General features: G+C 72.2%; 52 protein-coding genes and 1 riboswitch (2 of these 53 only partly in view). Of the genes, 23 read left to right on the top strand and 29 right to left on the bottom strand.

The features are described 5' to 3' along the window. Window positions 1-1,215, bottom strand: partial view of a glycerol-3-phosphate dehydrogenase/oxidase gene (locus AB0B85_RS18580; RefSeq protein ID WP_357408778.1) — the 5' portion only. 618 nt of this gene lie to the left of the window's left edge; only the first 1,215 of its 1,833 coding nucleotides appear in the window; it begins with the start codon at window positions 1,213-1,215; its stop codon lies off the left edge, out of view. A gap of 158 nt (window positions 1,216-1,373) precedes the next feature. Here AB0B85_RS18580 and AB0B85_RS18575 point away from each other — a divergent pair, with 158 nt between their 5' ends. The 3 genes from AB0B85_RS18575 to AB0B85_RS18565 all read left to right on the top strand — a co-directional run bounded on the left by AB0B85_RS18575 (window position 1,374) and on the right by AB0B85_RS18565 (window position 5,178). Then, a complete protein-coding gene (locus tag AB0B85_RS18575) occupies window positions 1,374-3,812 on the top strand; it encodes a S8 family serine peptidase (RefSeq protein WP_357408776.1) in 2,439 nt (812 codons plus the stop codon). A gap of 100 nt (window positions 3,813-3,912) precedes the next feature. Then, window positions 3,913-4,851 carry a GNAT family N-acetyltransferase gene (locus AB0B85_RS18570; protein WP_357408774.1) on the top strand — a complete coding sequence of 313 codons (939 nt, stop codon included), beginning with the start codon at window positions 3,913-3,915 and terminating at the stop codon, window positions 4,849-4,851. A gap of 78 nt (window positions 4,852-4,929) precedes the next feature. Beyond that, the gene (locus tag AB0B85_RS18565) at window positions 4,930-5,178 is read left to right on the top strand and encodes a hypothetical protein (RefSeq protein ID WP_357408772.1); all 249 of its coding nucleotides are present in this window, start codon (window positions 4,930-4,932) and stop codon (window positions 5,176-5,178) included. Window positions 5,179-5,234: 56 nt separating this feature from the next. Here the strand turns inward: AB0B85_RS18565 and groL are convergent, their stop codons facing one another. The 3 genes from groL to AB0B85_RS18550 all read right to left on the bottom strand — a co-directional run bounded on the left by groL (window position 5,235) and on the right by AB0B85_RS18550 (window position 8,556). Further along, a complete protein-coding gene (gene groL, locus AB0B85_RS18560; RefSeq protein WP_030490078.1) occupies window positions 5,235-6,857 on the bottom strand; it encodes a chaperonin GroEL in 1,623 nt (540 codons plus the stop codon). 272 nt (window positions 6,858-7,129) lie between these two features. Then, window positions 7,130-8,257 (bottom strand): hypothetical protein, encoded by a 1,128-nt coding sequence (locus AB0B85_RS18555; protein WP_357408770.1) that lies wholly within the window; start codon window positions 8,255-8,257, stop codon window positions 7,130-7,132. Window positions 8,258-8,352: 95 nt separating this feature from the next. Next, entirely contained in the window at window positions 8,353-8,556 is a 204-nt protein-coding gene (locus tag AB0B85_RS18550) for a cold-shock protein (RefSeq protein ID WP_357408768.1), read from the bottom strand. A gap of 309 nt (window positions 8,557-8,865) precedes the next feature. On the opposite strand from AB0B85_RS18550, the gene AB0B85_RS18545 reads away from it, so the two are divergent. Continuing rightward, a complete protein-coding gene (locus AB0B85_RS18545; protein ID WP_357408766.1) occupies window positions 8,866-9,396 on the top strand; it encodes a GNAT family N-acetyltransferase in 531 nt (176 codons plus the stop codon). A gap of 83 nt (window positions 9,397-9,479) precedes the next feature. Here the strand turns inward: AB0B85_RS18545 and paaN are convergent, their stop codons facing one another. The 5 genes from paaN to AB0B85_RS18520 form a co-directional block, all read right to left on the bottom strand. Then, on the bottom strand, window positions 9,480-11,153 hold the full coding sequence (paaN, locus tag AB0B85_RS18540) for a phenylacetic acid degradation protein PaaN (protein ID WP_357408764.1): 1,674 nt from the start codon (window positions 11,151-11,153) through the stop codon (window positions 9,480-9,482). A 50-nt stretch (window positions 11,154-11,203) separates the two neighbouring features. Then, complete coding sequence (locus tag AB0B85_RS18535) at window positions 11,204-12,223, bottom strand: GNAT family N-acetyltransferase (RefSeq protein ID WP_357408762.1); 1,020 nt, start codon at window positions 12,221-12,223, stop codon at window positions 11,204-11,206. Window positions 12,224-12,631: 408 nt separating this feature from the next. Beyond that, window positions 12,632-13,918: a threonine synthase gene (gene thrC, locus AB0B85_RS18530; RefSeq protein ID WP_357408760.1), complete on the bottom strand. Its 1,287-nt coding sequence runs from the start codon at window positions 13,916-13,918 to the stop codon at window positions 12,632-12,634. Between the two features lie 10 nt (window positions 13,919-13,928). Continuing rightward, window positions 13,929-14,064, bottom strand: a riboswitch (SAM riboswitch). A gap of 84 nt (window positions 14,065-14,148) precedes the next feature. Beyond that, window positions 14,149-14,355 (bottom strand): hypothetical protein, encoded by a 207-nt coding sequence (locus AB0B85_RS18525; RefSeq protein WP_357408758.1) that lies wholly within the window; start codon window positions 14,353-14,355, stop codon window positions 14,149-14,151. Between the two features lie 143 nt (window positions 14,356-14,498). Then, window positions 14,499-15,467, bottom strand: coding sequence for a DMT family transporter (locus AB0B85_RS18520; RefSeq protein WP_357408756.1), 969 nt, complete (start codon window positions 15,465-15,467; stop codon window positions 14,499-14,501). 91 nt (window positions 15,468-15,558) lie between these two features. On the opposite strand from AB0B85_RS18520, the gene AB0B85_RS18515 reads away from it, so the two are divergent. Beyond that, complete coding sequence (locus tag AB0B85_RS18515; protein WP_357408754.1) at window positions 15,559-15,864, top strand: helix-turn-helix transcriptional regulator; 306 nt, start codon at window positions 15,559-15,561, stop codon at window positions 15,862-15,864. 298 nt (window positions 15,865-16,162) lie between these two features. On the opposite strand, the gene AB0B85_RS18510 is transcribed toward AB0B85_RS18515, so the two are convergent. Beyond that, window positions 16,163-16,618, bottom strand: coding sequence for a DoxX family protein (locus AB0B85_RS18510; protein WP_357408752.1), 456 nt, complete (start codon window positions 16,616-16,618; stop codon window positions 16,163-16,165). Between the two features lie 363 nt (window positions 16,619-16,981). On the opposite strand from AB0B85_RS18510, the gene AB0B85_RS18505 reads away from it, so the two are divergent. Beyond that, window positions 16,982-17,662, top strand: coding sequence for a DUF4232 domain-containing protein (locus tag AB0B85_RS18505; protein ID WP_357408750.1), 681 nt, complete (start codon window positions 16,982-16,984; stop codon window positions 17,660-17,662). A 9-nt stretch (window positions 17,663-17,671) separates the two neighbouring features. Here AB0B85_RS18505 and AB0B85_RS18500 read toward each other — a convergent pair whose 3' ends face one another. Both AB0B85_RS18500 and AB0B85_RS18495 read right to left on the bottom strand, forming a co-directional pair. Beyond that, on the bottom strand, window positions 17,672-18,538 hold the full coding sequence (locus AB0B85_RS18500; protein WP_357408748.1) for an ABC transporter permease subunit: 867 nt from the start codon (window positions 18,536-18,538) through the stop codon (window positions 17,672-17,674). After that, window positions 18,538-21,402 carry an alpha/beta fold hydrolase gene (locus AB0B85_RS18495; protein WP_357408746.1) on the bottom strand — a complete coding sequence of 955 codons (2,865 nt, stop codon included), beginning with the start codon at window positions 21,400-21,402 and terminating at the stop codon, window positions 18,538-18,540. Before AB0B85_RS18495 ends, AB0B85_RS18500 begins: the two co-directional genes overlap by 1 nt. 374 nt (window positions 21,403-21,776) lie before the next feature. Here AB0B85_RS18495 and AB0B85_RS18490 point away from each other — a divergent pair, with 374 nt between their 5' ends. From AB0B85_RS18490 to AB0B85_RS18455, 8 genes are all read left to right on the top strand, one after another. Continuing rightward, window positions 21,777-22,955, top strand: a complete 1,179-nt coding sequence (locus tag AB0B85_RS18490; RefSeq protein WP_357408744.1) for a hypothetical protein — start codon at window positions 21,777-21,779, stop codon at window positions 22,953-22,955. Continuing rightward, window positions 22,942-25,464 (top strand): nitrate- and nitrite sensing domain-containing protein, encoded by a 2,523-nt coding sequence (locus AB0B85_RS18485; protein ID WP_357408742.1) that lies wholly within the window; start codon window positions 22,942-22,944, stop codon window positions 25,462-25,464. The genes AB0B85_RS18490 and AB0B85_RS18485 overlap by 14 nt, the downstream gene beginning before the upstream one ends. Continuing rightward, the gene (locus AB0B85_RS18480) at window positions 25,461-25,934 is read left to right on the top strand and encodes a roadblock/LC7 domain-containing protein (protein ID WP_357408740.1); all 474 of its coding nucleotides are present in this window, start codon (window positions 25,461-25,463) and stop codon (window positions 25,932-25,934) included. The genes AB0B85_RS18485 and AB0B85_RS18480 overlap by 4 nt, the downstream gene beginning before the upstream one ends. Continuing rightward, complete coding sequence (locus tag AB0B85_RS18475) at window positions 25,931-26,419, top strand: DUF742 domain-containing protein (protein WP_357408738.1); 489 nt, start codon at window positions 25,931-25,933, stop codon at window positions 26,417-26,419. Before AB0B85_RS18480 ends, AB0B85_RS18475 begins: the two co-directional genes overlap by 4 nt. Continuing rightward, entirely contained in the window at window positions 26,397-27,140 is a 744-nt protein-coding gene (locus AB0B85_RS18470) for an ATP/GTP-binding protein (RefSeq protein ID WP_357408736.1), read from the top strand. The genes AB0B85_RS18475 and AB0B85_RS18470 overlap by 23 nt, the downstream gene beginning before the upstream one ends. A 37-nt stretch (window positions 27,141-27,177) precedes the next feature. Continuing rightward, entirely contained in the window at window positions 27,178-27,693 is a 516-nt protein-coding gene (locus AB0B85_RS18465) for a hypothetical protein (protein ID WP_357408734.1), read from the top strand. Window positions 27,694-27,729: 36 nt separating this feature from the next. Then, window positions 27,730-29,955: an AAA family ATPase gene (locus AB0B85_RS18460; protein ID WP_357408732.1), complete on the top strand. Its 2,226-nt coding sequence runs from the start codon at window positions 27,730-27,732 to the stop codon at window positions 29,953-29,955. Window positions 29,956-30,047: 92 nt separating this feature from the next. Further along, window positions 30,048-30,980, top strand: a complete 933-nt coding sequence (locus AB0B85_RS18455; protein WP_357408730.1) for a superoxide dismutase — start codon at window positions 30,048-30,050, stop codon at window positions 30,978-30,980. Window positions 30,981-31,044: 64 nt separating this feature from the next. On the opposite strand, the gene AB0B85_RS18450 is transcribed toward AB0B85_RS18455, so the two are convergent. From AB0B85_RS18450 to AB0B85_RS18410, 9 genes are all read right to left on the bottom strand, one after another. Continuing rightward, a complete protein-coding gene (locus AB0B85_RS18450) occupies window positions 31,045-31,554 on the bottom strand; it encodes a GNAT family N-acetyltransferase (protein WP_357408728.1) in 510 nt (169 codons plus the stop codon). A 140-nt stretch (window positions 31,555-31,694) separates the two neighbouring features. After that, window positions 31,695-32,591: a hypothetical protein gene (locus tag AB0B85_RS18445; protein ID WP_357408726.1), complete on the bottom strand. Its 897-nt coding sequence runs from the start codon at window positions 32,589-32,591 to the stop codon at window positions 31,695-31,697. Then, the gene (locus AB0B85_RS18440; protein ID WP_357408724.1) at window positions 32,560-33,159 is read right to left on the bottom strand and encodes a DUF3618 domain-containing protein; all 600 of its coding nucleotides are present in this window, start codon (window positions 33,157-33,159) and stop codon (window positions 32,560-32,562) included. Before AB0B85_RS18440 ends, AB0B85_RS18445 begins: the two co-directional genes overlap by 32 nt. Before the next feature lie 22 nt (window positions 33,160-33,181). After that, window positions 33,182-33,577: a phage holin family protein gene (locus tag AB0B85_RS18435; protein ID WP_357408722.1), complete on the bottom strand. Its 396-nt coding sequence runs from the start codon at window positions 33,575-33,577 to the stop codon at window positions 33,182-33,184. Beyond that, a complete protein-coding gene (locus AB0B85_RS18430) occupies window positions 33,574-34,212 on the bottom strand; it encodes a hypothetical protein (RefSeq protein WP_357408720.1) in 639 nt (212 codons plus the stop codon). The genes AB0B85_RS18435 and AB0B85_RS18430 overlap by 4 nt, the downstream gene beginning before the upstream one ends. 179 nt (window positions 34,213-34,391) lie before the next feature. Further along, window positions 34,392-34,820: a DUF3263 domain-containing protein gene (locus tag AB0B85_RS18425; protein ID WP_357408718.1), complete on the bottom strand. Its 429-nt coding sequence runs from the start codon at window positions 34,818-34,820 to the stop codon at window positions 34,392-34,394. Window positions 34,821-34,958: 138 nt separating this feature from the next. Next, window positions 34,959-35,975 (bottom strand): ABC transporter permease subunit, encoded by a 1,017-nt coding sequence (locus AB0B85_RS18420; RefSeq protein WP_357408716.1) that lies wholly within the window; start codon window positions 35,973-35,975, stop codon window positions 34,959-34,961. Further along, the gene (locus AB0B85_RS18415; RefSeq protein WP_357408715.1) at window positions 35,972-36,982 is read right to left on the bottom strand and encodes an ATP-binding cassette domain-containing protein; all 1,011 of its coding nucleotides are present in this window, start codon (window positions 36,980-36,982) and stop codon (window positions 35,972-35,974) included. The genes AB0B85_RS18420 and AB0B85_RS18415 overlap by 4 nt, the downstream gene beginning before the upstream one ends. Before the next feature lie 121 nt (window positions 36,983-37,103). Further along, a complete protein-coding gene (locus tag AB0B85_RS18410) occupies window positions 37,104-37,889 on the bottom strand; it encodes a DeoR/GlpR family DNA-binding transcription regulator (RefSeq protein WP_357408713.1) in 786 nt (261 codons plus the stop codon). 200 nt (window positions 37,890-38,089) lie between these two features. Here AB0B85_RS18410 and AB0B85_RS18405 point away from each other — a divergent pair, with 200 nt between their 5' ends. Genes AB0B85_RS18405 through nagA form a run of 3 tightly spaced genes read left to right on the top strand, consistent with a single transcriptional unit; the run spans window position 38,090 to window position 41,105 of the window. Further along, entirely contained in the window at window positions 38,090-39,019 is a 930-nt protein-coding gene (locus AB0B85_RS18405; protein WP_357408711.1) for a sugar isomerase, read from the top strand. Continuing rightward, entirely contained in the window at window positions 39,016-39,999 is a 984-nt protein-coding gene (locus tag AB0B85_RS18400) for an ROK family protein (RefSeq protein ID WP_357408710.1), read from the top strand. The genes AB0B85_RS18405 and AB0B85_RS18400 overlap by 4 nt, the downstream gene beginning before the upstream one ends. Further along, the gene (gene nagA / locus AB0B85_RS18395; protein WP_357408708.1) at window positions 39,996-41,105 is read left to right on the top strand and encodes an N-acetylglucosamine-6-phosphate deacetylase; all 1,110 of its coding nucleotides are present in this window, start codon (window positions 39,996-39,998) and stop codon (window positions 41,103-41,105) included. Before AB0B85_RS18400 ends, nagA begins: the two co-directional genes overlap by 4 nt. A gap of 311 nt (window positions 41,106-41,416) precedes the next feature. Here nagA and AB0B85_RS18390 read toward each other — a convergent pair whose 3' ends face one another. Then, complete coding sequence (locus tag AB0B85_RS18390; RefSeq protein WP_357408706.1) at window positions 41,417-42,640, bottom strand: DUF4032 domain-containing protein; 1,224 nt, start codon at window positions 42,638-42,640, stop codon at window positions 41,417-41,419. A 90-nt stretch (window positions 42,641-42,730) separates the two neighbouring features. Between AB0B85_RS18390 and AB0B85_RS18385 the strand changes: the two genes are divergently transcribed. Together AB0B85_RS18385 and AB0B85_RS18380 are read left to right on the top strand one after the other, a co-directional pair. Beyond that, a complete protein-coding gene (locus AB0B85_RS18385) occupies window positions 42,731-43,477 on the top strand; it encodes a phosphatase PAP2 family protein (protein WP_357408704.1) in 747 nt (248 codons plus the stop codon). A gap of 11 nt (window positions 43,478-43,488) precedes the next feature. Next, entirely contained in the window at window positions 43,489-44,727 is a 1,239-nt protein-coding gene (locus tag AB0B85_RS18380) for an APC family permease (RefSeq protein ID WP_357408702.1), read from the top strand. 27 nt (window positions 44,728-44,754) lie between these two features. Here the strand turns inward: AB0B85_RS18380 and AB0B85_RS18375 are convergent, their stop codons facing one another. The 6 genes from AB0B85_RS18375 to AB0B85_RS18350 all read right to left on the bottom strand — a co-directional run bounded on the left by AB0B85_RS18375 (window position 44,755) and on the right by AB0B85_RS18350 (window position 52,552). After that, window positions 44,755-45,510, bottom strand: coding sequence for an ABC transporter permease (locus tag AB0B85_RS18375; protein ID WP_357408700.1), 756 nt, complete (start codon window positions 45,508-45,510; stop codon window positions 44,755-44,757). 26 nt (window positions 45,511-45,536) lie between these two features. Beyond that, the gene (locus tag AB0B85_RS18370) at window positions 45,537-46,526 is read right to left on the bottom strand and encodes an ATP-binding cassette domain-containing protein (RefSeq protein ID WP_357408698.1); all 990 of its coding nucleotides are present in this window, start codon (window positions 46,524-46,526) and stop codon (window positions 45,537-45,539) included. Window positions 46,527-46,556: 30 nt separating this feature from the next. After that, window positions 46,557-49,466, bottom strand: coding sequence for a BTAD domain-containing putative transcriptional regulator (locus AB0B85_RS18365; RefSeq protein ID WP_357408696.1), 2,910 nt, complete (start codon window positions 49,464-49,466; stop codon window positions 46,557-46,559). 154 nt (window positions 49,467-49,620) lie between these two features. After that, window positions 49,621-50,142: an N-acetyltransferase gene (locus tag AB0B85_RS18360; RefSeq protein WP_357408694.1), complete on the bottom strand. Its 522-nt coding sequence runs from the start codon at window positions 50,140-50,142 to the stop codon at window positions 49,621-49,623. Further along, window positions 50,139-50,429 carry a DUF1778 domain-containing protein gene (locus tag AB0B85_RS18355; RefSeq protein ID WP_357408692.1) on the bottom strand — a complete coding sequence of 97 codons (291 nt, stop codon included), beginning with the start codon at window positions 50,427-50,429 and terminating at the stop codon, window positions 50,139-50,141. Before AB0B85_RS18355 ends, AB0B85_RS18360 begins: the two co-directional genes overlap by 4 nt. 62 nt (window positions 50,430-50,491) lie before the next feature. Next, a complete protein-coding gene (locus AB0B85_RS18350) occupies window positions 50,492-52,552 on the bottom strand; it encodes an NAD-binding protein (RefSeq protein WP_357408690.1) in 2,061 nt (686 codons plus the stop codon). 95 nt (window positions 52,553-52,647) lie between these two features. Between AB0B85_RS18350 and AB0B85_RS18345 the strand changes: the two genes are divergently transcribed. The 4 genes from AB0B85_RS18345 (at window position 52,648) to AB0B85_RS18330 (ending at window position 56,641) form a co-directional block, all read left to right on the top strand. Beyond that, a complete protein-coding gene (locus AB0B85_RS18345; protein WP_357408688.1) occupies window positions 52,648-53,130 on the top strand; it encodes an MSMEG_6728 family protein in 483 nt (160 codons plus the stop codon). A gap of 27 nt (window positions 53,131-53,157) precedes the next feature. Beyond that, window positions 53,158-54,711, top strand: coding sequence for an FAD-dependent oxidoreductase (locus tag AB0B85_RS18340; RefSeq protein ID WP_357408686.1), 1,554 nt, complete (start codon window positions 53,158-53,160; stop codon window positions 54,709-54,711). A gap of 66 nt (window positions 54,712-54,777) precedes the next feature. Then, entirely contained in the window at window positions 54,778-55,989 is a 1,212-nt protein-coding gene (locus tag AB0B85_RS18335; RefSeq protein ID WP_357408684.1) for a hypothetical protein, read from the top strand. Window positions 55,990-56,200: 211 nt separating this feature from the next. Next, entirely contained in the window at window positions 56,201-56,641 is a 441-nt protein-coding gene (locus AB0B85_RS18330; protein ID WP_357408682.1) for an HNH endonuclease, read from the top strand. 63 nt (window positions 56,642-56,704) lie between these two features. Here the strand turns inward: AB0B85_RS18330 and AB0B85_RS18325 are convergent, their stop codons facing one another. Continuing rightward, window positions 56,705-57,352, bottom strand: the end of a protein-coding gene (locus AB0B85_RS18325; protein ID WP_357408680.1) for a serine/threonine-protein kinase. The gene runs 855 nt beyond the window's last position; 648 of the gene's 1,503 nt are visible here — the last part of the coding sequence; its start codon lies beyond the right edge, outside the window — the gene reads right to left on this strand; the stop codon is at window positions 56,705-56,707.

The raw sequence follows: 57,352 nt of genomic DNA, 5'->3' as shown, positions 1-57,352 counted from the left end.
CGTGTACTTGCCACCGGCCACCAGCAGCAGCCCGAGCATCGGCTCGAAGACCGCGTGCTCACGGGAGAGCTTCGAGGTCGAGTCGGCCTCGCCGGCCAGCAGCGGTCGCAGCCCGGCGTACACCCCCTCGATGTCGGCGGTGGTCAACGGCCGGTCCAGCACCGTGTTCACCTGCTCCAGCAGGTAGTCGATGTCGCGAGCCGAGGCGGCCGGGTGGGACCGGTCCAGTCGCCAGTCGGTGTCCGTCGTGCCGATGATCCAGTGCCCGCCCCACGGGATGACGAAGAGCACCGACTTCGCCGTACGCAGGATGAGCCCGGTCTCGCCGGTGATCGCCGAGCGGGGCACCACCAGGTGCACCCCCTTGGAGGCGCGCACCCGGATGCCGGGCCGCAGGCCCACGTCGTTGAGCATCCGCGACATGTCGTCGCTCCACACCCCGGTCGCGGCGATGACGGTACGGGCATGCACCTCGAACTCCGCGTCCGGTGAGCCCTCCGGCGCCTCCAGGTCGCGCACGCGCACCCCGGTCACCTCACGCGCCTGCCGGATCAGCCCGACCGCACGCGCACTGCTCACCACAGTGGCACCGAGGCTGGCCGCGGTCCGGGCCAGGGTGACGACCAGTCGGGCGTCGTCGACCTGACCGTCGTAGTAGCGGATCGCCCCAGCCAGGGCGTCGGCCCGCAGGCTCGGAAAGATCCGCCGGGCGCCCTCCCGGGTCAGGTGCCGGTGCAGCGGCATGCCCCGGCCGGGACCGAAGACGCCGGCGAAGGCGTCGTAGGCGGCCACGCCGGCGCCGTAGTACGAGCGGCGGAGGAGCCGGGCCGGCAGATCCCGCAGGCCCCGCCCGGCCGGCAGCGGCACCAGGAACGGCACCGGACGCACCAGGTGCGGCGCGAGTCGGGTGGCCAGCAGCCCTCGCTCGGTGAGCGCCTCGTGGACCAGGTGGAACTCCAACTGCTCCAGGTAGCGCAGGCCACCGTGGATCAGCTTGCTGGACCGGCTGGAGGTGCCCGCGGCGAGATCACGTGCCTCGACCAGGGCGACCTTCAGGCCTCGGGACGCCGCGTCCAGGGCGGCCCCCGCACCGGTCACCCCGCCCCCGATGACCAGTACGTCGAAGCGCTCGGCGCGCAGTCGGCGCAGGTCGGACGCGCGGCGGACCGGCGACAGTTGGCCGGCGACGGAACGGGAGACATTGGGGTCACGCACCCGTCCACGGTAACCCCGCGCCCGCCTGTCGACATTCGTCGCCGCCCCGGGCCGGCACCTACCGCGTTCGCCGCCGCCCCGGCCGGACCAGCCCAGCCACCCCCTTCGATCACCAGTTGCCGGTCCGGATCTGTCCCCCGTGGTCGTAAGGTTCTCGGATGCACAGTCAGCCTGCGCACCCCCCGGTCAGCGACGGTGGTTCCCCGTGGCCGGTGGTCGCGGCCGTGCTTGTCGGCTGCTGGACGGTGGCGGTCACGGTGGCTACCCAGGCCGGCGGCTGGGTGGCCGATCAGGTGCTGTTGGGTTTCGGACGGGACCGGGCCGGCTGGCTCTGGCCCGTGCTCGGGCTGGCCACCGTAGTGCTTGTGGGCACACCCGCGCTGCTGCTGGCCGTGCTGCCCCGGTCGGCGGCGGTCCGGGCCACCGGGCGGGTCTGGCTGCTCGGGGCCCTCGCCCTCGGGGCGCTCACCCTGCTGCGGGTCGTGCCACCTGTGCACCACGAGGCGTACCTCGCCGCGTTGGCCGGCGCGGCGTTGCTCACCGCGCTCGCCGTGCGCCTGTCGGCGCGACGCTCGGCCGCCCAGGACCAGCAGCCCCTCGGACGCCGGCGGGGCGTGCGCCGACCCCGCCCGGTGCCGCTGCTCGCGGTCGCCGCCGGGCTGGCGCTGCTGCTGCCGTGGGCCTGGCTGGGCGCGCTCGGCGGGCTCCTGGAGACCGCGCTCGCAGTGCTGGCGGCCGCGGCGCTCGGGGTGCTGGCCGCGACGCTGCTGGATGCGGCCTTCTGGTCGCGGTTCGCGGTCGGCCGGCCACCCCGGCCGGCTCGGCTGGTGCTGGTCGGTGGCCTGGTCGCCGGGGTGGTGCTGCTGCTGCTCGCGGCCGGCACCGGCCAGTCCGGCGCGCAGTTGCCCGCGCTGCTGACCCTGCCACCTGTGGGCTTCGCCCTGGCCTCGCTCTGGGCGGGGACGTGGCGACCCACCGCCGACCCGGCCGACGCCGGACCCGCCGGGCGAACGGCCACCGGCTGGCTGGTGGGCCTGGCCGCACTCGGCCCGCTGGCCTTCACCGACCCGGAAGAGATCACTCTGCTGCTTGTCGGCACCCGCGACATCCCGTTCTGGGTGGCGGCCGCCGCCGCTGCCGGGCTCGCCGTCGCCGCCCTGGTCGCCATCGGGTACGCGGTGCTGCTCGCCCGGCCGACCGCACGCACCCCGAGCCGCCGGGTCGCGGCGGTGGCAGCCGTGGTGCTGCTTGTGGCGTTCGGCGTGGTCGACCTCGGCCCCGGCCAGCCAGGTCTGTACGGCGAGCGACTGCTCGTGGTGCTGCGCGCCCAGGCCGACCTGTCCGGTCTGCCCGCCGGCCAGCCAGGTCGGGCCGGACGGGACGCCCGCGCGGCGAAGGTCTACAAGCGATTGGTGACGACCGCCGAGCGGAGCCAGGCCGACCTGCTCGCGACGCTTACCCGGTTACGCCTCGACCCGGTGTCGTACTACCTGGTGAACGCGGTCGAGGTGGACGGCGGCCCGGCGGTGCGGGCCTGGCTCGCCCGCCGACCGGAGGTGGCCCGGGTGCTGGTCAGCCAACGCCTGCGACCGCTGCCGGCCCCGGCCGGGCAGACCCGGGGCACGGTGCCCAAGCCCACCGGCCCGGAGTGGAACATCAGCCGGATCGGCGCCGACCGGGTGTGGTCGCAGCTCGGGGTGACCGGCGCCGGCATCGTGGTAGGCAGTTCGGATTCGGGCGTGGACGGCACCCATCCGGCGCTGCGCGCCGGATTCCGTGGCGGAGACGACTCCTGGTACGACCCGTGGGACGGCACCCGCAGCCCGACCGACCAGGGCGGGCACGGCACCCACACGGTGGGCAGCGCGGTCGGGCGGGACGGCATCGGGGTGGCGCCGGACGCGCAGTGGGTGGGCTGCGTCAACCTGGACCGCAACCTCGGCAGCCCCGCGCTCTACCTGGACTGTCTGCAGTTCATGCTGGCGCCCTTCCCGGTTGGTGGTGACCCGTTCACCGACGGTCGTCCGGAGCGGGCCCCGCAGGTGCTCACCAACTCGTGGGGCTGCCCGCCGATCGAAGGCTGCGACCGGGGCATACTCCGACCGGCCACCGCCGCGCTGGAAGCCGCCGGGATCTTCGTGGTCGCCGCCGCCGGTAACACCGGGCCGTGGTGCGCGTCGATCGACGACCCACCGGCGCCGTACCCGGACGTGTTGACAGTGGGCGCGGTGGACGCGCAGGGCCGGGTCGCGGAGTTCTCCTCGCGCGGCCCGGCGCCGGGTGGCCCGGGTAAGCCGGACGTGCTGGCCCCGGGCGTGGGGGTGGTCTCGGCGATGCCGGGCGGCACGTACGCGGCGCTCGACGGCACCTCGATGGCGACCCCACAGGTGGCGGGGGTGGTGGCGCTGATGTGGTCGGCGAACCCGACGCTTGTCGGCGACGTGGACCGCACCCGGCAGATCCTGCGGGACACCGCCACGGCGGCCACCCCGACCTACCGCTCCAGCAACCCGTCCGACGCCTGCGGCGCTCCGTCGAACATCACCGGCGCCGGCCAGGTCGACGCCTACGCCGCCGTTCGCGCCGCCCAGCGTTAGACAAGGGCACGTTGCTGACGCCTCGCGTACCGGAAGGACCCTTTACCGACACCACGGGCGGGAGCGCGGATCAGCAGACGGTGATCTAGGGTCGGCGACCATGGACGCCGAGATCACCGTCACTGAACTGACTCCCGACCTGGCCCCCACCGTGGCGCGACTCTGCGAACAGGCTCTCGACCTGCCCGAGGACGCCGCCGAGGCGGCCCCCATCGTGGACGTGCTCTGGCCCCGGGCTGCCGCTGCGGGCCGGCCGGCGGTGGGGCTTGGCGCGTACCGGGGTGCGGACCTGGTCGGGGTGCTGCTCTGCTCGGTGTCGTCGACCGAACCGGGGATCGGGCACGTGGACCTGGTCGCGGTCCTGCCGGCGCACCGCCGCCGGGGCGTCGGCCGGGCGCTGGTGCGGCGGGCCGAACAGGTGCTGGCCGAGCGCGGGGTGACCGAGGTGCTGCTGGTCGGCAACCCGCCGTACTACGCGTGGCCGGGCATCGACGTTCGCTACACGCCGGCGGTCTGCGCCGCCCGCAGTCTGGGCTACCAGCAGGACCGGACGGCCTGGAACATGACAGCCGACCTGTCCTACGACGGGTCGCCGGCACTGCGGTCCACCGAGGCGGCCGAGCGGCGGCTGGCCGATCAGGGCGTCACCGTACGCCGGGCGGAGCTGGCGGACCTGCCGGCGTTGACCGCGTTCGCCCGGTCCACCTTCGGTGGCACCTGGGACGGCGAGCTGGCCGGGTCGGTGGGGCGGGACACTGCCGGCTGTCACCTGGCGGAGCGGGACGGCGAGGTGCTGGGTTTCGCCGCGTACGGGTCGTCCCGGCCGAGCTGGTTCGGGCCGATGGGCACCGCCCCGGCCGCCGAGGGGTCGGGCATCGGTGGCGTCCTGTTGCGGCGCTGCCTGCGGGACCTGCAGGCGGCGGGGCTGACCCGGGCGGAGATCGGCTGGGTGGGGCCGGTGCCGTTCTACTCCGGCAGCGCGGGTGCCCGGATCGAGCGGGTCTTCTTCCTGTACCGGAAAACGCTGACGCAGGGCTAACCAGGGCAAAAAGGGCATTGATTCATTCGCCCGCGTCGGCCATCGATGCCCCCTACCGTCTTGGTAGAGGAGGCAGCCATGACCACGGATGACGACCAGACCGAGGACGGCCCGCCGATCACCTGGAAACCGGTCGGCGAACTCCCCGGCCAACTGCCGTTCGACAGGCTCGACTACGGCGACGCCGAGCAACTGGCGGAGATGACCACCGACGACGAGTCGGTGGCCGCCGAGGAGCCACGGGAGATGGTGGACGCGCCGATCCAACTGCTTCCGCCGTACAGCCGGGCGCAGAAGCGGCGCAACCAGCGACCACTGCCCACCTGACGACGAACGGGGCGGACCGCGTCAGCGGCCCGCCCCGTTCGGTGTCGGAACTGGACTCAGAAGTCCATGTCCCCGCCACCCGGGCCAGCCGGGGCAGCCGGGGTCTTCTCCGGCTTGTCCGCGACGACGGCCTCGGTGGTGAGGAACAGCGCCGCGATGGACGCGGCGTTCTGCAGCGCCGAGCGCGTCACCTTGGCCGGGTCGATGATGCCCGCAGCCAGCAGGTCGACGTACTCGCCGTTGGCGGCGTTGAGGCCGTGACCCGCTTCGAGGTTACGGACCTTCTCCACCACGACGCCGCCCTCGAGGCCGGCGTTGACGGCGATCTGCCGCAGCGGGGCGTCCAGCGCGACCTTGACGATGTTCGCACCGGTCGCCTCGTCGCCGACCAGGTCGAGCTTGTCGAAGGCGGTCTTGCCGGCCTGGACCAGCGCGACGCCACCACCCGGGACGATGCCCTCCTCGACGGCGGCCTTCGCGTTGCGAACGGCGTCCTCGATGCGGTGCTTGCGCTCCTTGAGCTCGACCTCGGTGGCCGCGCCGACCTTGATGACCGCAACGCCGCCGGCCAGCTTGGCCAACCGCTCCTGCAGCTTCTCCCGGTCGTAGTCGGAGTCGCTCTTGTCGATCTCGGCCCGGATCTGGTTGACCCGGCCCTGGATCTGCTCGGCGTCACCGGCACCGTCGACGATGGTGGTCTCGTCCTTGGTCACCACGACCTTGCGGGCGCGGCCCAGCATGTCGAGGCTGGCGGCGTCGAGCTTGAGGCCGACCTCCTCGCTGATGACCTGGCCACCGGCGAGGATGGCGATGTCGGTCAGCATGGCCTTGCGGCGGTCACCGAAGCCCGGCGCCTTGACGGCGACCGACTTGAAGGTGCCACGGACCTTGTTGACCACCAGGGTGGCGAGAGCCTCGCCCTCCAGGTCCTCGGCGATGATCAGCAGCGGCTTGCCCGACTGCATGACCTTCTCCAGGATCGGGAGCAGGTCCTTCACCGACGAGATCTTGCTGTTGGCGATCAGGATGTACGGGTCGTCGAAGACGGCCTCCATACGCTCCGGGTCGGTCATGAAGTAGGCCGAGATGTAGCCCTTGTCGAAGCGCATACCCTCGGTGAGCTCCAGCTCCAGCCCGAAGGTGTTGCTCTCCTCGACGGTGATGACGCCTTCCTTGCCGACCTTGTCCATCGCCTCGGCGATGATCTCGCCGACGGTGCTGTCGCCAGCGGAGATGGAGGCGGTGGAGGCGATCTGCTCCTTGGTCTCGACGTCCTTGGCGAGCTTGGACAGCTCCTCCGAGACGCTCGCGACAGCGGCCTCGATGCCCCGCTTCAGGGCCATCGGGTTGGCGCCGGCGGCCACGTTGCGCAGGCCCTCGCGAACCAGGGCCTGGGCCAGGACGGTCGCCGTCGTCGTGCCGTCACCGGCAACGTCGTCGGTCTTCTTGGCGACCTCCTTGACCAGCTCAGCGCCGATCTTCTCGTACGGGTCCTCGAGCTCGATCTCCTTGGCGATGCTCACACCATCGTTGGTGATGGTGGGGGCACCCCACTTCTTCTCGAGCACGACGTTGCGGCCCTTGGGGCCGAGGGTCACCTTTACGGCGTCGGCGAGCTGGTTCATGCCCCGCTCGAGGCCGCGGCGCGCCTCTTCGTCGAACGCGATCATCTTGGCCATACGGCGTTGTCCTCCTGGACACTCACGGGCCACCCGAGATGTGTGCCTCGAATGGGCCGCCTGGTGTACGCACCTTGGGACGTCGCCACCTGGCGACGACGACGTCCTTCGGCCGGGCCGGATAGCCCGCGACGACCGGCCATGTGCCGCCCCGGCGTCTCCACGCCGGTGCAACCTGGCCCCACCGTCCCGACCATTGGCACTCACGGTATGCGAGTGCCAATGACTTGTTTAGCACTCTCCCCTGCCGAGTGCAAGCACGATGGGGCCGCTCAGCCGAGTTCGGCGGCCAGTCCGGCGCTGTTCACCGGCGCCTCATGGGCGCGCTGCTCGACGTACGTCACAAGCAGACCGAGCAGCTGGGCCAGGTGGGCCGGCAGGGCCAGCGTGGCGGTGACCGCGATCACCGCCACCACCCCGATCGCGGAGCCGGGCGACGCGAAGGGTTCGTCGCCGAACGCCGCGGTGCCCACCCCCTCCAGGCCGCCGGAGATCACGTTGACGATGATGATCGCCAGGCCCACCAGGGCCACCCGACCCAACATGAGGCCGAGCCGGTCGTGGAACATCCGGAACGACCTGCCGATCGGGTCCTGGCGTTCGAAGAGATAGACCGGGCCCGCCATGCTCAGCGCGAACGTCAGGTAGATGCCCGGCAGCACGCAGCAGCAGAACCCGATGCCGACGAGCACGCTGATCAGCAGGGTCCACCCCCACAGCCCGAGGGCCCGACGCAGGCCGTAGCGCAGTGCGGAGTCCAGGCTGCCCGGCTGACCGGACGCCTGCTGCGTGATCACCCAACTGCCCGCGGCCCACCCGACCGCCTGCACCAGCCCGACAAGCAGACTGCCGCCGATCAGCGCCCCGAGAAGGCCCGCCAGATCGACTGCGAAATTGTCAGGCAGTGCGGGAGCCGACGCCGACCCGGACGGGACGGCCCAATCGGCCGGCGGTTCGAGGCCCAGGGAGATCACCGAGAGCACGGCCGCCGGTAGCACCTGGGTGAGCAGCATGATGGGCACCAACTGCCGCCAACCCCGGCGCAGCGCTCCCGCACACCTGCTGAACCAGCCCGCCAGGCCGGCGCCGGGCGGAGTGACAAGGGGATCGTTCGGGTCGAGCCCGTAACCCGGCGGATACCAGCCGACCGGCGCCGCCGGGTACCACTGCTGGGCGGCGTAGGGACCCGCCCCGGGCGGGTAGCCGCCGGTGGGCGGGAACGTCCAACCCTGCGGCGCCGGGTCCCAGCCGGGCGGCGGGCCAGTCGGTGGTACGCCCGGCTGCGACGGGGCCGGTGGCTCCCCGGCCGAGCCGGAACCGCCGAACGGGACGGTCGGATCGGACGAGCCCGGCTCCCCCGGCCCAGAGGGTGGGGTGGGCGGGGGCGGCTGGTCGGTCATGAACGCTCCTCAGCATCGGCTGGAACGGCCACGATCTTCCCGGTTGTCCGCCGATGCCGCAGCCCCGCCGCGCGGGGCCGATCGAGGAGGAGAGCTCAGGCGACGACGCGTACGTGCTCGGCCTGCGGGCCCTTCTGACCCTGGCCGATCTCAAACTCCACCCGCTGACCGTCGTCAAGCGCCTTGTAGCCGTCCATCTCGATCGCGGAGAAGTGAACGAACACGTCCTGACCGCCGTCGACGGCGATGAAGCCATAGCCCTTTTCGGAGTTGAACCACTTCACGGTGCCCTGTGCCACGGTGTACTTCCCCCACTCTGCGCGGTGTCGCCTGACCTGGCGCACGGCACTGCCGGACGCCCACCGGCCACCACCTCAGCGATCGATGACGACCATTGAAAAAGGTGACCGAAATCGCACGCTACACGAGGAGTGAGCGCCGCGCACGGCCACAAATCGGGCGCATTCCGGGGTACGCCGACCGCGCTTGTCGGTCCGGTTTTTCGACGCGCCGGATCCAGGCCGACGCGCTTCCCGGGCACCGGGCCGACCGGCCGACGGGGCCGGCGCTGCCGTAACGGCCACCGCCCCTGTGGTAGGCATGCGGGCATGACCACCGATACGGGCGCGACAGCCCTGCGGCAGGCGGAGATCCGCCGGGTCCGGCCGGAGGACGCCGCCCGAATGCGGGCCCTGCGCCTGGAGATGCTCGCCGACGCACCGTTGGCCTTCCTGGAGACCCTGGCGGACGCGGCGGCCCGGCCGCACACCGAATTCGCCGCCCGGGTCGCGTACACCTCGGCCGGCCCCGGCAACGCGCAGTTCATCGCCGACCCGGGCGGCCGGCTCGTCGGACACGCCGGTGGCACTGTCTCCCCGCACGAACCCGGGCTCACGGTGATCTACGCGGTCTACATCACGCCGGCCTGGCGGGGGCGCGGCCTGCTCGGTGAACTGATCGACGGGGTGGCCGCCTGGTCACGCGCCTGCGGCCGACCGGACCTGCTGCTTGAGGTGGTGGTCGGCAACGACCGCGCCTACCGCGCCTACAAACGGCTGGGCTTCACCGACACCGGCGTGCGCGTCCCCCACCCCACCATCCCGGCCCTGACCGAGCTGCAGATGCGCCGATCGGCCTGACCCGAGGGATCCCCGGGGCGCGACACGGGACGCGTTTCCGGGGGCAACGAGGAACGGTGCTGCCCCCGGAAATCCGCCAGAGATCAGGCGTGGCGTCGAGACTGGACGATGCGGAAGCGGTTGGCCACGTACGCCCCGTCGGTGAGCGCGGCGTTGGCCGCCGCGTTGGCGCCACTGCCGTGGAAGTCGGAGAACGCCGCCGACTGGTTCACGAAGACCCCGCCGGTGAGGTTGCCGGACAGGTGCACCCCGACCTCGACCGCCACCGCCTCGGTGGCGTCCAGCACCGCCTCGTCGGTCGAGTAGACCCCGGCGGTGAGCGCACCCTTCTCGCCGACCGTGCGGCGCAGCAACTCCAGGCTGTGCGCTGTGGAGTCGGTCGCGATGGCGAACGAGATCGGCCCGAACCACTCCCGGCCGTACGTCTCCTCGTCGTCAGCGGTCAGCTTCACGATCGTCGGGGTACGCACCACAGCGTCGGCGTACACCGGGTGGGTCACCGCCCGCGACTCCAGCACCGGCTCGCCGACCTTGGTGACCTCGGCCAGCCGCTCCAGCACCCCGTCGTTGACGATGGCGCCGGTCAGCTCGACGCCCCGGGCCGGGTCGGCGGTGAGCTTGCCGACCGCGGCGGCGATCCCGCCGGCCACCTCGTCGAAGCTCTTGTGCCCCTGGTCGGTTTCGATGCCACCGGCCGGGATGAGGATGTTCTGCGAGGTGGTGCACATCTGACCGCTGTACAGGGTGAGCGTGAAGCCGAGATTGCGGCACATGCCGGCGAAGTCGTCGGTGGAGTCGATGACGACGGTGTTCAGGCCGGCCTTCTCGGTGTAGACCGACGCCTGCCGGGCGTGCGTCTCCAGCCAGTCGCCGTACTCGGTGGAGCCGGTGAAGTCGACGATCTTCACCGAGCGGTGCAGGGCCAGGTCGCTGGCGAGCTTCTCACCGGGGGCCTCGGCCGCCAGCATGATCAGGTTCGGGTCGAAGCCAGCCTCGGCCAGCACCTCCCGGGCGTACTTCACGGTGATCGCCAGCGGGAGCACGGCTCGCGGGTGCGGCTTGACGAGCACCGGGTTGCCGGTGACCAGCGAGGCGAACAACCCCGGGTAGGAGTTCCAGGTCGGGAAGGTGTTGCAACCGATCACCAACGCCACCCCGCGCGGCACCACGTGGAACGTCTTGGTCATCCGCAGCGGGTCACCCTTGCCGGCGGCCTTCTCCCAACTGGCAGTGCCCGGATGCCGGGTCATCTCGGCGTACGCGTACGCCAACGCCTCGAGCGCCCGGTCCAGTGCGTGCGCGCCGCCGGCCTGGAAGGCCATCACGAACGCCTGCCCGCTGGTGAACTGCACAGCGTTCGCCAACTCGAAGATGTGCTTGTGCAGCCGGTCCAGAATCTCCAGGCAGACCCCCACCCTCGCCTGCGGGCCGGCGTCACGCCAGGCCGGCAGCGCGGCGGAGGCGGCGTCGACAAGCTCGCCGGGGCCGGCATGCGGGTACCGCACCGCCAGCTCCACCCCGAACGGGCTCGTCTCGGTGGCGACCCGTGCGCCGGTGCCCGGCTGGTCGAGCGGGAAATCACCACCGAGGTACGCCTCGAAGGCGGCCTTACCGTCGGCGGCGGCGGTCTCGCCGTACACCCGGGGGCTGGGAGATTCGGGATAGGCGGACCAGTAGCCCCGCTCCGTGATCGCGGTCAGCGCACGGTTGAGGGTGTCGGCGTGCCTCTCGTACAGGGGATGCGGGGTCTCCGTCATGCCCGCCATCATGCCTGAGTCACCTCGGCGAGCAGTAGCGCCGATACCCGTCAGAGGGTGAGCTGCCAGTCGGTCCAGGCGTCCACCGGGCGGAAGCCGAGCTGCTCGTTGATCGCCACCATGTAGGTGTTGCTTGCCGCGTTCCAGGTGTCGATGACGCGTACCGCCGGTTCGTGGGTGAGCAGGTGGTGCAGGTTCTCGGCCTTGGCGATGAGGCCGAGCCGGTGCCCCCGGTGAGCCGGGTCGACGATGGTGATCTGCTGGTACGCGTGCCAGTCGGCGGAGGCGCTGACGTCCAGCAGCGTCCAGGCGACGATCCGGCCGGACGCCTCGTGTCGCATCCCGAGGTGGTAGCGCCGCCGACCCCTGGCCTCCAGGGCGCGCTCGGTGCCGCGGATGCGTTCGGCGTCCACCTGCTCCGGCTCCCACTGCACGTCACCCATCGGCGCGTCCATCATCAACCGGCCGTCCAGGTAGGCGATGTCCGCGATGTACTCCTGCGGCGTGGCGCCCTGCCAGCAGACCGACCGGTAGCCCTCGGCTCGCGGCCGGGCCTCGGCGAGCGCCGTCCGCAGCGCGACCCGGTCGATGTCGGCGACCACGAGACGGCGGCGCACCTCGGCGAGTGCGGGCTGGGCTCCGGTCGTCGCGGCGAACGCGTCGCCCGCCGCGCTTCGCGCCGGACCGTCGGGCAGCGCGGAGACGGCCATCGCCACGACCCGCTTGCGTCCGTGCTCGCGGAGCAGGCGTACGCCGTACTCGTGCAGTGCCCGACCGACGCCCCGACGCCGCAGCTCCGGATGCACTGTCAGCTCGACCGTGGCGTTGTCGGTGTTGTCGAGCTGCGGCAGGTCCAGCTGGAGGAAACCGGCCGGCGCGCCGTCGAGCCGGGCCAGCGCCCAGAGCGACCGGGTGCCGGGCATCGGCGTGTGGAACAGCGCGTCGAAGCGTCGCCTGCAGAACGGCGGGAAGTCCGGCAGGTCGACCTCGTTGGCCGCCGCGCCGATCCGGTACGCCTCGTCGACCGACGTCCGGTCGGCGCCGTCGAACGACGCGATGGTGATGGTCATGCCGCTGAGCGTGCATCCGGAAAAGCGATCGGGCCAGCGAATTACTCGCTGGCCCGATCGAACGTGGTCGGGAGGGACACTCGCACAACGCCTCCGGCGTTGGGTCGCAAGAACTTCAAAAGTCTTCGGCGAAATGCCCTCCCGCACGGAGCATCTTGCGCCGTCCGGTTCCTGCCGTCAAGTCCGCAGCGGCGGGTTTTCCACACTCACAGCGAAACCTCAGTTACCCGACTGATCCACTCGACCTTTCGGACAACCCCGCCCATCCATCACGCCAACCCGCCCAGCAGACCGTCACCCCGCACGGCGCCATGCGCACCGCCCTTGATCCACTCGGGTTTCATGACAACGGGCGGTCCGGGCCGGGCGGACACCGCGGTTTCCAGGAACCCGAGTGGATCAAACGGGTCAGCCGAGGAGGCCGGCGTCGCGGGCGGCGCGCAGCGAGGGCTTGATGTGGTGGGTCGGTCCGACCTGGCCGGCCACCGCGTCAACGGTCTTCAGACCTTCACCCGTGTTGAACACGACGGTCTCCGCGGTCGGGTCGAGGCGACCTGATTCGACAAGCTTGCGGAGCACCGCCACTGTCACCCCGCCTGCGGTTTCGGCGAAGACGCCCGTGGTGCGGGCCAGATCGCGGATGCCGGCGCGGATCTCGTCGTCGTCGGCGTACTCCATCCAACCGCCGGTGCGGCGGACCGCCTCCAGCGCGTAGACGCCGGCGGCCGGGTCGCCGATGTTCAGCGACTTGGCGATGCCGGTGGGCTTGACCGGGATGATCGTGTCGGTGTCGGCGTGCAGCGCGGTGGCGATGGGGCTACAGCCGGCGGACTGGGCTCCGAAGACCTTCCAACCGCCGGCCGGCGCCTCGACCAGGCCGATCTCCACAAGCTCGGAAAACGCCTTGTCGATCTTGGTGAGCAGCTCGCCGCTGGCCATCGGGATGACCACCTGCGCCGGGATGCGCCAGCCGAGCTGCTCGGCCACCTCGTAGCCGAGGGTCTTGGAACCCTCCGCGTAGTACGGCCGGACGTTCACGTTGACGAACGCGGTGTCCTCGAATTCGTCGGTCTCCACCAGCTCGCCGCAGAGCCGGTTGACGTCGTCGTACGAGCCGTCGATGGCGACCAGCTCACCGCCGTAGACGGCGGTGGTGACGACCTTGCCCTGCTCCAGGTCACTGGGGATGAAGACGACTGAAGGTGCCCCGACACGGGCGGCGTGCGCGGCCACCGAGTTGGCCAGGTTGCCGGTCGACGCGCAGGCGAACCTCGTGAAACCGAGCGACTTCGCGGCGGTGAGCGCCACCGAGACGACCCGGTCCTTGAACGAGTGGGTCGGGTTGGCGCTGTCGTCCTTGACCCACAGCGGTGCGGTGATGCCCAGCTCGGCAGCGAGGTGCGGGGCCGCCACCAGCGGGGTCAGCCCCGGGTCGAGGGTGACCCGACTGGCCGGGTCCTGACCGGCGGGGAGCAGTGCGGCGTAGCGCCAGATGTTGTCCGGGCCGGCCTCGATCTGTTCGCGGGTGACGGCGGCCAGGGCGGTGGAGTCGTAGTCGACCTCCAGCGGGCCGAAACACTCGTAGCAGGCGTGCTGGGCGACCAGCGGGTAACGGGCCGAGCAGGCACGGCAGACCAGGGCGCGGGCGGGGCTGGCGGCGGTGGCGATGCCGGAGGCGGCGAGCGTCGACGTCATGTCGAGGTTCCTCTCATCTTTCCCCACATCGCACCGTGCGGCGGGGACGGAATTGGCACCTGCCCCGCGGGTCGCTCAGCGGTGAGCGCGCGGGGTGGTTGCCGGGGCGTCGTCGGGCCGTATCCCTCAGCCCCTCTGGATGAGGTATGCAGTTGTGTTGTCGAGTCTAGGCAACGATGGCCGCCGCCTCTACCGCGGATCCCACGCTGTGAGCCGAACGACTCAGCCAGTTACCGGCGGCGGCGCTTCCCGAGACAGATCGCCACGGCACCGAACGCGGCCAGTAGAGCTGCCATGATCCAGCCCGCGGCCAGGATGTCGTCGCCGGTGGGCCGTCCGCCCCCGGCGACCAGCCAGACCGCACCGCCCGCGAAGAGGATCCCGACCAGAGCGGACACCATGGTGACCAGGGCGCGCTGCTCGGGTTCATCGGTCAATCTCGATCGATGTCACAACGATGTCCCTCGCTGGGCGGCCATCCGCAGGATCGATGGCGGGGTCGGTGGCAGGCGGCTCATCGTGCCACGAATCCGCTGCAACTTTCGTCCCCGCGCTGCCGGGCCCAGCGACGGCAGGCGGGTCAGCGGCGGCTGACCGCGACGGGGTCGACCACCGCGAGCTGGTCGGTGATCGCGGTGGACTGCGGCGGCGACGAGGGCCGGGGCCGCACCCTGGTGGCGAGGTTCGCCGCGACCAGCGCCCCGATCGTGATGGCGGCCCCGATCAGCTCGATCGGCTCCGGGCGGTAGCCGCGGACGATCTGCACCGCGAAGGTGGTGACCGGGACCAGGTTCATGAACAGCGCGGCGTTGGCGGCACCGAGCCGCTGCACACCGGTGTTCCAGGCCAGGACCGCGACCACCGCGCCGACGAGCACGGCGTACCCCAGTTGCGGGGTGACCGCCGCGAGGTCGGCGGCGGCCGGCGCGTGCTGCCACCCGACGGCGTCCGCGCCGATGCTCGCGGCCAGCATGGCCACCGTGCCGGCGAGCGCCGTCAGGGTGGTGAAGCGCAGCGGGGACCAGGCGCCGAACCGGCTCGCACCGTGGGTGTAGATACCCCAGCCGAGCACCGCACCGATCATCATCAGCCCACCCAGACCGAACTGGCCGAGCCCGGCCAGGCTCCCGCGGGTGATCACCAGGCCGACTCCGAGGAGCGCCACCAGGGAGAGGGCCAGCAGGAGCGGCTTCGGCCGTACGCCGTCCCGGGCCCAGCGGACCAACTGGGTGATCAGCGGGGTGGTGGCCACGAAGAGGGCGATCTGCTGCGGGGCGGCGTGTTCGAGGGCCAGGTTGGTGAGCACGTTGAAGCCGGCGAAGCCGACCACGCCGAGCAGCACGATCTCGCCGGTCCGGCCGCCGTGCCGCAGCGCGCCGGCACCTTCGCGGAGCAGCAGAATGGCGACCAGGACGACGCTTGCGAGCAGGTAACGGGCGGTGGTCAGGTTGAGTGGGTCAACCCGGGTCAGGGCACTGGCCAGGACCGGGAACATCACGCCCCAACCGAGTGCGGCGAGCAGCGGATAGGCGGCGGCGCGAGGTCGCATCGTCAGCTCCAATGTTCGAGAATCGTCGAACCAACGGAACCGACCATAGGGTGTTGTTCGAAAGTTGTCGAACAAGGGTTACACTGGTCACATGGAGCCGCACGAACCCGACCTGGCCGACGTACCGGTCACCGCAGTGCTTGCCGCCCTCGCCGACGACGTGCGGCTACAGATCGTGCGGGCGCTTGTCGATGGCGGCGAGGCAGCCTGCGGCAGCTTCGACTTCGGCGTCTCCAAGGCGACCCGCAGCCACCACCTCAAGGTGCTCCGCGAGGCCGGCCTGACCCGCACCCGGGCCGCCGGCACCAGCCGCCTGGTCCGACTGCGCCGCGACGAGTTGGACCACCGCTACCCGGGCCTCCTGGACGCGGTCCTCGGCACCGGCACGCCGGCCTGACGCCCAGCTTCGCCGGCCCGCGCGCGTCTATCGCTCGACACTCGGGCCTTGTCGCCGACGGGCGCTGCCGCGCGGTGGGTAAGACCTGCCACTCGGGCCCTGTCGCCGCCGGGCGCTGCCGCGCGGCGGGTAACACCTGCCACTCGCGCGCTTTGGAGCTGAATCGTTTGCGATATCAGCGCAAGGACTGAGTGCCGATCGCGCCCTCTCTCGCCGAGCACTGCGGGGGCGATCCCTGACCGGGCGCGTCGCCGAAGCCGCCTCGTCGAGGCCCCGGCGACGCGCGGCACGGGTGCGGTCAGACGACCATCGAGCTGCGCTCGGGCATCGGTGCCTCGGGCGTGGATGGCACGTCACGGCGACGGGAGAGCAGCGTGTCGAGCGCCCAGGAACCCGGGCCGAGGGCCGCGATCAGCAGGAAAGACCAGCAGAAGAGCGCCGACAGTTCGCCACCGTTGCGCAGTGGCAGCAGATCATCCGGCTGGTGCACGACGAAGTAGGCGTACGCCATCGAGCCGGATGCGAGTAGGGCGGCGGGTCGGGTGAAGAGCCCGGCCAGCACGAGGGTGCCGCAGACCAACTGGATCAGCGCGGCCCACCAGCCTGGCCAGGCGCCGAGCGCTATCGCCCGGCCGGTCACGGGGTTGCCGCCGAACAACCCGAAGACCGAGGCCAGGCCGTGTAGTGCGAACAGCAGGCCGATCACGATGCGGAACAGGGACAGGGTCGGCCCGCCGAGCCGAGGAACGTTCATCGGTACCTCCATCGAAGGAATCGGATCACTTCAATGTGAGGCATGAAAGTATCGAAGGTTATAAATTCCTTGCTAGTGGGAAAGTCCCCGGTCGGAATGTACCGGTGTCCGCGGCCCCACGTCGAGCATCAGCGCCGGCAAAGACCCGCGCGCACGCTTCTGAGCTGCGGTTACGCGAGAATTTAAGCCGAGCCGTCCGCCGTGGGCACGCTCCCACAGTGTGGGTACGGCCCATCGAGTTGCCCCGGGCAGCGGCAGGCCGACGAGCAGGCTCACCGGACGGCGGCGGATCGCGCCGAGGAGCAGAGCCGAGATCTGGGGGCCGGGCGGTGGCGGCACGCCCACGTGGGCGAGGATCGCTTGATGATCTCCCGCAACAGCCCGGCCTGGCGACGGATCAGCGCAGTGGTCGCGGTGCCCCTCGCGCTCGGCGCCTGCACCGCTGGCGACCATCGGGGCCAGGGCGGGGACGCTCCACCCCGGCAGCCGACCGCACCGAGCCCGTCGGCAAGTGTCGACGCGCCGCCGTCGTGCCCGGCCAGCGGCGTACGGATCCGGTCGACCGGCGGGGACGCCGCGATGGGACTGCGCGCCCTCGGCCTGGAACTGGTCAACTGCGGCGACCGCCCCTACCAGCTCAACGGGTACCCCGTGCTGCACGTGTTCGACGAGCAACACGAGCCGGTCATGTTGCGCGTCGTCAACGGCGCGAAGGAGATCACCTCGGGCTTCGACCAACCACCCCGACAGGTCACCCTCGCCGCCGGGGAGCGGGCCACCGCCGTGGTGCTCTGGCGCAACCTGGTCACCGACTCGACGGTGGTGGCAACCAACGGTGAGTTCCTGACGGTTGCGCCCGCGGCCGGCCAGCCGGGCGAAGAGGTGGACCCGGACGGCCCGATCGACCTGGGCAACACCGGCCGGATCGGGGTCAGCGCCTGGAAGAAGGCCGACCCGTCCGCGCCGGTGCCGTCGCGCCCCACCCCGCCACCGGTGCCGAGCGCGGTGCCGTCGTCGGTCAGCCCACCCGACGGTCGGCTGTGAGCCCCGACCCTAGGAGGTGATGTCCTTGCGGGTGAAGCGCCAGAAGGCCAGCCCCCAGAACAGCGTCGCGTAGCTGATCGCCGAGATGCAGCCGCGTACCACGTCGTCGGTCTGCACCGGGGTGGAGAGCAGGCCCAACCAGGCGGTGCTGAAGTGGGTGGGTAGGAAGTCCCGCAGCGCGCCCAGGGCGGTGATCTGGTCCAGGATGCTGGACAGGATCCAGAGCAGCACCGCACCGCCGACCGCGCCGAGCGCGGCGTCAGTGGTCACCGACAGCAGGAACGCCAGCCCGGCCACCACAAGCAGGACGACCGCCAAATAGCCGAGCACGGCAAGCAACCGGAGCAACCCCTCGGTGGGTTCCAGCTCGGCGGCGACAGTGCTGCGCAGCGGCGACCAGCCGTAGCGCAGGGTGCCGGCCAGCAGGGCGGTGCCGGCCAACAGCACCAGAGCCAGTCCCGAGTACGCCAGCGCGACCACCAGCTTCACCGTCAACAACCGGGCCCGGGGCACCGGGATCGCCAGCAGGTACCGCAGGCTGCCCCAGCTCGCCTCACTGGCCACCGTGTCGCCGCAGAACAGCGCGACGACCACCACGAGCAGGAACGACGCCGACACGAAGATCGAGAAGAGGGTGAAGTTGAGGCCGCCGGAGGTGGCCAGGTCCACAAGGCTGGCGAACTCGTTGTTGCCGTTGTCGTCATCGCCACCGGAATTGAACTGGAAGGCGATCAGGATGATCAGTGGCAGCAGCACCATGAACCCGAGCGCCAGCTGGGTCCGCCGCCGGGACGCCTGCCGACGGAACTCCGCCGCGAACGGCATGGTGGCCGACGGCCGGTAGCCCCGGGCCTCACCCGCGTCGACAACAGCCATCACCGGTCACCGCTTCCCCGAGAGTTGTCGCCCACCAGGGCGAGGAACGCGTCCTCCAGGCGGCGCCGCGGCACCACCCGGTCCACCCCGATGCCGGCGCGCACCAGCTCGGCCACCACCTCGCTGCGGGCCGTGCCGTTGGTGTCCACCACCAACTGGCCGTCGCTCTCCGGCAGCACGCGGACCCCGTGCAGCCGGTCCAGTACGGCCCGCGCCGCCACCGGGTCGGTGACGTCGAACAGCACGCTCGGCGACTCGCCGACGATCTCCTCCACCGGCCCGGACGCCACTATCCGGCCCTTGTTGACCACCACCGCGTGGGTGCACGTCTGCTCCACCTCGGCCAACAGGTGGCTGGAGACCAGCACCGCCCGACCGTCAGTGGCGTAGCGCTGGAGCACCCGGCGCATCTCGGCGATCTGCGGCGGGTCGAGCCCGTCGGTCGGCTCGTCCAACACGAGCAGCTCGGGCAGGCCGAGCATGGCCTGGGCGATGGCGAGGCGCTGACGCATGCCGTGGCTGTAGTTCTTGATCTTCCGCTGCACGGAGTCGCCCAGCCCGGCGATCTCCAGGGCCGCGTCGAACCGGGCGTCCTCCCACGGCCGGCCGGTGGCCCGCCAGTACGCCTTCAGGTTCTCCAACCCGGACAGGTGCGGCAGGAAGCCGGGTCCCTCCACAAGCGCGCCGATCCGGGACAGCACCGGCGAGCCGGGCACCAGCCGGCGACCGAAGACGTAGATCTCCCCGGCGGTCGGCTGGGTCAACCCCATCAGCACGCGCAGGGTGGTGGTCTTACCGGCGCCGTTGGGCCCGAGCAGACCCACCACCTGACCGGGGTGCACCTCGAAGTCGACGTTCGACACCGCCACGAAGCCGTCCGCGTACTCCTTGCGCAGCGCGCGCACGGCCAACGGCGTGTCCGCGTACTCCGGATGCACCGAGCGGTCCTGGCGGCGGTGCCTGCGGCGCAGGACGGCGACGACCACGACGAGGCCGATCGCGATGGCGGCGAGCAGGCCGGCGAGCACCCAGCGCCAGATCGTCGCGGCGGTGGGGATCGGCTCACCGTCGACAGTGGGCAGGCTGACCGCGCCGTCGGCCGCCACCGTGTAGACGGTCGGTTCGGCGGGAGTGGTGTACGCCTGGTCGGAGGTCGCCACCACCAGGCGCAGCCGGTGGCCGGCCTCCACCCGGCGGACGATCCCGGGCAACGTCACGGTGACCGGGCGGGCGTCCTGCACCCGCTGCGGCAGGCCGGTGAGCCGGATCGGGGCGACCAGCCCGTTCGGCAGGGTCGCCGCGCCGTCCTTGTCGACGTCGTAGAGCTTGACGAAGAGCACCGCCGTGCCGGTCGGCGAGGCGGCCCGCAGGGTGACGGTGGGCGCACCGGCCACGTCCACCGCCTCGGTGAGCGGGGTCGACTCGAACCGGGCGTGTTGGCCCGGCACGTCGCCGGCCACCCCGTCCAGCAGGGAGGTGAGCCCACCGGCGAACGGGATCGAGGAGATGGCGGCCGGGTTGCCGTTCGGCGGGTTCGCGATCGGCTGGGCCGGTCCGGCGACGGTGATCTCCCGGCGGGCGTTTCCGGTGAGGCCCGGATAGTCCGCGCGGCGGAAGCCGGTGGCGACCAGACCCCTGTCGAGCGCGTCGAAGCCGGCGATCCGCGACCAGGTGAAGCCGTCGCCGGGCGCGTCGCCCTCGCCCTTGACGTAGTGGTCGAGCCACTGAACGGTCAGGAACTTCACCCGGTCGGAGTCCGAGCGGGGTCCACTGCCCCCGTCGTGACCGCCGGTGAACCAGGCGACCCGCACCGGGGTGCCGGCGGCGGCGATGCCCTTCGCGTTCGCGTCCGCCTCGCCGAGCGGGAAGAGGGTGTCCGCCTCGCCCTGCACCAGCAGGGTGGGTGCCTTGATCCGGTCCAGTACGCCGGCCGGGCTGGAGCGTCGCAGCAGGTCCACGGCCGCCTGGTCGGCCTGCCCGGCGGTGGCGACCCGCAGGTACGCGGCGCACACGTCGGCCGCGAACCGTCCGCAGGACGGGTCGGCCGCACCGGCCGGGGCGCCACCGGGACCGCTGCCCGGACCGGCACCCGGCCCCGGGCTGGGCGGGCCGGCCGACGCCGGTGCGCCCTGCGGCTGGGCCGCGGTCCCGCCGGAGAGCCCCGCCGGGCCGGAACCCACGTTGCCGCCGCCGCCGAAGAAGAGACCGGCCCATCCCTTCTTGAACACACCCTCGGTCGGGGCCGCACCGGTGCTCTCCGGCAGGAAGGCACGGGACAGGTCGTTCCAGGTGATCATGGGGACGATCGCGTCGACCCGCTGGTCCTGGGCGGCCAGCAGCAGCGCCAACCCGCCGCCGTACGAGCCGCCGACCACACCGACCTTCGGGTCACCGGCGGCGTCGGTGCGGACCTCGGGTCGGGCGGCCAGCCAGTCCAGCAACCGCTGAGCGTCGCGCACCTCGTAGTCCGGGTTGTCCAGATGGATCTCGCCGCCACTTTTGCCGAAACCCCGTGCGGTCCAGGTGAGCACCGCGTAGCCGCGCCCGGCGAACTCCTCCGCGTCGGAGCGCACCGACTCCTTCGTGCCGCCGAACCCGTGTGCCAACAGCACCGCCGGGACCTTCCGACCGGACGAGGCGTCGTCGGGCAGGTAGAAGGTGGTGTCGAGGTCGACCGGCTGGTCGCCGGACGGTCCGGAGCGGACGGTGAGCATCGCGCTCTCGGTGCGTACGCCCGGCCCCTTCGGCCACACCGCCCAGGTCACGGCGGCGGCCAGCAGCACGACGACAGCCGCGGCGGCGATCGCGCGACGGCGGGTGGGCAGGGCACGCCGGAACCACGCGGCCGGCGACGGCGATGTCATGCGGCACACGGTACGGCGCGCAGGCTGAGCATTAGCTGAGATCCGCCGTACGTCCGTCCGGTTGCCCCGATCGGTGTGCGGACGTCAGCGAGCGCGCCGTGTCGGGCGCGGCCCAGTGAGTTGAATTCGGATCCCGTGAATTCCGATCTTTCACAGATATCAACCTGGATCCCTCCATGTCACACCCATCGACGAAACAGAGCGTGTCGGGAACGCGGGCGAATGGTGACATTGCTCGAACTGACGCGAACCTGACTCGTCCAGGAAGGCCTGACCAGCAGGGGGGTCGGTTAGTTTTCCGGTCCGGTGCACGGGACTTGTCGGGCCACCCGACGCCGCGCCGATCCGCGCCCCATGCCGGAGGAGACACAACCATGACAGTCCCCGCGCCGCGGGCCCGTCGACGTCCGTCCACCCTGGGCCGACTGCTGCCGCTGCTGCTCATCGGGGCGCTACTGGCACCGGTGGGGCTGCTCGTCACGTCCGCCTGGCGGCAGACCACCGACGACCGGGCCCTGGCCGTCCGGGAACGACTCGGCGTGCAGTACCTCACCGCGCTGGGCTCGGTCACCGACGCCCTGGTGGAGGCCCAGTCCGCCGCGGTCAGCGGTCGACCGGTGACCGGCGACGCGCTGAACCGGGCGGTCGAGGAGGCCGCCGCGGTGGACGCCCGCATCGGCGCCGAACTGCTCAGCCAGGAACGCTGGGCCGGGGTGCGAGCCAAGCTGGAGGCACTGCGCGGGCGCAGCCCCGCCGACCCGGAGTCCGCCTACACGGCGTACGGCGAGGCCTCGGACCTGCTGCTGGCCCTGCACCGCAAGGTTCGGGAGAGTTCCGGGCTGGTCCGCGACCCCGTCGCCGACTCCTTCTTCCTCCAGGACAGCGCCGGCCAGGAACTACCCGAGGCGGTGGTGGCCGCCGGCCGGCTCGCCGACCTGGGCACGCTTGTCTCCCGGCGGCCAGCCGCCGAGCAACCCCGCGGCCTGATGGAGCTGACCGGTCTGCGGGTGACCGCCCTGGCACCCGCCGGTGACCTCGTCGACAACCTGCGCTCCGCCGTGGACGGCTCGGAGAGCACCGACCTCGGTGCCAACGTGCTGACCCCACTTGACACCTATCAGCGCTCGGTGGAGGCCCTTGCCGCGTCCTCCACCCCGACCACTGGCACAACTGTGTTGGACCCCGGTCAGCTGAGAACCGCCGCACTCAACACGCACCGCGCGGCCCGTCAACTTCAGCCGGTCATCCTCGCCGAGCTGGACGCCCTGCTCGTCGAGCGCATCGACGGGTTCGACCGGGACCGCTGGCTGATCGGCGCGGCCGGGGCGCTCGCCGTGCTCCTGCTGGGCTGGCTCGCCGCGCTGCTTGTCGCCGCCCGTGGCCGGGCCCGACGCCGGGCGGCGATGGCGGCGACCCACGCGGAGAGCGGCGACATCCCGTCACCTGCCGAATCGTGGCAACCGGTGCCAGGCGACCCGCTCGGGCTGCAACCGGCCGGCGCGGCCCGCGACGCGGAGCCCGCGCAGTGGGGGGCCTTCGATGCTGCTCGGTAGGCTCCGGATCCGCGGCAAGCTCGCGCTGCTCGTGGTGATCCCACTGCTCAGCATGATCGGCCTGGCCGTGCCCGTGATGCTCGACCGGGTGAACGCGGCGCAGCGGGCCGGCGACACCGCCGAGCGGGTACGACTCGCCAGTCGGGTCGGCAGCCTGGTCCAGGACCTTCAGCAGGAGCGCATCCTCTCCGTCGGTTTCCTGCTCGGCCGGGTCGAGGGCAGTGAGCTGGTCCGTAAGTCCGCCGACGTGGACGACCGGGTGGCGGACCTTCGGGCGGAGCGCGGCGACGCGTTCACCGATCGGGTCGACCGCGCCCTCAACGCGGTGTCCAACCTCGTCGACCTGCGGACGGCAGTGCTGGCCCGGACCGCCAACCCGGGTCAGGTGATGGATGCTTTCGGCCCGGTCAACAAGGGGATCATCGAGTCGTTGCAGCTCGTCATCGGAGTGGACACCGACACGTTGGCGGGCCGGCAGGTGCTCGCCCTCGACGGGCTGCTCCGCGCCGACGAGGGCCTGGGCACCTGCGCCACCCTGAGCCTGCTGGTCAAGGCGATCGGCAACCCGGACACCACCGCCGGATATGTGGCGTGCATCGCCGCGCTGATGGTCGACAACCAACGCTACCGAAGCCTGATCACGCCCGAGCAGCTCACGGTGGCCCAGCTCAACGACGCGGCCGTGGCCGCGCGTACCAGCCCCGACTTCCTGCTCAGGAGTGCCCGGGACCCGGCCGCCGCGGTCCGCCCGGTGCCGATGGAGGCGCTCTTCCCGGCCGTCCGCACGATGATCCGACTCGGTCAGTTCGTGGAGAAGAAGCTGGTCGCCGACGTGCTCACCGAGGTCACCGCAGAGCAGCGGCGGGCGCTCACCGCCGCGTACCTGGTCGGGGCCGCCGCGGCGCTGATCCTGGCGCTTGTGGTGCTGCTCAGCGTGGCGGTGGCGCGGACGGTGGCCCGACCGCTTACCCGACTCACCCGCTCGGCCGACCGGGTCGCCCGGGTCGCCGAGGCGGAGCTGGTCCGGGTCACCGACGACGAGGGGGAGAGCCCGCAACCGGTCCGGCTGGAACCCGTCGACATCCGGGCCAACGACGAGATCGGTGACCTGGCGCGGGCCTTCGACCGGGTGCAGAACACCGCCGCCCGGCTGGTCGAACGGCAGGTCGCCGGCCGACGCAACGTGGCGCAGATGTTCGGCCACGTCGGGCGGCGAACCCAGAACCTGGTGGGCCGGCAACTCGCGCTGATCGACCGGTTGGAGCAGCAGGAGGCCGACCCGGGCCGACTGGAACACCTGTACCGGCTCGACCACATCTCCAGCCGGTTGCGGCGCAACGCCGGCAGCCTTGTGGTGCTCTCCGGTTCGGCCGGCGCCGACGCCCACACCGCGCCGGTGCCGCTTGCCGACGTGGTCCGGTTGGCGCTCGGCGAGATCGAGGACTACACCCGGGTCGAGGTGCGGGTGCCGGCGGGCATCTCGGCCGCGCCGGCGGTGGTCGGCGACCTCATCCTGGCGCTTGCCGAACTCATGGAGAACGCCACAGCCTTCTCCCCACCGCACACCCGCGTACTGGTGGCCGCCGACGCCTCCGGCCTCGGCGCCCGGATCACCGTGGTGGACCACGGCATCGGCATGGCTGAGCAACGGCTGGCCGAGGAGAACGCCCGGCTCACCCGCCGGGAACGACTCGACCTGGCACCGACCGAGGTGCTCGGTCTCTTCGTGGTGGGCCGGTTGGCCCGCCGCCACGGCTGGGAGGTGGGCCTGGCCGCCACCGGCGGCGGCGGGGTGACCGCACACCTGGAGATCCCATCGACGTCGCTGGTGCTTCGCCGCGCCGACCCGGCCGGGAGCGCAGTCGCCCGAGCCTCGGTGCCGGAGCGGGACCGGCGTACGGCAGCCGCATCCCAGCGCGCCGCGCGGGCCATCACAGCGGCCGTCGACGAAGCGGCCCGCTTCGACTCGGACCTGCTCAGCCGGGCCACCCGCAGCCTGGAGACCAGCCCGTCCTGGAACGCGTTCGGCGGCCAGCAACAGCAGACCACCCCCGTCGTCGAGGAGTCGGAACCGGCTGGCACACCGACCACGCCGCGGGTCCGGCAGCGGGTGCCGGGAGCAAGCCTGCACGCCACCGCCAACCCGACCCGGCCGGTGGACGCGACCGACGCGGACCCCGCTGCCGCCCAGGCGCTTGTCGAGGCGTTCCAGGCCGGGGTACGCCGGGCCGAATTGAACACTGTCGACCTGCCGAGCGCACCGGGGGGCGCCGGCCCTACGGTGACCGGTGGTGCCGGTCCGTCCGACACCGTCCCGGGTCGGTCCCTACTGAACCGACGGGTGCCGGGGGCGAACCTCACTGTCGTCCCGGCCTGTCAGCCACCCAGCACGCACCTCGGTGACCCGGCCGAGGTCCGCAAGCGCATCAACGAGTTCGAGGAGGGCGTTGCCCGTGCCCTCCTCGAAGTCGGCCCCGACCGCCGGAACGAAGAAGGATCATCACGGTGACCAGTCCCTTCCTGCACGACAACGTCGACCAGAGCCAGACCGGCGCCAGCGGGGACCTCAGCCCGGAGGCCCGTACGTTCAACTGGCTGCTGGACTCCTTCACCTCCGGCACGGCCGGGGTGCTGGAGGCGATCGCGGTCTCCTCGGACGGCCTGCTGATGGCCATGTCGGCGATCAAGGACCGGTCCAACGCGGAGCGGTTGGCCGCTGTGGTCTCCGGGATGACGAGTCTCGCCGGTGGGGCGGCCAGTTGGTACGCGCTCGGTGGCTTGAACCGGGTGATCGTCGACATGGCCGACGGCTACCTGCTGATCAGCGCGATCAGCAGCGGTTCCGTGCTCGGGGTGGTCGCCGACCGGTCGGCCAACCTGGGCACCGTCGCGTACGAGATGACGCTCTTCGCCGGGCGGGCCGGTGGTGCCCTGACCCCGCGGCTGATCGTCGAGTTGAAGAACGCCGTTCAGCAGTGACAGCCGACGTCGCCGGTGAGGATCCGGACCCGGAACCGAGGGCCCGGGTCCGCCCGTACCTGCACACGCCGCCCCCCACCGACGCGGGCGAGGTGGTGGTGCCGGCGTTCACGGAGCCGGAGCCGGAGGAGTGTCGGCCCGCCGGTCCCCGGCCGTTCGTGCTCACCTCCGGACGGGTGGCGGGTGCCGACCCGGCGATCGGGCTGGAGACGCAGGTGACCGCCCGGATGGACGGCGGCTGGCCGACGGGCCCGCCCGGCGCCCTGCTGGCACCGGAATCCCAGGCGATCATCGCGCTCTGCGCCGCACCGATCTCGGTCGCCGAGATCTCGGCCCGCGCCCGGCTGCACCTGGGCGTGACGCGGGTCCTGGTCGGCGACCTACGGGCGGCCGGACACCTGGACGTGCACGTCACCGACACCAACGACGCCGCCGACCCCGACCTCATCCTGCGAGTGATTGATGGACTTCGTGCGATCTCCTGAATGGCCGGTCGCCCCGCTCGGCGGGGTCGCCGCAAACAGCGCCGCCGCCCGGTACGCCGTGCCCGCTGGGCCGGCAGTCGGACGGGCCGGACTGCCGCCTCCGCCGTACCAGCCGCCGTCCGGCGCGGGGGCGTCCGTGCCGCCGGTCGGTAGGCCGGCGGCACCGCCGATCCCGGTCAAGATCCTGGTGGCCGGTGGCTTCGGGGTGGGTAAGACCACCACAGTGGGTGCGATCTCCGAGATCGCTCCCCTGACCACCGAGGCCGAGATGACAAGCGCCGGGATCGGCGTGGACGATCCGGGTATCCGTTCCAACAAGACCACCACGACTGTGGCGATGGACTTCGGCTGCGTGACCATCGACCGCAGTCTGAAGCTCTACCTGTTCGGCACGCCCGGGCAGGCCCGGTTCGGCTTCATGTGGGAGGACCTCGCCCGCGGGGCACTCGGTGCGCTGGTGGTGGTGGACAGCGCCCGACTCGACGACTGCTTCCCCGCCATCGACTTCTTCGAACGGGCCGGCCTGCCGTTCGTGGTCGGGGTCAACGCCTTCGACGGACGGTTGGCCCTGGAACTCGGTGAGATCCGCTGGGCCCTGGCCATCGGTGACCACGTGCCACTTGTGCAGTTCGACGCCCGGGACCGGCTCTCGGTACGGGACGCCCTGCTTGTCGTCCTGGACCGCGCGCTGGAACGTGCCACCCGGGACAGACAGGCCTGAGCCGACCGGCTCCGAGCGTGCGGGAAGGGGTGATCTGGTGAGGGGCGACCTGGACGAGACGCTGGCCCGACTGGCCCGGCGCGAGGAGGCGCGGCGCCGGCTGGCCAACGAGCGTGACGTCAGCGCGTCACCGCCGGGGCCGTCCGGTCCCGGTCCGGACGACGTCCGCAGCGCCGGGTCGGGGCGCCACGATCCCCGGCACGCGGGGGCGGACTCGCCGGGCGAGGTGGCCGGATGGGGGCCGGTCGAGGAGGTGGCCGAGGCGGTCCGCCAGGTCGTCGGCAGCCATCCCGGGCTGGCGGTGACAGTGCAGGTGCAGCATGAGGGGCGGACGTACCCGATGCGGGTCTGCTGGGACGGGCCGGCCGTCACGGTCGGGCCGGTGCCCCCGGCGGCGCCGGTGGAACCCCCGCCGGCCTGGCCGCTGTCCGGCCGGACGGTCCCCGAGTGGGCGCCCGGCCCGGACGCGTTGACCCCGGACCCGGCGGCCCGGTTGGCCGAGCTGATCCGGCAGGACCCGTCGTTGTTGGACGAGTTGGATCCGCGGCGCTGACCGGTGGGGCTGGCCGGCGGCGGCTACGGTCGGGCGGTGGCACAACCCGACCTGACCTTGACGGCGAGCCTACGACCGGCCGCGCTGGACGCCCGACGGGGCATCGTACGGCTGCATCCGGAGGCGCTCACCGCGCTGGGACTGCGGCCCGGCGACCCGGTCCGGCTCGCCGGCCGCCGGGAGACGGCGGGGATCGTGGCGACCGCCGCACCGGGCGCGAGCAGCGCCCTGCTGTACGCGGACGACCTGACCCTGGGAAACCTGGGCGTACGCGACGGCGCCCAGGTGCGGGTCGGCCCGGTGCCGCTGGTGCCGGCGACCCGGGTCATCCTGGCCGGGCCGGTGGAGGTGGTCGCGGCGGTGAGTCCGGAGATGCTCCGGCTGGCTCTGCTGGGCAAGGTGCTCACCGCCGGAGACGACGTGTCGCTGCTGCCCCAGGACGTGCTGCCGGACGCCTCGGTGCGCAGCCTGGTCGAGGCGGCTCGGCGCAGCCTCGCCAACACCGTCGGTGTCGCCTGGACCAGCACTCTGCTGACCGTTCGGACCGTCGAGCCGGCCGTCGGCGCGCTTGTCACGATGGACACGGTGGTCGGCTGGGAGCACGGCCCGGTCACCCACGGCGGACCTGCCCCGGTCGACGCCGGGTGGACGCGGCCGTCCCGGACGGACGACGCGGCCCCGGCGGTGGACCAGCCCGACGACCCACCGGACGTGGACGAGCTGCCCGGATTGCGGCCCCAGGCCGAGGAGTTGACCGAACTGCTCGACCTCGGCTTCCACCACCGGGAGGTGTTGGGCCGGTTGGGCACCGCCGTCTCGCTGGGGGTGCTGCTCGTCGGTCCGGCCGGCTCCGGCAAGTCGGCGCTGGTCCGGGCCGTTGCCGCTCGGGTGGGAGCCCGCGTCCACCCGCTGTGGGCACCCGAGGTGGCCGCGTCGACGAACCAGGCCGCCGCCGACCGGTTGCGGGCCGCGGCGACGGCGGCCCGAGCCGGCGGGCCGGCGGTGCTGCTGGTCAGCGACGTCGAAGCGCTCGCACCGGCGGAGCACCCCGGTCCGGTGGCGACTGTGTTCCGCCAGGTGCTCGCCGAGTGTGTCCGGGCCGGTGTCGCGGTGGTCTGCGCAACCGGCCGACCGGAGGCGGTCGACCCCGGGCTGCGCGCACCCGATCTGCTGTCGCTGCGGATCAGCATTCCGCTTCCCGACCAGGCGTTACGCCGCGAACAGCTCACAGTGCTGACCCGGCAGGTGCCGCTCGCCGAAGACGTCCGGTTGGACGAGGTGGCCGCGCGTACCCCCGGGTTCGTCGCGGCGGACCTGGCCGCGCTGGTCCGGGAGGCCGGGGTACGCGCGGCGTTGCGGCAGAAGTCCGCCGAGACGCCGACGGTGTCGATGGCGGACTTCACCGCCGCCCGGGAGGTGGTCCGGCCGACCACGATGGCGGCCTCGACCCTGGATCTGGCGTCGGTGACCCTTGACGACGTGGGTGGCCTGGACGAGGTCAAGCAGACGCTCACCGAGTCGGTGCTGTGGCCGTTGACCTACCCGGACACCTTCGCCCGGCTCGGGGTGCAGCCGCCCCGCGGTGTGCTGCTCTACGGGCCACCGGGCTGCGGCAAGACCTATCTGGTCACCGCGCTCGCCGGGTCCGGGCGGGCCAACGTGCTGTCGGTGAAGGGCGCGGAACTGCTCTCCAAGTGGGTCGGCGAGAGCGAACGGGCGGTCCGCGAACTGTTCCGTCGGGCCCGGGAGGCGGCCCCCACCCTGATCTTCCTGGACGAGGTGGACGCCCTGGCGCCGGTGCGCGGCCAGGCCACCGACGGGGGCACCACGGACCGGGTGGTCGCCGCGCTGCTCACCGAGTTGGACGGGGTGGAGACGCTGCGCAACGTGGTGGTGGTCGGTGCCACCAACCGCCCCGACCTGGTCGACCCGGCGCTGCTGCGGCCGGGCCGGTTGGAGCGGCTGGTCTACGTGCCACCGCCGGACGGACCCGCCCGCGCGGAGATCCTGCGAGCCGCGTCCCGGCAGGTGCCGCTGGCGCCGGACGTCGACCTCACGGCCCTCGGCGACGAGCTGACCGGCTTCTCCGCGGCGGACTGCGCGGCGCTGGTCCGGGAGGCGGCGCTGGCCGCGATGCGGGAGTCACTTGCCGCCGCCACTGTCACCGCCGGGCACGTGGCGACGGCACGGGCCCGGGTGCGCCCGTCGTTGGACCCGGCCCAGGTCGCCGCGCTCGCCGGGTACGCCGCCCGCCGGGGCTGAACACCGTTCCCAACCTTTTGGCGGTCTCGGAGTGTTATTAGGGCGTCACATTCCTCTGTGGAGTCCTCCACCTGGACGTCAGGCGGTGTCCGTTGCGCAAACTGCTGTCCCTCCTCCTCACCCCGCTGGTCGCGGCGGCGACACTGGCCACTGTCGGTGCGTCGGCGGCCGCCCAACCGGCGAAGCCGTTCCCGGCCCGGATCGCCCTGCCCGACGGTTTCACCCCGGAAGGGCTGACGATCGGTCGGGGGACGACCGTGTACGTCGGGTCCGTCCTGGACGGCGCGGTGTGGCGCGGTGACCTACGCACCGGGCGCGGCTCGGTGCTGATCCCCGGCACGCCCGGCACCGCCAAGGCAGGGCTCAAGATCGACCCGAGGGGCCGGCTCTGGACCGCCGACTTCACCGGCGGTGGAGCCAGCGTGTACGACCCGGGCAGCGGCGCCAGGCTGGCCCACTACCAGTTCACCACCGACCCCAACAGCCTGGTCAACGACCTGGTGATCACCGACCGGGCGGTCTACTTCACCGACTCCACCCGACCCGTGCTGTACGTGGTGCCGCTCGGCCAGGGTGGCCACCTGCCTGCCCCGGCCGCCGTCCGGGTGCTGCCCCTCACCGGTCCGGGGGCGACACCTGACGCGTTCAACAACGGAATCGCGGCGCTTCCGGACGGCGACCTGCTTGTCGCGCAGATGCTCATCGGGCAACTCGTCCGCGTCGACCCGCGCACCGGTGCCAGCCGCGTCTTCGACCTGGGCGGCTACTCGGTGGACCGGGCCGACGGGCTGGTGCTACGCGGTCGCACCCTGTACGTGATCCGGAACCTGACGAACGTCATAGCTGTGGTCCGACTCAACGCCGGTTACACCTCCGGGACGGTGCAGCGGGAGATCACCGGTCCGCAGCTGCGCTCACCGGCCACCGGCGACCTGCTCGGTTCGGCGCTGTACGTGGTGAACGGCAGGTTCGACGTGGAGTCGACGCCGAGCACCGACTACGACATCGTCCGCGTACCGGCCTAAGTCGAGAGCGGTCGGCGGTGACCCTGCGGTCGCCGCCGACCGGACCGGGGCAGACCGGGACACCTCAGAGTGTGGGCAGTGTCGAGTCGAGACAGATCTCGGCGCGCACCTTGCCGTCGGCCTCGTACAATTTCGCGCCACACTTCTGCAATACGGCGACCGCGCCGAAGTTGTCCGGCGTCGTTTCGGCGACCACCACCCGCATGCCGGCCCGAGCGGCGGCGTTCAGCAACTCCCGCAGCGCCGCCGCCCCGATCCCCTGCCCGCGCGCTGAGCGTCCGAGCCACAGGCCGGTCTCCACAGTGCCGGGCTCGTCACAGCGCGTCATCCTGACCATACCCAGCACCTCGCCGCCGACGAGGATCGCGTACATCTGCGAACGGGTCGGGCCGTCCAGCCCGCCGAAGCTGGCCCGATGGAACTCCCGAAACGCCTCTCGGCGGGCGAGCGACCAGCCGGCGGGGGCCTCGACCGGAGGCATCACATCGCTAGGCTCCGCCTCGGCAGCCGCTACGGAGAGCAACGGCTCCAGGTTCTGCTCGTCCACCGGCTCCAGCCGGACCGCACCCGCCACGTGCCGCAGTCTGCCGCGCTCATCGGCCGAAGTCCACCCTATCGGCCATCCACTGGCGGTCCGGACAGCGGTACCGGCCGGTCGGGCGGGCGGGGTGTTCCGCATCACGCTCTGTTGTCACCCGACCGGGTGTAAGAGGCTCAAACCGCCGGCCCGAACTCGCAGAACACCACAGACGCGTCGTCGGTGGGCTTGTGCCTGCGCAACCGGTCGGGGTGGTCACGCTCGGCGGCCCGGACCCGGTCGAGCAACGCGCCCGGCCCGTCCGCGCTCAGCAGGTCCAGCAGGCCGGGCCAGTCGGTCAACCCGAACTGCTCCACAGCGCTTGACGCGCCGTCGCTGAGCAGCGCCGCCCGGCGCAGCGCCGTCGCCCCGTGCCGGGGCAGGGTGCCGGTCACCGCGTGGAAGGCCGCGTCCGGATCGGCCGCCGCGACCCAGTAGCCGTGGGTACGGTTCATCCGCTCCCGCTGGACGCTCACGGCGTGCCGGAAACGGGTGACCGGGTCCACGGCCCCGCCCGGCACCATGGCGACCGTCTCCCGCAGCTCCGCGATCGAGGCGTCCAACCGGTCGTCGGTCACCACGCTGACCTGACCGCCGCAGTCCAGCACCAGCGGGCTGTCGCAGAGCACCAGGTAGTCGACCTGATCGCCGCAGTCGCGCAGGAGGCACACGGTGCTGGACGGGGTGCCGGGATGGTCGAGGTCGCACTGCTCACCGTGGTCGGCGCGGACCGCGAGGATCGCGGCGGCCAGGTTGCTGGTCAGCCGGGCCGCCGGACGGACCGCCTCCGCCACGGCGAGCCGGGCGGCGAGGTGCCGGACGTACCACTCCGGCCCGTGCACGCAGCCGGTGTCGAAACCCTCCGGCACCGTCGCACCGTCGAGGACACCGACAAGCGGCCCGATCTGGAACACCAGGTCCTCGTTGACCGGCCGACCCGGGGCCGGCGCGGACGCGGATCGCACCCGCATCACCGGCGCCGACCCCGCCGCGCCGACCGGGTCAGCGCTGCCGGAGATCATCAGCCGCCGCATGGGTTTCCCCCTGCACCTGACCGGCGGCCGAGCGGCCCTGGTCGCGTACCGCTGACACTCCCTGCTGGGCGCTTGACCGCACCGACTGTGCCGCCTGCTGCGCGGGCCCGCGCAGGTTGTCCTGCATCTGGTGGCCGACCTGGCTCGCCTGTTGGCGAAGCTGGTCGGAGTGCTCACTGACCATGCCGCGGGCCCGGCCGGCGAGTTGCCGCTCCCGCCCGCTCGGCGGGATCAGCGAGGCGGCCAGCAGACCGACACCGAACGCGACCAGACCGGCGGCCAGTGGGTTGCCCTGGGCCTGCTCGCGGGACTGTTGCCCGAGCGACCGGGTCTCGTCACGTACCGCGCCGGTCGCGTGCGACATCCGCTGGCTGGCCTCCTGCCCCATGTGACTCGAGCTGCCCATCATCTTCTCCTTCGCTCGGGTGAGCGCGCCGCGCGCCTGCCCGACGCTGTCACCGGCGATCCGACGCGGGTTGACCTTGTCGGTCAGGGCGTCGACGTCACTGCTCAACTCGTTGCGGGTGGTCTCGATCTCCCGCCGGATCCGGTCCGGATCACTGGACATGAGTTGTCTCCTCCCGACTCGTTCACCGACCCCGCAGGGCGTCCGGCAAGTCCCGGGCGGTCTGCTTCGTCCGGGGCAGTACGGCACGCGCGCGCTTCAGCTGGGTCCGCGCGTTGAGGAAGAGACCGCCGGCGACGGCCGCCCAGAGAACCGCGACGATCAGCGCCGCCCATCCCTGGTCCATCGCGTTGGACAGCCCCCACCACACCGCGTACGACACGAACAGCACGGCCAGGAACCCGGCGAGCCCCGCACCGCCGAACATGCCGCCGGCCTTGCCCGCCTGGCTGACCTCCTCGCGCAGCTCGGCCTTGGCTAGCTCGACCTCCTTGCGCACCAGCGTCGACATGTCCCGGGTCACGTCACCGAGCAGTTCGCCGACCGACGCCTGGGTGCGTTCCTTCTCCGGGGCGCTCACGGTGCCACCCCACCGGGCAGGTCCGACTCGGGACGACCGGCCGGCGAAACGTTCTGCGCCCGCGCCGTCCCGACGTACGGCTGCTCGCCGGCATCCATTGGTGCGCCCTGCGGTGCCGGCGGGGCGCCGCCCGCGCTCCCACTCGCACCGTTGCCGGATGCCGGCGCGGTCAGGCCACGGGTGAGTCGCCCGACCAGCAGCCCGGCGACAGCCGCACCCGCCAGGAACGTCCCCGGGTGTTGGCGCGCGTAGCTGCGCACCTCGTCGAGCACCTCACCGGGTTCGCGTTCGTCGAGCCACCCCGCGGCCTGCTGGGCGGCGTCGCCGGCTCGGCGTACCACCTGACCGGCCAGTCCGGAATCGCCGTCCCGGTCGGCCATCGAACTGAGGTTCTGACCCAGATCGCGCAGACCGTCGGCCGCACGCCGCTGCTGCGTCTGCGCCTGGTCACGTAGCTGGCCGGTGGCTTGACCGGTCAACTGCTGGGCTTGTCGTCGCGCCTCGGCGGCCACCTGACCGCCCTGTTCGGCGGCGGTGTGGGCGACCTGACCGCCCGTCTGGCTGGCCTGGTGGCCCACTCGGGAGGCCTCCTGCCGGGCCTGCTGCGCACGCCCGCTCTGATTCGTTGCCGTCATGCTCCGCTCCCCTCCTGGGTGCTCGGTCGCCTGGCGACCCCGGAACATCTCCCGCCTACCCACCTGGCCAACAGCCATGCGGTGTGCCGGCTGGCCAGGCGGCCGGACCCGGCAGCCAGGGAGACACCGGGACGAACCGGCGAGGTCGGTCGCGAAGGGCACGACCGGCGCGAGCGCGTTCAGCGGCGACGGTTGCGGGCCCGCGACGAACGCAGCCGCCGAAGCCGACCGATCAGCACGGGATCGGCGGCGAGTGCGGCCGGATTGTCAAGCAGCCCGTTGAGCAGTTGGTAGTAGCGGGTCGAGGAGACCCCGAAGGTGTCCCGGACGGCCTGCTCCTTCGCGCCGGCGTGTCGCCACCACTGCTGCTCGAAGGCGAGGATGGCGCGCTCCCGCTCGGTCAACGCCGCCGCCGGGTCGACCGGCTGGACATCCACCGGTTCGACCGGCAGCGCCGAATCGTCGGCGGTTCCGATCGGCTCGACCGGCAGCGCCGGCTCGTCGGCGGTCTCGATCGACGGAGCGGGCCGGGGAGCCGGCACGGACTGGCCGACGCCGCCCGGACGAGCGTCGGTGGACGGCTCCGGGGTGGTGGCGTCGGCGGACATCTGCTCAGCCTAGCCAGCGAGGACCCCTGTCGCAGCAGCCGGCGCGGCGGTGCCCGGACACCCGAAGGCCCCCGACTCGCGCCGGGGGCCTTCGCAGCCGAACGTCAGAAGCAGCCGAACGTCGGAAGCAGCCGAACGTCAGGAGATGTCGCGGCGACGCATCGCCCAGAGCGCCGCCCCGAGGATCACCACCAACCCGACCGAGAACAGCGCCGACGACTGCTGCCAGGTGATGTCCAGCGTGGCTGGTTCACACTCCCCGTAGTAGGTCGCGTTACAGGAGTTCCAGTCCTTCAACGTCACCGTCTTCGTCATCCAGGCCAGCGCATACGTGGGCAGCAACCACGCCTCGGCGAACTTGACGTTCGCCATCGACAGCAGGATGCCGAGGCCGAACTGGCCGACCACCATGAGCGCCACGACACCGCCGAGGGCCATCGCGGTGTGCCGGCCCAGCGAGGCCAGCGCGAAGCCGATGGTGGTGATCACCAGCACCAGCGCCACGCCGCGCAAGCCGGTGAGGACGAACGACTGCCAGGCCCCTGAGGTCATCTTCTCGGTGCTACCCCGGAAGCTGGCGACCGCCCAGAAGCCGGCGAACCACAGCACCGCGGCGGGCAGCGTCACCGCCAGGATGCCGGTGAGCAGCGCGGCCAGCTTGGTGAGCAGTACGGTGAGCCGCTTCGGCCGCCAGAGCAGCAGGTTCATCATGCCGCCGGTGCTCCACTCGGCCCCGACGAAGGACGCGCCGATCACGAACCCGACAAGCGCGAGAATCGCCGCGAACGGCACCAGCGTCTCGTCGAACGTCTTCCGGAAGTCGAACGTCGACGGCAGGAACCACTCCGCCTCGATCTGGTCCCGCGGCGGTGGAGTGATCACCGAGCAGTCGTCGGGGTAGCGGCCGTCGTTCGGCGCGCCGGAAGCCTTGGCCTGCGTACAGGCGGCCCGCTCCTGCTCGCTCCAGCGCACCTGCTCCTGGTACTGCTGTTCGGCCTGGCGCTCGGCCTTGGCGAGCTGACCGGCGTCGATCTTCTGGTTGGTGAAGAACACGCCGACCACCACCGCGGCCAGCACCAGCAGGCCGAGCAGCGTCATGTAGCGGGTGAAGCGCCGCTTGGCGAGTCGGCGCAGCTCGGTACGAAAGAGGCTCACGCGCCCCACCCTCCCGCGGCGGCACCGGGCTGACCCGCCCCGCCGACCTTCATGGACTCGTCGACCTGCCGGTTCTGACCGGGGACCGGTGCGGTGGCGGTCAATTCGAGGAAGACGCTCTCCAGATCGACGGCGATCGGTGCCAACTCGCTGACGTAGAGGTTCTGCTCGGCGAGCAGCCGCGTCACCGACGCCGGCTTGTCGATGCCGGCCAGCATCAGGTGGTCGGGGTGACCGGTCACCCGGATCCCCGCCCGGGTGAGCGTCTCGGTGGCCGCCGGCAGGTCGCTGACCGCCTCCAACCGGATCCGGACCGCACCCGACGAGTGCTGCGCGAGCACCTCGTCGACCGGGCCGAACGCGACCCGTCGACCGAGCGAGATGATGGTGACCGAGTCACAGATCAGCTGGATCTCGCCGAGGATGTGGCTGGACAGCACCACTGTCATCCCCGATTCGGCGAGGTTGCGCATCAGCGTGCGCATCTCCCGGATGCCGCCCGGGTCGAGGCCGTTTGCCGGCTCGTCGAGGATGAGCAGCTTCGGTTCCTTCAGCAGGGCCGAGGCCACCGCGAGGCGTTGCTTCATGCCCAGCGAGTACGTCTTGACCCGCTCACCGGCCCGATCGCGCAAACCGACGAGTTCCAATACCTCGTCGACCCGGGTGGCCGGCACCTCGCCCGCCCCGGCCAGCAGGGACAGCGTGTCCCGTGCGGTGAAGTGCGGGAAGAACTGCGGGCTCTCCACGATCGCGCCGACCTGGCCGGCGACCGCGGGCAGCGCGTCGGGCACCTCGTGCCCGAGCAGCGCCATCCGGCCGCCGTCGGGTCGGATCAGGCCGAGCAGGGTACGCAGCGTGGTGGTCTTGCCGGACCCGTTGGGACCCAGGAAGCCGTGCACCTGCCCCGCGTCGACCCGCATGTCGAAGCCGTCGAGCGCGTTGCGGGTGCCGCGTCGACGACTCTTGTACGTCTTACGTAGACCTTCGATCTCCAGGACAGCTGGCAAGCTGCACCTCCCCCGATGGGTGGGCGTGACAGCCGACACCATACGCGGTATGCAGGCGCACACAATGCCCGGCATGCATCGACGCGCCGCAGGGGTTAATTCATTGACGTAGCGTGACCACTCAGGCGCAAATGACCTGTACGCCGGCGGCGCGGAACGACTCCACCACCTCCGGCGCGGCACCGGAATCGGTCACCAGCGTCTCGACCCGCTCGACCGGACAGATCCGCGCGAAGGCGTGAGCCCCCAGCTTGGACGAGTCCGCGATGATCACCACGCGTTTGGCGCGGGCCACCATCAGGTTGTTCATCGCGGCCTCCCCCTCGTGGTGGGCGGCGGCACCGAGCTGCGGATCGATGGCGTCCACGCCGAGCAGCGCGACGTCCAGAGTGACCTCGCGCAGCAGCGCCCCACCCAGCGGGCCGACGAGTTCGAACGACTTCGGGCGCACCACCCCGCCGGCCACCACCACCTTCATCCGCGACCGGACCAGCAGCTCGTTGGCGATGTTGAGCGCGTTTGTCACCACGGTGAGCTGGGCGCCCTCGGCGTTGGTGTTCAGGTCCGGCCGGACGGCGAGCGCCCTGGCCACCTCGGTGCTCGTGGTGCCGCCGTTGAGACCGACCACGGTGCCCGGCGCGACGAGCGCGGCGGCCGCCGCGCCGATCCGCTGCTTCTCCGCCGAGTGCTTGGCTGTCTTGTAGCGCAGCGGCAGGTCGTACGACACGCCGTTCGCAACCGCACCGCCCCGGGTCCTGGTGATCATCTGCTGCTGGGCGAGCTGGTCGAAGTCACGCCGGATGGTGGCCTGGGAGACGTCCAGCCGCTCGGCTGCCGCCTCGACGCTTACCCGGCCGTTGTCGGTGAGCATCTCGAGCAGGGCGTTCCATCTGGCGTACCGGTCCACCGCGGGGGCCCTTCCAGTGACTGCACGGACGGTGATTGATTGCGTGCACACTAGTGCGCGAAACTAGGCTGGCGCAAAAGGCTGGCCTGCGCGATCGGTAGGCCAGTTGCCACGGCCACCGGCGTTCGCGCAGAATAACGCGCGAAATGCGTGCCTAACGAGCCGTATTGCGCACCGGTCGCCCCTGCGAGGAGTTTCCCATGGCGTACGTGGACGCGGAGATAGCGAGCCAGCCCGACTGCTGGCGGGAGGCAGCCGCACTGGCCGGAGTCGTCCACGGTGACCTGCCCCGCCCCGGCGAGCGGGTGGCAGTCGTCGGTTGCGGCACGTCGTGGTTCATGGCGATGGCGTACGCGGGCCGCCGCGAGCAGGCCGGCCAGGGCGAGACCGACGCGTTCCAGGCGTCCGAGTTTCCCGCCGGCCGCCGCTACGACCGGTTGATCGCGATCACCCGCTCCGGCACCACGACTGAGGTGCTGGACCTGCTCGCCGCGCTGCGCGGGCGGACCCCCACCACAGTCATCGTCGGCGACCCGGCGGCACCGGCGGCCGAGCTGGCCACCGCCGCGGTGACCATGCCCTTCGCCGACGAGCGGTCGGTGGTGCAGACCCGCTTCGCGACCACCGCCCTGGCCCTGCTCCGGGCCCACCTCGGCGACCCGGTGACCGCGCTCGCCGCCGACGCCGAGGTCGCGGTGCGATCCCCGCTGCCGATCGACCCGGCCACCATCGGGCAGGCCACCTTCCTCGGTCGAGGGTGGACGATCGGGCTGGCCCAGGAGGCAGCGCTCAAGTGCCGCGAGGCGGCCACCTTCTGGGCCGAGGCGTACCCGGCGATGGACTACCGGCACGGCCCCATCTCGGTCTCCGCGCCCGGCAGACTGGTCTGGGCGTTCGGCGAGCTACCCGACGGGCTACCCGAGGATGTGGCCGCCACCGGGGCTGCGTTCGTGCACAGCCGCACGCACGGTTGGCGCACGGTGCTTGGCAGTTGGTCGGCCGGTCGTACCCCTGTCGACCCGATGGCCGACCTGATCCTGGCGCAACGCTTCGCGGTCGCGCTGGCGACCAGCCGTGGCCTCGACCCGGACGCACCCCGACACCTGTCACGGTCGGTGGTGTTGACGTGACAAGCGGCGACGCCGGGGCCACCGGCCAGGTCGTCGTCGCGCTGGATGTGGGCGGCACCGGCATGAAGTGCGCCCTGGTCCGACCCGACGGCGTCGCGGTGACAACCGAGCGGCACCCCACGAACGCCGCACGCGGCCCGGCGGCCGTGATCGGCACGATCCTGGACGTGGCCGCCGGGCTGGCCGACAAGGCCCGCGCCGACGGGCTCAACCCGATCGCGGTCGGCCTCGCCGTGCCCGGCGTGGTGGACGAGGCGCGTGGCGTGGCGGTCTGGTCGGCGAACGTGGGCTTCCGGGACGTACCCCTGCGGGACCTGGCGGTGACGCGGCTCGGCCTGCCCACGGCGCTCGGCCACGACGTGCGTGCCGGTGGCCTCGCGGAGGCGCGGCTCGGTGCCGGGCGCGGTGCGGGGCACGTGCTGTTCGTGGCGATCGGCACCGGCATCGCCGCCGCGCACGTGGTGGACGGCTCGGCCTCGGTGGGCGCGCACGGCGCCGCCGGGGAGATCGGCCACATCCTGGTCCGGCCCGACGGGCCGCGCTGCGGCTGCGGTCGACCTGGCTGCCTGGAGACGATCGCCTCGGCCGCCGCCATCGGCCGCCGCTACGCCGAGCTGGCTGGCACTCCGGGCACGGCGGCCGATGTCGCCGAACGGGCCGCGGCCGGGGAACCCCTCGCCGGCCAGGTCTGGCAGGAGGCGATCGAGGCGCTCGCGGATGGCCTCGCCTCCGGGCAGGCCCTGTTCGACGTGGCGACGATCGTGCTCGGCGGCGGCCTGGCCCAGGCCGGGGATCAACTGCTGACCCCGCTGCGGGCGGCGTTGCACGAACGGATGACCTTCCACCGGGAGCCGCGGCTGGTCGCGGCGGCCCTCGGCGACGAGGCCGGCTGCCTCGGCGCCGCCCTGCTCGCCCTGGACGCGGTACGCGTCCGTGACCATGACGCCATGCGCGTCAGTGACCATCAGGAGAAGCGATGACCGTGCGGGTGGACGGCCGAGTGGTGACCCCGACCGGTGTCATCCGACAGGGCTGCGTCGAGTGGGACGGCGATCGGATCACCGCGGTCGCCGAATATCCGTCGGTCCGCGACGGCAACTGGATCCTGCCCGGCTTCGTCGACATGCACACCCACGGCGGTGGTGGGCACACCTTCACCACCGGGGACGCCGACGAGGCCCGGGCGGCGGCCGACTTCCACCTCGCACACGGCACGACCACCCTGCTGGCCAGTCTGGTAAGTGCGCCCTTCCCGCTGATGCGCGCGGCCACCGAGGCGTTCGCTCCGCTCGTCGACGAGGGCGTGCTGGCGGGAGTCCACTTCGAAGGTCCCTACCTCTCCGCGGCCCGTTGCGGGGCGCAGAACCCGGAGTACCTGCGCGACCCGTCGACCGACGAGTTGACCGAGCTGATCGAGCTGGGCCGGGGCGCGATCCGGATGGTCACCCTCGCTCCGGAACGCGACGGCGCGTTGGAGGCGATCAAGCTGCTCACCGCACACCGGGTGGTGGCTGCGGTGGGCCACACCGACGCGACCTACGAGCAGACCCGTGCCGCTGTCGCCGCCGGCGCGAGTGTCGGCACCCATCTGTTCAACGGCATGCGCCCGGTGCACCACCGCGAGCCCGGGCCGGTGGTGGCTCTGCTCGACGCGCCCACAGTCATCTGCGAGCTGGTCGCCGACGGGGTGCACCTGCACGACGGCATGCTGACCTTCGCCACCGCGACCGCCGGCCCGGACCGGGCGGCGCTGATCACCGACGCGATGGCCGCCGCCGGAATGCCCGACGGCGAGTACGAGCTGGGTGGCCAGGCCGTCGCCGTGACCGACGGGGTGGCCCGACTCGCCCGCGACGGCTCCATCGCCGGCAGCACCCTGACCATGGACGCCGCGCTGCGGCACGCGGTGAATGCCGGAATCCCGATCGCCGACGCGGCGCGGATGGTGGCCACCACCCCGGCGCGCGCCATCGGCCTGGGCAACCGGGTGGGCTCCGTCCAGGTTGGCCTGCGCGCCGACCTGGTCGTGCTCGACGACGACCTCAATGTGGTACGGGTGCTGCGCGGCGGTTCCTGGCTGGAGTGACGCACCCCGCTGCGCGATCGGTCGTGGCGCAATGCCACCCCGCGCCACTCCGACCCGCCTACTGCCATCCGGACGCTTTGGAGCTGAACCGTTTACGACATCGGCCGCCCAGCCAACGACTGGACGCGGCACAGTCGGCAGCATTGGCCACGACGAGCCGATTCGTTTACGACATCAGCTCCAAAGGATGCGGCCACCAATACCGCAGTCGGGCGACTACGCGGTGGCGCGACAACCCCACCAGTACCGCAGTGGGGCGACGGGGGCACGGACCAGCCAGGTCCGGGCATCCCGTGGGATCAGCCGGTCCGTCAGCCGAGTGCGGGGACGTCGACGCCGAGGACCGCCTGCTCGTCGGGGCGGTGCACGAGCACGTCGGCCAGGTAGGACTGCACCGCGTGGCGCATCCCGACGTCCCGGCCGGCCTGCTCGGAGAGCAGCCACTTGTGCTCGATGATCTGCGCGAACAGCTCCTGCGGCTCCAGCTTGCGGCGCAGGTGCGCGGGAACGGCCCGGACCACCGGCTCGAAGACCTCGGTGAGCCAGCGGTGCGCGGCCTGCTGCTCGTCGATCAGGTCGCTCTCGGCCCGGTAGGCGTCCAGGTCGTTGAGCAGCTTGCGCGCCTGGTTCTCCTCGGCGTCCAGGCCGGTGAGCCGCAGCAGCCGCCGGGTGTGGTAGCCGGCGTCGACGACCTTCGGCCGGACCAGATAACGCCCGTCGTCGATGGAGGACATCGCCACCTCGGCCACGTCGAAGCCCAGCTCGTTGAGGCGGCGAATCCGGCCCTCGATGTCGTGCCGGGCCTCCCGCTCGACCGCCTGCTCGTAGGTGATCTCGTACCAGAGCCGCTCGTAGCGCTGCACGACCTCCTCGCAGACCACCTCCGGATCGATGGACTCGTGCAGCAGACCGGCAGCCTGCAGGTCCAGCGCCTCGCCGAAGATGTTCACCCGGGCGATCTCCAGGTCCTCGCCGCGCTGACCGTTGGAGAGCGAGTTGTGCAACGCGCCCGTCTCCGCGTCCACCAGATAGGCGGCGAACGCGCCCGCGTCCCGCCGGAACAGCGTGTTCGACAGCGAGCAGTCACCCCAGAAGAAGCCGGTGAGGTGCATCCGCACGATCAGGGCGGCGAGCGCGTCGAGCAGCCGGCTCATCGTCTCCGGCCGCAGGGTGTGCGAGAAGAGCGCCCGGTACGGCAGGGAGAACTGCAGGTGCCGGGTGATCAGCACCGATTCGAGGGGTTCCCCGTCCTCGGTCTGCCGGTCGGCGACGACGGCCACCGCCTCGACCGACGGGAAGTCGATCCGCTCCAGGGCCCGGAGCAGGTCGTACTCCCGCTCGGCGATCCGCTCGCGGGTCTCCTTGAACGCGTAAACGTAGTCACCAAGCCGGACGAACCGGACGATGTGTCGGGAGATGCCCTGCGGCAACGCCACCAGGTGTTGGGCAGGCCACTCCTCCAGCGGTGTCGACCAGGGCAGGTCGAGCAGCGCCGGGTCCACGAGGGCAGACGTGATCCGCACGGGCACAAGCATGACGCCTCGCCCCCCGCATCCGCCTCTGATCGTGGTTGGGCCCACAGCGCCGCACACCCCGGGCTCGCGCCGGGCCGGTAGCGTGGTCGCGTGCTCAAACCCTCGGCGGTACGACGTGACCTGCGGCTACGGCCTGTCCGCCCGGCCGGCTGGTGGTTCGACGCGCTCCTGCTTGTCGGATTCGGTGCGGTGACCCTGGCCCTCGCCACAGGTGCGTTGCTCGGGCTGGATCTGGCGGTCCGGGAATGGGCGTACGCCCACCACCCGGCACCGATCTACTGGACGGCACGGGTGTTCAACCTGATCGGCCAGGGCGGCTGGCTGTTGACGCCCCTCGCCGGGGCGCTCGCCGTGCTGATCGCCTGGCGGGGCCGCACCGTCCGGCCGCTGCTGTTGGTGGCGGGGGCGTTCGTGCTGCTCTACCTGACGGTCGGGCCGCTCAAGGTGCTCACCGACCGGGCCGCGCCCAGCTCCGACCTGCCGCCGAGCCAGTCGGTCCGGATCTTCAACGACCTGCCACCCACGGAGTACGACCTGTCCTACCCGTCCGGGCACGTCGTCAATGCGATCCTCTGGTACGGGGTGATAGCCGTCCTGCTGACCGCGCTGACGGCTGGGCGACTGCACCCGAGCGTGCACCGACTGATCCGGTTCGCCCCGCCGGCCATCCTGCTTGTCACCACTACCTACCTGAACTTCCACTGGCTCACCGACGGCCTGGCGGCCCTGCTGATCGGGCTGTTCCTGGACCGGTTGCTGCACCGGGTGCCGTGGGACGATGTGCCCCTCCCCGGCCGGCTACGCGAATGGGACCGGCCGTTCACCTCGTACCCCTAGGGTTTCTGATCGTGGATCAACTGGCGCGGCGGCTGGGCGTACCCGATGCGGTGGTCATCGGGTTGGGCTCGATGCTCGGCGCGGGCGTCTTCGTGGTCTTCGGTCCGGCCGCGGCGGCGGCCGGCGGTGCCGGTCTACTGCCCGCGCTGGTGCTGGCCGGCTTCATCGCCTTCTGCAACGCGACGAGTTCGGCGCGGCTGGCGGCCCGCTACCCGGAGTCCGGCGGCACCTACGTCTACGGCCGGGAGCGCCTCGGGCCGTTCGCCGGGTTCCTGGCTGGCTGGGGCTTCGTGGTCGGCAAGACGGCGAGCTGCGCGGCGATGGCGTTGACCATCGGGGCGTACCTGTGGCCAGGGCAGGCCCGGCTGGTCGCCGTCGGCGCGGTGCTCGCGGTGACCGCTGTGAACCTTCGCGGCATCGGCAAGACGGCCACCGTGACCAGAGCACTCGTCGCGCTGGTGCTCGCGGTGCTGGCCCTGGTCGCGGTCGTCGGTCTGCTGGGCGGGCCGGTGCACCTGGATCGGCTCGGCGAGCCCGGCGGCTCCGCCCGGGGCGTGCTCACCGCCGCCGGGCTGCTGTTCTTCGCGTTCGCCGGGTACGCCCGGATCGCCACGCTCGGCGAGGAGGTCCGCGACCCGCAGCGGACCATTCCCCGGGCGGTGCCGCTGGCACTCGGGCTGGTGCTCGCGATCTACCTGGTGCTGGCGGTGATCGCACTCGGCGTGCTCGGTGCCGACCGGCTGGCCGGATCCGCCGCGCCCCTTGTCGACGTGGTGACCGCCGCCGGGCTGCCCGGCCTGGCCTGGGTGGTCCGCGCCGGAGCCACCATCGCCGTCGTCGGGGTGCTGCTCTCCCTGGTCGCCGGGGTCGGTCGGACCACCCTGGCGATGGCTCGCCGCCGCGACCTGCCCGCCGCGCTGGCCGCCGTGCACCAGGTGCACCAGGTGCCGCACCGGGCCGAGCTGGCGGTGGCCGCCGTGGTCATCGTGGTGGTGCTGCTCGGCGACGTGCGCGGCGCCATCGGCTTCTCCAGCTGCACAGTGCTTGTCTACTACGCGATCACCAACGCGGCGGCGCTGACGCTGGGCCGGGAACCGGCGCGGAAGCTGCCGGTGCGGCTGCTCGCCGGTCTGGGGCTGGTCGGCTGTCTGCTGCTCGCGGTCAACCTGCCGACCGGCAGCGTGCTCGCTGGCTTCGGGGTGCTCGCCGTCGGCGCCGCCTGGTACGCGCTGCGCCCCGTCCGCCGGTGACCTGAGCAGGCCACCGGCGGTCGGGGGTCAGCGGCTCAGCCGCCGGTACCTGCGTACCGCCAGCGGCGCGAACGTCGCGATCAGCAGCACCGGCCACGCCACCGCCAACAGCATGGCGTGCTCCGCCGGCCAGGAGTCGCCCCCCAGACCGGGGTTGCCGAACAGTTGCCGGATCGCGGCGACGGTGGCCGAGAGCGGGTTCCACTCCGAGATCGCGCCAATGACCGACGGCATCAGCTCGGGCGACACGAAGACGTTCGAGATCGCGGTGAGCGGAAACGCGGCCGGAAAGACGATCACGCCGACCGTGTCCGGGTTGCGAACCAGCAGCGCCAGGTAGATCCCGATCCAGGTGATCGCGACCCGGAGCAGCAGGAGCAGCCCGACGGCGAGCAACGCCTTGCCCACCCCGAGTCGCCACTGCCAACCGACGAGCAGGCCGCAGATCAGCAGTGTGGACATCTCCAGCAGCGCCCGGAGCAGGTCGGCGGCACCACGGCCGGTCATCAGGGCGGACCGGGCCATCGGCATCGACCGGAACCTGTCGACGACACCCCGGCTGAGGTCCAGCGCCACGCCGCTCGCGGTGGCGCCGAGGCCGTACAGCATCGTCATCACGAAGACGCCGGGCAACAGGAACTCGCGGTAGTTGCCGCCGCCGGCCACCTGCATGCCGCTGCCGAACACGTACCCGAAGACGAGCACGAACATGATCGGCAGCGTGAAGTAGAGGATCAGCTCCTCCGGTGCGCGGATCACGTGGATCATGTTCCGACGGGTCATCGTCCAACTGTCAGCCAGTGCCGCTGTCATGCCGCGTCCGCCTTTCGTCCCACGCCGACGGGCTCGCGGGCCTCGTCCGGTCGGTGCCCGGTCAGCTCCAGGAACGCCTCGTCCAACGTCGCGCGCCGCAGGCCGATGTCCTCCACCGAGACTCCGGCGTCGTCCAACGCCCGCGCCACACCGACAAGTCCGGCGACCCGGTCCGTCACCGGCACGCTGAGCCGTCGCACCTCCGGATCCTGTTCCGGCTCGGCGGCGCAGATCGACGCGACGATGTGGGCGGCACGGCTCAGGTCTGCCGCATCGCGCACCACCACCTCGATCCGGTCGCCACCGGTCATCGACTTCAGCTCGTCCGGCGACCCCTCGGCCACCACCCGACCGGCGTCGATCACCGAGATCCGGTCGGCCAACTGGTCGGCCTCCTCCAGGTACTGCGTGGTGAGCAGGACTGTGGTCCCGTCCGCGACCAGGCCACGGACCAGGTCCCACACCTGGTTGCGGCTACGCGGGTCCAGGCCGGTGGTCGGCTCGTCGAGGAAGAGCACCCGGGGGGTACGGATCAGGCTGGCGGCGAGGTCCAGCCGTCGGCGCATCCCGCCCGAGTACTCACCGGCGGACCGATTCGCCGCCTCGGTCAGCCCGAACCGTTCCAGCAGCTCGTCGGCGCGTCGGCGGGCCTCCCGTCGGCCGAGCCGGAACAGCCGACCGAACAGTTCCAGGTTCTGCCGGCCACTGAGGGTCTCGTCGACCGCCGCGTACTGCCCGGTCAACGCGATCCGAGCCCGCACCTCGTCCGGCTGACGCCGCACGTCGAACCCGGCCACACTGGCCCGACCCGCGTCGAAGCGCAGCAGCGTGGTGAGGATCCGAACGGCAGTCGTCTTACCGGCGCCGTTCGGCCCCAGCAGTCCGTACACAGTGCCGGTGGGCACTGTCAGGTCGAAGGAGTCAAGTGCTCGGGTCGGGCCGTACCGCTTGCCCAGCCCTTCGGCTAGCACGTCGAATGTGGTCATGCCGCCAGGGTGCGGTCGGGCGCTGACGGGTCACGCACCGTCCGCTGACGGCGGCGCACCGGGCCGGCTCGCGGCTCCGACTCGCGCTGCCTCAATGATCTCGTCGCGCACCGAGATGATCTCCGATCGGGTGGTCTCGCCGACGTACCACCCGGTGAGCCCACCCACCAACGCCTCCTCACAGAGCTGTCTCGCCTCCACCAGATCGCCGCGCAGCCGGGCCACCTGGGCGAGGCCGAGACGGGCGCTGGCCACGAACTCGGGTGCGCCGCTGCGCTGCGCCAGCAGCAGCGCGCCGGCGAAGTCGTCCCGTGCCGCGGCGAGGTCACCGGCCCGCAGTCGGATCTCGCCCCGGGTCCGCAGCATGTCGGCCTGGTCGACCGCCGACCCGAGCGCCTCGACAAGTCCCATGGCCTCATCCATGTGGGCGCCCGCCGCCTCCGGGTCGCCCTGCCAGGCAGCCAGCTCGCCGAGCGCACCGAGTGTGATCATGCAACCCCACCGGTCCCCGGTGCTCCGGAAGCCGTCGAGCGCGCTGGCCAGCGCGGCCCCGGCCCGGTCCCACCTGCCACTCCACATCAGCGCCGAGCCGCTTCCCATCGCGCCGAGCGCGTTGATCCAGGCGTCCGGGCCGAACAGCAACCGCAGTTCCCGCATCAGCTCTTCGACGTGCTCGGCGCCGCCGGACGGCGGTCCGGTCGAGATCCCCGACAGGTACAGCAGGAACGGCTGACGAGGGGGCCGGTCGAGGCTGCCGATCACCGACTGCTGCGTGCCGAGCGACGGCAGGTCACCGGCCCCGGCAAGCGAGGTGTTGTAGACGCAGAGCGCGAACTCCTCCGTCAGCCCCGGCGGCGCCTCGGAGCCCAGCAGGTCGAGAACATCGGCGGCCAGCCGGGCCGCTTCCCCGCGCATGCCCCGCAGCCACCAGTAGAACGACAGGGCCGCTACCAACCCGGCCGCCTCGGGCGCGTCGCCGGCCGCGGTGGCCCGGCGCAGCGAGGTGTGCAGGTTGTCCCGCTCGGCGTCGAGCCGCCGCAACCAGTGCAGCTGTTCGGCCTGCCGCAGGTGGTCGCTTGCGGTCCAGGCGAACTCCAGGAAGTACGCGGTGTGCGCACGACGGAGCTGGTCGGCCTCGCCGGCCTCGGCGAGATGCTCCGCGCAGAAGGCACGCACCGTCTCCAGCATCCGGTACCGGCCGCCGCTCAGCTCCACGAAGGACTTGTCGACCAGGCCGCTCAACGCGTCGACGAACTCCGCAGTGGGAAGGCCGGAGACCCGCCCGGCGGCCTCCAGCGTGGCGCCGCCGGCGAAGACGGTAAGCCGGCGGGCCAGTCTGCGTTCCGCGTCGTCGAGCAGGTCCCAACTCCACTCGACAACGGCCCGGAGCGTGCGGTGTCGGGGCGACGCGGCCCGGCTGCCCATTGACAGCAGCCGGAACCGGTCGTCGAGACGGGCGGCCACCTCGGCGACGGGCAACGCCCGCAGCCGCGCGGCGGCCAGCTCGATCGCCAACGGCAGGCCGTCGAGGGTACGGCAGATCCGCAGCACCACGTCGACGTTGGCCGGCGTGACGGTGAAGTCGGGTGCCACGTCGACGGCCCGTTGGACGAAGAGGCTTACCGCCGCGTAGTCGTCGGCATCCTCCGTCGACGCGCCCGGTGGCGGCAGGCTGAGCCCGGACAACTGGCACAGTGCCTCGCCGGCCAGCCCGAGCGGCTCGCGACTGGTGGCGAGGACACGCAGCGCCGGGCACGCCCCCAGCAGTCGTGCGGCGAGCTGTGCCACGTCGGCGATGACGTGCTCGCAGTTGTCGAGCACCAGCAACAGCCGCCGCTCGGCAAGCGCCTCGACAAGTCGGTCGGTGGACCGTCGGCCCGGCTCGGCCGGGGCCCGCAGCCCCGCGTCCCGCAGACCGAGCGCGCTCAGCACCGCCTGCGGTACGTCCGAACCGTCGGCCAGCCCGGCCAGCTCGACGAAGTGGACGTCGCCGTCGACCCGGCCCGCAGCCTCGATCGCCAGGCGCGTCTTGCCGGCTCCGCCCGGGCCGGTGAGGGTGACAAGCCTTCGTTCGCCGAGCAACGCGCGAACGCGGCGGAGTTCCTCCTCCCGCCCGACGAAGGTGGTGAGCTGGCCCGGCAACGCCTGCTCGGTCGTCAGACGCACAGCGGAGCTTTCCCCTCCGCGCGGCACCGCAGAGCTGTCATCGCCCCGCAGCACGGCCAGGTGGATCGCGGCGAGCGCCGCCGACGGGTCGACCCCGAGCTGCTCGGCCAGGCTGTGGCGGGCGTCCTCGAACTCGGCAAGCGCCTCGGCCGACCGGCCCTGTGCGGACAGGGCACGCATCAGTTGGCCTCGCGACCGCTCCCGCAGCGGATGCGCCACGACGATTTGCCGCAGTTCCGGGACCAGTTCGGCGTGCCCGCCCAGCGCCAACTCGGCCTCGATCCGATCTTCGGTGGCGGCCAACCGCAACTCGTCCAGCCGGGCCGCCTGCGCGGGTACGCCGGCCACGTCGATGACGTCGGCAAGGGCAGGGCCACGCCACAGCTCCAGCGCCTCGCGCAACAGTGCCGCCGCGCGCGGCCAGTCACCACCGGCGAGCGCGCGACGTCCGGCATCGGCGAGCCGCTCGAACCGGTACGCGTCGACGTCGGCGGGATCCACGGCGAGGCGGTAACCGGCCGGATGGAACTCGACAGGGGTGTGCTCGGCGGGCAGCGCCTGCCGCAGGCGCGACACGAGGGACTGAAGCGCGTTGGCGGCCCCCCGCGGTGGGTGCTCGCCGTACAGACCGTCGATCAGTCGTTCGGTGGGCACCACCCGGCCGGCGTCGAGCAGCAGCAGCGCCAGCAGCGCACGCAGCCGTGGACCGCCCACGGGAATTTCACGTCCGTCGGCAGGCAGCACCTGGGTCGGCCCCAGGATGCGGAAACGCATGCCAAGGATTGTCACGCAGTGAGTCGTTCCGGACGACCACCGGTCGCTGTGCCCGCCACCAACCGTCCCTCGCCCTGGACCCTCGGATCAAACGTGGCGTGATCCTTTCCCGTGGACCGCCACACTGCCAACCGCCGTCGGCGGAGCTACCCGATCAGCCGCTGAGCGCGCGGCGGAGATCCTTCATCAACAGCAGCAGGTGCATCGGGTCGGTGGGGCTGGCCTCGAACTTCGCCAGCCCCTGGTAGAAGTCGCGAGCGGCGTCCGTCTCGCAGTGGATGAGCACCGCGCGCACGCCGATGACCTCAGCGGCGGCCGCGATTCGCCGGAGGGCGTCGACCACCAGTGCCCGATCCAGCCCGACGCGCTGGGCACTGCGGTCGACCCCGAGCCGGGCCAGGATCACCACCGGCTGGTGGTAGCGCCCGGCCCCCTGCTGGAGGCGAGGCGAAGCATCTGCCGGGGCGACGCTACCGGCGGCCAGGGCGTAGTAGCCGACCACTCGCCGATCCGGGTGCTCGTCATCGCGCACCACGTACACCCGCGACAGGCCGGCCCGGTGGGCTTGCAGGGCATGCTCGACGAGCCACACCGACTGGGCGCGTGACCCGCAGTCGAACCCGTCCACCGCGAACCCAGCCGACAGCGGCTCGACCGCCGAGAAACGGGGCTTCACCGGGAGTCAGAATCGATCGGCGGGTCGAGCACCGTTGGGCCGGTCAGCAGCTCCCGCAGCCCGGCGACGTCCCGCGCCGGCCCTTGCAGTGCTTCGTCGAAGACCTGCCAGGCCTCCTCGTCGAGCAGGAACGCCCGCCGGTCGGCCAACACGTCAGCCGCAGCCTCGGTAGCAGCCTTCAACACGAACGTCGACACGCTGTCCCCGGCAGCTTCACTCGCCGCTTCCAACAACGCCTTCTGCTGCTCATCTATCCGCAGATGCAGCCGCTCCGCCTTCGCACTCACCTACCCATTGTACGCACAACGTACGCCAACGCCCGACGCTCCCGTCGGCAGCGGCTGAACGGTCAGCCCGATCGGGTCGCACGGGAATCAGGCTCGTCGTCCCGGGTGCGACCGCCTTCAGCCGGCTGGCCCGGCCACCCCGCGCTCTGCGCCGGCGGCACGGCCCCGACTGCTGACGAGCGGGACGGTGCCACCGGGTTGGTCGCGCCCGGGGCCGGGGCCGCGACCTCGTGATCGCCCGGGGCGGCCGACGGCATGTGCCCGGCCGGCACGGAGAGCGGCCCGGCGGATCGGGCGACGCCGGGTGCGGCCGGCACCGGACGGGGCACCGACCCGACGTGACCGGGCTGCGTCGACGTCTTGTCGGGGATCGGCGGAGCGCACTGCCGGGTCAGCCAGTCCAGGCCGCGCCGCCTGGCGACCACTGTCAACCGGTCACCCGCGAAGATCACCTGTCGGGGGTCGAGGTCCTTCCACCAGATCGTCTTGCCACCGCCGGCCGGGGTGCGGGCGATCAGCCGGACCTGCCCGTCCCGGTTGACCACGTCCAACGGGCGACCGTCCAACTCGGAGCCGGCGGCGACCGGCACCTCGGCCACCGGCAGCGCGTGCCTGTCGACCGGGATGGTGGTGATCACCGCGCGTTCGGTGAGCGCCCCGATGAAGGCCGGGGCGGCCAGGTAGGAGACCGACCGGGACACCCCGAGGGCGAAGGTCTCCTCCACCCGTTCGGCGAAGTCACCGTCGAAGAGCCGCAGCACCACCCGCAGGTCGGGGTGCAGGTCGCGGGCGGCGAGCGCCGCCTCCAGGTTGGCCACGTCGTCGGTGGACGCCACCACGAGCGCCTGGCAGTCGGCCACCGACGCGGCGACAAGCGTCTCGGAGAGCGCGGCGTCGCCGACGATCACCGGCACCTCCAGCTGGCGGGCCAGGGCACCGCCGCGCGGCGCCGGGTCCTTGTCGATCGCCACCACCTCGACGTCGTACTCCCGCAGCTGGGCCATCACCCGGGTGCCGACGTTGCCCAGGCCGATCAGCACGACGTGCCCGGCCCGCGCCGGCTGCATCCGGCCGGTGTGAAGGGCCAGCCGGGCGTTGACGATGCCGTCCACAACGACGGCGGTGATCAACGGGATCAGTGCCAACCCGGCCAGGTTGAGCACCACCTGCATGATCTGCGCCCCGGGCGGTTTGGCGGTGTCCGGGTCGGCGCCGCTGAGGGTGGTGACCAGGGTCAGGTAGAGCGCCTCAAGCGGGGAGACACCCTCGGTGCGGGAGATCAGCGCCCCCAGCACCGCGATCACCGCGAGCACCAGCATCACCGCGACGCCGATCTTGCGGGTCGCGAAGCCGCGTACCGCCCCCAGCAGCACCGTGACCGGACGGCGTCGCCGACGGGCCCGGACCAGCCGACGGGCGGCGACCTCGGTGCCCGGCGGCTGCCCGGTCGCCTCGGCGAGCACCAGGTCCGCGCCGGCCTGCTCGGCCGGCAGCAGCTCCACCCCCTGCGCCTCGGGGAAGTGGGCCAGGGCGCAGACCACGTCCTGCGGGCGGACATCGGCCCGCCGCGCCACCCGTAGCGTCTTGTCCCGATGTTGGAAGGAGCTGCCGTCGACCTCGCCGAGCGCCGCGGCCACGAAGGCCGGTGCCGCCATCTCGGCGTCGGAGAGCACCTCGACCGGCGCCTTGATCAGCTTGCGTACGCCGTCGGCGAGGGTGCCGTTGAACATCCGCAGCACCTGCCGGACCTGCTGATCGACGGCCTGCGCGCAGAGCGCCGCGTGCAGGTTGCCGACGTCGTCCTGGTGCAGCAGGGCCAGCCCGGTCGCCCCGGCCAGGCCGGCGGCCTCGAAGGTGGACACGTCAAGTCGATCCGAGCGGACCACCCGGACCCCACGCAGCCCCGCCACGTCCGGGCCGTTGCTGCGGTAACGCTCCGGCACCACGACAGTCACCCGGGCACCACCGGCCGGCAACTCGGATTCGAGCAGTGCCCGAGCCACGTAGTAGGCGAGCGCGTCCTTCCCGCAGATCACGTAGTGCGGGCGCGGATCACCTACCGACAGCAGCCGCCAGTTCCACTCGACCGCCCGTCGCGCCCGGTCCCGCCACGGCTCCGCCATGCCCGGATCGTAATCAGCAGGGCCCTGCTGGGCGACCCCGTCCGGATCATCCCGCGAGCAGGCATGCCCGCCCCGGCGACGGGTAGAGCAGCGGCATGCAGACGTTCCTCCCGTACCCGGACTTCCTGGCCAGCGCCCGGACGCTGGACCAGAAGCGGCTGGGGAAGCAGCGGGTGGAGGCCATCCAGGTGCTGCGCGGGCTCACCCGACCCGACTACGGCTGGCGCAACCACCCGGCGGTGAAGATGTGGGCCGGGTACGAGGAGGCGCTCACCCGCTACGGGCTGGACATGTGCGCGGTGTGGACCGAGCCGGGGCGGGCCGACACCTGCGCCACCACGATGACCGTGGACCTGGCCGCCGCCTGCGGGGCCGGCGTCGTACGGACTCAGTCCGAACTGGCCGAGGATGGTGAGCTGCCACCGTGGCTGGGCCGCGACGAGTTGCACCTCAGTCACCGCTCGTCGCTGATCCGCAAGGACCCGGCGCACTACCGGCCCCTCTTCGGTGACGACGTGCCGACGGACCTGGAGTACGTCTGGCCCGCCTCCGACCGCGAGCGCCGCTGCCTGCCATAGGGGAGACTGGGCCGACGGAGGTGTGCCATGGCGCTGTCGCAAATGGTCGGTCGGCTCATCGGCGTACGCCAGCACGTGGTGGACCCGGGCGGGGGTGGCGCGGACCGCGTGCCGCGACCGACCGCGGCGGTGGTGGTGGGTGGTGGCATCGCCGGCATGTCGGCGGCGGTGGTGCTTGCCGAGCGGGGCGTGGCGGTCACCGTGCTGGAGGCGGCACCGACGCTCGGCGGTCGACTGGGTGCCTGGTCGGAGCCGTTGGCCGAGGGCAGCCAGCAGAACGAGCACGGTTTCCACGCGTTCTTCCGGCAGTACTACAACTGGCGGTCCATCCTCCGCCGGATCGATCCTGACCTGGGTTTCCTCAAGCCCGTCGCGGGTTACCCGATCCTCAGCGAGCAGTGGCCGACCGAGGAGTTCGGCAGGCTGCCGCCGGCACCACCGGCGAACCTGCTGGCGTTGCTGTTACGCAGCCCCAGCCTGCGCCTGTCCGACCTGCGCCTGATGGACCGGGATGCCGCGCTGCCGCTGCTCAGCTACGACCCGGTACGCACCTACGCCGAGTTCGACGACACCACCGCCGACGAGCTGTTGGCCTCGCTGCGGCTGCCGGACCGGGCGCGGGCGATGCTGTTCGAGGTCTTCTCGCACTCGTTCTTCAACCACGAGACGGAGATGTCGGCCGCCGAGATGGTCGCCCAGTTCCACTTCTACCTGCTCGGCAACCCGGAGGGGCTGGCGTTCGACTGCCCGGACGAGGACTACGCCACGGCGATCTGGGAGCCGCTGACCCGGCACGTGGAGAAGCACGGCGCTCGGGTGCTCACCGGCTGCGCGGCGACCGGCGTGCACCGGGACGGCGGCGGTTGGCGGGTGACCACCACCGACGGTGGCAGCCACCCGGCAGCGCACGTGGTGCTGGCCGTCGATCCGCCGGCACTCGCCGCGCTTGTCGCGGCCTCTCCCGACCTGGTCGAGCAGGCTCCGGAGCTGACCGCCCGGATGCCCGCCTTCGGCCGGCCCGGCCCGCCGTACGCGGTGGCGCGGTACTGGTGCGACGGGGACGTGGCCGCCGAGCGGGCGGTGTTCAGCGGGGTGTCCCGGCAGCCCACGCTGGATTCGGTGACGCTCTACCACCGGCTTGAGGAGGAGCCTCTGCGTTGGGCGCGGCAGACCGGCGGGTCGGTCATCGAGTTGCACGCGTACGCCTGCGAGCCGGGGGTGCCGGCCGAGGAGTTGGCCGAGCGGATGCGCCGCGAACTTGTCGCGCTCTGGCCGGAGGCCGCCGACCTGCGGGTTCGCGAGCTGCGGGCCCGGGTGGAGGCGCAGGCGCCGGCGTTCACGCCGGGCAGCCACGCCTGGCGGCCAACGGTACGCACCGACGCGAGCGGCCTCTACCTGGCCGGTGACGGCATCGCCACAGACTTCCCGAGCGCGTTGATGGAACGCTCCGCGGCGACCGGCATCGTCGCCGCGAACCACATCCTGCGGGCGGAGGGCGGCGCGGCGGAGCCGGTGCGCTCGATCCGGCCCCGGGGGCTGCTGGCCGGCCGCGCCACCCCAAACCGACAAAACCCAACATAAGCACCGATACGCTGCCGTACGCTTGGTTGATCAACCGTCGATCGACCGGGCGGGAGGGCAGCGGGGATGTCACCACTGCACCGCGCCGGCGAGGAGAGCCGGCAGGCAGTCCGCGAGATCGGCCGCGACGACGCGTACCCACTGATCCGCGACGAGCGCGCCTGCATCGTCACCGCACTGCGGCTGGGCTGGTGGATGGCGGACGCCTACCACCACTGGCAGCACGCCGAACTCGGCGTCCCCGTCACGGCCCGACCAGCCGTACCGCCCGCCAAACTCTCCAACCTCACCGAGATGTCCGCCCACCGGCGAATGCGCATGTACCTCGACGGGGTGGACGTCGCGCTGGCCCAGATCGCCGACCTCACCCGGCACACCGGGCCGGCACCCGACACGACGGCCGCCCGGGCGCTGCTCCCCGAGCTGAGCCAGCCCGACCCGGCCGACCCGGTGCCGCTGCTGCTCGCCCTCGACGACCTCAACGTCGAGGTGCTGCGCTGGGCGATGGCTACCAACCACCGCGTTGGGCTGGCCTACCGGCTGGGCCGCTCGGTGGCCGACACCGTCCGGGCCGGCGACGCCGCCCAACTGCTGCGGCAGTTCGGCGGTCGACAGATCCAGATCAGCCGCTGGCTGGACGAACTGGCAAGCGTGCTGCCGCCGTACTCGGCCGCGGTGGTGCGCCGGTCGCTCGCCGCCTGGGCGACAGCAGTCGACCGGGCCGGCCACGGGGACCCGGCCGAACCGGCGCCCGCCGAGCTGAGCCGGGCCCTGCGCGGCCAGGGTGACCTCTGGCGGGACGTGCTCACCGGCGGCCTGCACCCACGCGACCTGCTCGACGAGGAGGACTACGCGGTGATCGCCCGGAACCTGATCATCCGGGATCGCCGGCTGGTGGCACAGGCGGCGCGTGGCATCTTCTGGCCCGTGCTCGTACCCCTGCTGCTTGTGCTCTTCGCGGTGGTCGGAGTGAGCGCCGCCGCGGCGGCCGGCTCACCCACCACCCGGGCCACCGTCGCCCTGGTCGGTCTCGGTGCCGGACTTGCCGCGATCTGGCGATCGGTCTCCGGGCCGGCACTTGCGGTCGCCGGCGAGGTCAACCGGCCCCTGCTGGACGGTGAACTCACCGCACGCATGGCCCTGCGGCTGAACCGGCCGCTTACCGCCGCCCGGCGCACGGCGGTCGTCGCACCCCGCACCCGCCGTCCACGCCGCCCGGAGAAGCCGGGCAGCCGATCGAAATGCGTTGCCAGTCTCTCCCGCCCCGACCTACCGTGATCGCGCAAGGTCAACCACCGCCACGGGAGCGAAGCATGACGATGTCGCACGTCACCACCGTGCCGTCGACGCTGCCCGTCGACGGTTGCCGAGCGGAAGGTCCCCGGGCGGGTCGGCCCGACTGACGCGTCCCGTACGCGTCGAGCCGCCCCGTCCACCAGCCGGACCGGGCGGCTCTTCGCTGTCCGGCACCATCGCGAAAGGAGTCCCGGTGGACGCCGTCCTCGTCATCAACGCCGACCTCGGCCCGCTGCACCGGGTCACCGTTCACCATGCCGTCCGGATGCTCTGCCGCCGGGTCGCCGAAATCCACGAGGCCGAGCCGGACCAGGTGATCGGCGTCTTCCCGATGCCCCGGGTGGTGCGGCTGGTCCGCTACGTGGTCACCAGGTGGAGGTTCAGTGCCGGGCCGGCCTGGTCCCGGGCCGGGGTGCTGCGCCGCGACGACCGCTGCTGCGCGTACTGCGGGGGGCCGGCCACCACCATCGACCACATCCTGCCCCGTTCGCGCGGCGGCCGGAACACCTGGCGGAACACCACCGCCGCCTGCTCCGGCTGCAACCAGCGCAAGGGGGACCGGACGCCGGCGGAGGCGGGCATGCCGTTGCGTCGGGAGCCGGTGCAGCCGGGCTGGGCGGCGCTCGCCGGGTGAGGTGACGGACCGGCCGACGGGAACGGGGGGCCGCGTTCCGACGCGGCACCCGTCGGCCCCCGGTCAGAGCGCGCGTTCCTGCACCTTCGGGTCCGGGCGGCCGTTGGGGCAGCGCGCCCGAATCTCGCTGCGGTGGTCGGTGGAGGTCAACACGACCCGGACCTGCGATGCCGGGCCCGGGTCGTACGCCACTGCCCGAAAACCGTCAGCGAGCGTCACCGCGAGCACCTCGACGGACTTCCCCACGCAGCCGACGGTGACCGTCCCGCCGCGCGCCCGAACGGCTACGCCCCTGGCAAGGGTGGGCGTCGGTGCGGGCGTGGTCGAGGGCGCGGTCGAGGGCGAGGGCGCGGTCGGGTCCAGGTCGGGGGCGGTGGCGGTCGGGCCGGGGACCACCATCGGGGGGCCGGTCCGGGCAGCGGGTGCGGTGCGCCGGGGCGCTGGTGCGTCGGACACTCCGATGTCGACAGGGTCGTCCGGGTCGGTCGGCTCCTCGGTACGCGGCATCGCCACCGCCGTGGTGCCCGGACTCTTGCCGGTCGAAGGGGCGGCAAGCCCCGGCCGACGATTGGCGAAGTCGCCGAGCGACCCGGCAAGCATGATCGCGGCGAGCGCCATGCCGCCGACCACCAGGACGGCCCGACGCCAACGCCACGCGCGGCGCCAGGTGACCACTGTGCTGCCCGCCGCAACGACGGTCGGGGTGTCGGT

Source organism: Micromonospora sp. NPDC049044, from assembly GCF_040649215.1.
In the GTDB taxonomy this organism is placed as follows: domain Bacteria; phylum Actinomycetota; class Actinomycetes; order Mycobacteriales; family Micromonosporaceae; genus Micromonospora.
This window is presented reverse-complemented; position numbering and strand designations above follow the sequence as displayed.

Coding starts and splice junctions, on each gene's coding strand:
- AB0B85_RS18575 (WP_357408776.1), top strand. CDS start 1,374: ATGCACAGTCAGCCTGCGCACCCCCCGGTCAGCGACGGTGGTTCCCCG.
- AB0B85_RS18570 (WP_357408774.1), top strand. CDS start 3,913: ATGGACGCCGAGATCACCGTCACTGAACTGACTCCCGACCTGGCCCCC.
- AB0B85_RS18565 (WP_357408772.1), top strand. CDS start 4,930: ATGACCACGGATGACGACCAGACCGAGGACGGCCCGCCGATCACCTGG.
- groL (WP_030490078.1), bottom strand. CDS start 6,857: ATGGCCAAGATGATCGCGTTCGACGAAGAGGCGCGCCGCGGCCTCGAG.
- AB0B85_RS18555 (WP_357408770.1), bottom strand. CDS start 8,257: ATGACCGACCAGCCGCCCCCGCCCACCCCACCCTCTGGGCCGGGGGAG.
- AB0B85_RS18545 (WP_357408766.1), top strand. CDS start 8,866: ATGACCACCGATACGGGCGCGACAGCCCTGCGGCAGGCGGAGATCCGC.
- paaN (WP_357408764.1), bottom strand. CDS start 11,153: ATGACGGAGACCCCGCATCCCCTGTACGAGAGGCACGCCGACACCCTC.
- AB0B85_RS18535 (WP_357408762.1), bottom strand. CDS start 12,223: ATGACCATCACCATCGCGTCGTTCGACGGCGCCGACCGGACGTCGGTC.
- thrC (WP_357408760.1), bottom strand. CDS start 13,918: ATGACGTCGACGCTCGCCGCCTCCGGCATCGCCACCGCCGCCAGCCCC.
- AB0B85_RS18520 (WP_357408756.1), bottom strand. CDS start 15,467: ATGCGACCTCGCGCCGCCGCCTATCCGCTGCTCGCCGCACTCGGTTGG.
- AB0B85_RS18515 (WP_357408754.1), top strand. CDS start 15,559: ATGGAGCCGCACGAACCCGACCTGGCCGACGTACCGGTCACCGCAGTG.
- AB0B85_RS18510 (WP_357408752.1), bottom strand. CDS start 16,618: ATGAACGTTCCTCGGCTCGGCGGGCCGACCCTGTCCCTGTTCCGCATC.
- AB0B85_RS18505 (WP_357408750.1), top strand. CDS start 16,982: ATGATCTCCCGCAACAGCCCGGCCTGGCGACGGATCAGCGCAGTGGTC.
- AB0B85_RS18500 (WP_357408748.1), bottom strand. CDS start 18,538: ATGGCTGTTGTCGACGCGGGTGAGGCCCGGGGCTACCGGCCGTCGGCC.
- AB0B85_RS18495 (WP_357408746.1), bottom strand. CDS start 21,402: ATGACATCGCCGTCGCCGGCCGCGTGGTTCCGGCGTGCCCTGCCCACC.
- AB0B85_RS18490 (WP_357408744.1), top strand. CDS start 21,777: ATGACAGTCCCCGCGCCGCGGGCCCGTCGACGTCCGTCCACCCTGGGC.
- AB0B85_RS18485 (WP_357408742.1), top strand. CDS start 22,942: ATGCTGCTCGGTAGGCTCCGGATCCGCGGCAAGCTCGCGCTGCTCGTG.
- AB0B85_RS18470 (WP_357408736.1), top strand. CDS start 26,397: ATGGACTTCGTGCGATCTCCTGAATGGCCGGTCGCCCCGCTCGGCGGG.
- AB0B85_RS18445 (WP_357408726.1), bottom strand. CDS start 32,591: ATGCGGCGGCTGATGATCTCCGGCAGCGCTGACCCGGTCGGCGCGGCG.
- AB0B85_RS18440 (WP_357408724.1), bottom strand. CDS start 33,159: ATGTCCAGTGATCCGGACCGGATCCGGCGGGAGATCGAGACCACCCGC.
- AB0B85_RS18430 (WP_357408720.1), bottom strand. CDS start 34,212: ATGACGGCAACGAATCAGAGCGGGCGTGCGCAGCAGGCCCGGCAGGAG.
- AB0B85_RS18425 (WP_357408718.1), bottom strand. CDS start 34,820: ATGTCCGCCGACGCCACCACCCCGGAGCCGTCCACCGACGCTCGTCCG.
- AB0B85_RS18405 (WP_357408711.1), top strand. CDS start 38,090: ATGGCGTACGTGGACGCGGAGATAGCGAGCCAGCCCGACTGCTGGCGG.
- nagA (WP_357408708.1), top strand. CDS start 39,996: ATGACCGTGCGGGTGGACGGCCGAGTGGTGACCCCGACCGGTGTCATC.
- AB0B85_RS18390 (WP_357408706.1), bottom strand. CDS start 42,640: ATGCTTGTGCCCGTGCGGATCACGTCTGCCCTCGTGGACCCGGCGCTG.
- AB0B85_RS18375 (WP_357408700.1), bottom strand. CDS start 45,510: ATGACCCGTCGGAACATGATCCACGTGATCCGCGCACCGGAGGAGCTG.
- AB0B85_RS18370 (WP_357408698.1), bottom strand. CDS start 46,526: ATGACCACATTCGACGTGCTAGCCGAAGGGCTGGGCAAGCGGTACGGC.
- AB0B85_RS18365 (WP_357408696.1), bottom strand. CDS start 49,466: ATGCGTTTCCGCATCCTGGGGCCGACCCAGGTGCTGCCTGCCGACGGA.
- AB0B85_RS18350 (WP_357408690.1), bottom strand. CDS start 52,552: ATGGCGGAGCCGTGGCGGGACCGGGCGCGACGGGCGGTCGAGTGGAAC.
- AB0B85_RS18345 (WP_357408688.1), top strand. CDS start 52,648: ATGCAGACGTTCCTCCCGTACCCGGACTTCCTGGCCAGCGCCCGGACG.
- AB0B85_RS18340 (WP_357408686.1), top strand. CDS start 53,158: ATGGCGCTGTCGCAAATGGTCGGTCGGCTCATCGGCGTACGCCAGCAC.
- AB0B85_RS18335 (WP_357408684.1), top strand. CDS start 54,778: ATGTCACCACTGCACCGCGCCGGCGAGGAGAGCCGGCAGGCAGTCCGC.